Genomic DNA, 48,550 nt, shown 5'->3' with positions numbered 1-48,550 from the left:
TCGCAAAAGGCAAACTTATTGAAAAATAAGGACGCAAAGCCACGGACCTAAAGTCATTCTAAAAATGACTATGGTGGCCGGGTTGCCGAAGTATAGTAGGTCTATGCTTTTCGGCATGGGCTTTTTTGTCGTCCGTAAGAAGGGATAGGTATTGGTGATTAGTAGCTTCATAGATCATGAGGACTTTTTTCATCATTTTCAACCCATTTATGATTTGAAAGAGGGTTATATTGTAGGGTATGAGGTACTACTTCGGTCAAAAAAATTTGCTAATCCAGAACTTGCTTTTAATAGCGCTATAAAAGAAAAAAAGCTCTATGAATTGGATTCGCGGTCCATTCATAAAGCTCTGAAAACCTACCATTCAGCAGGTTTTACAAGGAAAGAAGGGATATTGTTCGTAAATGTTTTTCCGTCAACATTATTGAATCCAAAATTCCCCTCCTTTATATCTGTAATTATGAAGGAAAAGCTATTGTCAAATCAAGAAATAGTTTTTGAGATTAGTGAAAAAGAAACAAATTATGATTTGAATCGTTTGAAAAAAGTATTAAAGCAACTAAAAAAAGTAGGGATTTCTTATGCCATTGATGATTATGGAATTAGCAATGGTGATATGGAGAGACTAATTGAATTAGATCCATATTATTTAAAGTTAGATCAGTTTTTTTCTAGGGATCTCCATAAGTCTCCAAAAAAACAAGAGATGATTAAAAATGTGTTGGAATACTGTAATAAATTTGATACTATTTTAGTTTTAGAAGGTCTCGAAAATGCTCTTGATGTTTCTTTTTCCAAATCACTTGGAGTCCCATTAGGACAAGGTTATAAGTTGGGTGTACCAAACTTACTAAAAGGTTTGGGGTGAGGTAGTTGCTTTCTATCCTGCTATTTGAAACATTGCTATTACTCATTTTCTCATTAGGTTATTTTAGAAGTAAGCAAAAAATCAAGGAAAAAGAGAATGAGGTCAGAGCTTTGAAAAGTAAATGTGATACTATTAAACCGCAAAAAGCAACTACGAACTTTAATTATAACCGCAGAAACTATCATCGCGTAAATGTGAATCATATAGAATGTTCTATTTCATTTGTTGATTTTGGAACAAACAAATTACAGGCGCTAGTGAGTAAAACAGTCTTGGGTCATATTGATGACGTTAGTCTGGGTGGTATTAAGTTGACGGCTCAAATTGATTTACCAGTCCAATACCTAATCATTTCAGATTTGTGTTTTACTTTACAGAGTCAGGAATTTAACTTGAGAGGTGAGTTTGTACGTAAGGAGACAAAGAAGGAAAGTAATTATTTCGTATACGGTATAAAATTCCTGGATATGAAAAAGAGTGACGAAAATAGACTAGCTGCTATTATCAATGAGATTGAACTTTCCAAGAGAGGTATCGGGTAACAAGTCGAGTAGTTCTAAAATTTATTTTTCTCAACAAAACGGTTCTTTTTGTAAAGGTGGAGAAATCATGGATGAAAAGTCGAACCAACATTTACAATCCAGAATTGAGAAAAAAAGAAATGAAATGATCAGAACGGCAAAGGTAAAAGGAATTGGACATAAAAGTACTTTAAAATGTAGTCAAGAGTTAGACTATCTTCTAAATAAGCTACAAAAAGTGATAAACACTTAAATCTTGGGCAATCATTGGGTGTTAAAATTCCTATGATAATTTTGGCTGGGTAATGAAATCGTTGATGGTTGTACTTGGGGATTTGCCGAGTATACCATCTTTTTTTTGAAATTTTTATTATTTCGTCGCCTTAACTCCTTGAAAAGTGTAAGAAGCCCGCTATATAATGAAAATGTAAAGATCGTTATTGTGTTATTTTTGTAACCGCATTACCCCCTGTTTTGTGTGATTCAACCAAATCACACCTTCGCAATTGCTTCACTTTCAATCTTTCCTTTCTAGTAGTGAGACTTGCCCTTCTATTATGAACGTTGATTCCACTTTTTTTATGATGTTTTCCGTAACCATTATTTTTCTACAGATAATGGATGAGGAAGATTAAAAGGATTTATTATTAGTCTCCATTCAACTTCGTTAACAACTACTGTGTACCCCCTGTTGATACTGTACATCTTCACCCCCATGATCCTTATTGATTATTTTCTTTAATAAATCCACGATGTAAAGGAGTGTGTTGTTTTTGGAAACAACCGAAAAAATTGAACAGGCACTTTTTACGTTAAACCGGCACAGTAAGACTGCGCTTGACCCAACTTCTCTCTATCAACTCAAAAGACAAACCATTCAGGTGTTGATCGAACAAGGAAAAGCAGAAAAGGTGGGGCTGCACTTCTGTCCTAATCCTGGTTTTGCTAAACAGAGAAGCAATGTCCTGGTTCGAGCTGGCGATTACTACTTCCACCATCCCGCGACAAAAGAAGATTTCAATCAATTACCTCACCTTGGTCATTGGGACAAGAATTTCAGGAATCCGAAAGTAAAAATGGGGCTTTCAGTTGCAAAACAAATCTGTCAAAACTACCTCAAAGAAAACGGAAAGGAAGTATCAAAAGACAAGCCTAGAATAGTCACCACAGTTTACACTTCTAAACAGACCCACGACGAAAAGGTGGAAAAAAGAACAGTTGATAACAGGAAAAGATCGATTTGCTCTTGGATCGAAGAGTAGTAATGCCTGTTGCCCGTGTCCCTAATCAGGATGCGGATTATGACATTCCCCTTTTTGAATAACTACATCCATCCCCCATTGACTCTTTTGCATAACTGCATAACTTCACTTTTTGCAATCCAAATCTTATTCATATCTATGGAAGATATGACATTTCAAAATTAAAGGAGGTTACGCACATGCAAGAATTCTTCACATGTAAAACTTGCAATGAAACAAAACCAGCAGATCAGTTTGTTAAAGGCGCCAAAAATCCAAAAATCTGTTTGGAGTGCAGAAAAAAGGCCATGCAGAAAAGAAAGATGAAGCTACAAGACACTACAGGTAATCAGTATCGAAAGACCATCACCTTTTCCTCGTTTTCTTTAGCTATGCTTGCGGTTTTTCAACAGGGACAAACCTCAAGTAAGGCTGTAGAAAAGGTCTTCCTACATGCCTTCGAACAACTTGACCCCAAGATGAAGGAAATGGTGCTCTTACAGAAACAACTACTTGAAAAATCAGCCTCAATTCCTGAATGATCCTTAAAAATCGTAGATATAAACGATTAGTAGGATGTTTCTTACGTTTTTCTCACTATTTCTTCGTTTTTGGGTGGCAGAGGAGAATATTCAAAGGAAGGGTGGAAGGTTTTTAGTAACGTATTTCCCAAGTAGAAGCCGATTGTTTACTTACTGTAAACTAACGGTTTCTTATAGCCGTAACAATGGCTAAATTAAAAGGAAATAGGAGAGATATACATGCAAAAAGAAACTGAAATGATAATGAAAAAAATTGAAGATCTTGGGCCAATATATGACCAAAAAGGGTACTGTAAGGAACATTTTTGGGACGTAGAGTTCGAAAGAGGAGGAAAACTATACACCGCAACAATCAAACTTTTTTTTGATAATAAGTTTTTTGCTAATGACTATTCTTTGGAGTACGTCTTTGATAAAGCAGAAGAAAAATCCTATGTATATGGTGCAGCTGAAGAATTTTTTGATGATTACGAACAGGCACTTCAACAGTTTAAAGCATACATTCATTACAAATGTGGGGGTATTGCTCATAAAACAATGGAGTATAATGAGAAGCATGACAGAAATTCAGGCATACCTAAAACACATCTATCACTTTTGAAGGAGATTTTTGGTGATCAGCATCATTCCTATACAATAGGTAGTTGGGATGAAGAATCTATTAGGATAAACCATTTCGGGGATAATTTTAACATTAAAATTTGGGCGAAGAACGAAGACTGCATAGCTTGGTCATTGATTAAATCATACTATAATAAAGAACATGAGTTTGTGCGTGAAAGATTACAAAGCGGAGTCCATAAAATAAGTTGAATAAATATTTAATACAAAATTCCGAGTTGTTCTTAAACTACCAATAGTCATTACCTTTTTAGATGTCCTTTTATGAGAAAGGACATCACTTATAGGTGTTCCCAACACCTTTGATAGAAAATATTTTCTTTAGGTTAGCGCCTTTCTTATAGCAACATATTGTTGCTCATTTTAAGAAAGGAGATTCACCAAATGAATCCATCATCATTACAAGGCGCTAACGAAGTACTACAATTTTTACAAACTCTGTACGGAGAGGAGGATTTGGAAAGAGGCCACCTTGTCTGCTTCACTTTACCTAATCATCAAGCAAAGTGGTTTTGGAATGGAGAGAGACAAGAATTTGCAGAATATGCTCTATCCGTATCCAAGGAATCAAATGTATATCTGGGTCTAGGATTGCAGGACAAAGAGGCGACTTTAAAGGAAGCAGAAAAACTAGGAAAAAAGGCAGATGAATCACGTATTCGAGGCTACAAAAAAACAGTATGTGTCATCCCTGGTGTTTGGCTTGATATTGATGTGAAAGGTCCGGCACACAAAGTAGATAATTTACCAGATACATTCGAGGATGCAGAGAAAATCATTGAAAAATTCCCACTTCGCCCAACAATGATGGTTAATTCAGGTCATGGGTATCAAGTATATTGGCTATTCAAGGAGCCGTGGGTGATTGAAAGTGAGGAAGAACTACAGGAAGCGCAAGAGTTTGTTAATAACTTTTTAAGGACGGTACAATACCATGCTTCTTCTTTTGGTTGGAGAGTAGACTCTACATCAGATCTATCAAGAGTCTTTCGAGTTCCAGGAACATGGAATCGAAAAAAAGATTTGGAGCCGGCTCCTGTAAAGATAGTGACTATTGAAGAAGATAATCGCTATACTCAAGATGATTTAGAACAATACTTCCTAGACGAATCACAAGTAAAGGCAACAAAAACCCCTAGTAAGATGTTTCATGCAAAATCACAAAACGTTGCACTAACACCTAATAATCAATTTGCAAAAATAGAACATATCGTCAACGGGTGTTCATGGATGAAACATTGTAAAGAAGATGCAGAAACTCTTTCAGAACCAGAATGGTATGCAAGCCTATCCATATTAGGAAGATGTATTGATGGAGAAGAGCTTACCCATGAATGGAGCTCCCCTTACCCCAACTATTCGTATGATGAGACACAATATAAGTTGTTCCAATCCCTTAAAAACACGGGTCCTGTTACTTGTGAAAAGATCTTTGAGATGACCAATGGAAAATGGTGCAATCAATGCTCATTCTATCAGAACATTAAATCCCCTATTGCTGTAAGTAACATGGAAGAAAAGGAAGCTCAATTGGAAGGAGCAAAACAACTAATCATGGAGAAGTTAAGTAGATCTTCAACAGAAAAGAATGTTTCGCTAACCAAAACAGAAAAGGATGCACTAAAATTCATTAAAAGAGAAGCCCCTAGCACATACGAGGAACTTTCCACAGAATTGAATTTGGCATTAAATAAAAGCGGTGAAGAAGTAAAGAATGAAAATTCAAGCGAAAGTCATCTGCGAATAGTGGGTGAAGAAGAGAGTCCTCAATTACAAACAGTTGGATCTTGTTTAGAAAACTCCCCAGGGAAATCACTCCTAATCCCCGAAAACTATCATTTGACTGAACACGCCACTTACAAAATAATTCCTAAAGGAAACAAAACGAGCCTTCTTGACATTGCATTTTCCCCTATTTTGGTGACGGGATTGATGAAGGATATTCAAACGAATCACGAAATGGTACAACTTTCTTGGAAAAGAGGAGAGCGCTGGTATCACAAAATTGTAAATAGAGACGAGGTCGCAAATGCAAGAAAGATTGTCGATTTAGCTAGTGTAGGGTTTCCTGTAACAACAAGCACAGCCAAAGAAGTGGTGAATTACGTTTCTACAACTGAAGCGATAAATTACAAGGAACTTCCCAAACAGTTTGTTTCATCGCAACTAGGGTGGCAAGGGAAAAAGTTCGATAAAGGATTTCTTTGGGGAAATCACACCATTTTAAATGGTGAAACAAAGGAACAGTTAAAGGGAGACGAAGTTACAAATAGTGAGTATGTTGTTTTTCGTGGAATGGAATCTGGAGATGAACAATTGGTGTCTGGATTCCATAAAAGAGGATCCATCGAAAAGTGGATACAGGCAGTACAACCAGCGAGTGACTATCCGAAGGTCATGCTGGGATTCTATTCGGCTTTTGTCCCCCCTCTATTAGAAATTCTAAATTGTTCCAATTTCATCATTGATTTCGCTAATCGAACAAGTACAGGTAAAACAACAGTCCAACGAATTGCCGCAAGTGTTGTAGGAAACCCCGACGAAAAGAATTCTGACTCTATTCTGGGAACTTGGGATGTAACCCAAGTATGGCTTGAAAGAGCCAGCGGTGTCATGAATAGTTTGCCTGTAATATTAGATGATACAAAAAGAGCAAAGAACACAAAAATAGTTGCAAACATTCTATACACTGTAGCAAGTGGCCGTGGTCGTGGGAGAGGAAACAAAAAAGGGATCAGTATGACAACTACTTGGAGAACGGTACTAATATCCAGTGGTGAAACCCCCGCAATTTCCTTTACAAATGATGGTGGCACAAGGGCACGTGTACTTGAGGTGCGAGGGTTACCATTTGTTAACGATGACATCAAAACGAGAGAATTAGTACAAAACATAAATATTGAGGTATGTCAAAATTACGGTCATGCATTCCCTCTGTTTGTTCAATGGATTCAAAAAAACCGAGATAGTTGGATTAAGTGGCAAGAGGAGTATCAAGAATTGGTTAAATTTTTTGCAACAGGTATCAAAAATAATGTTGCTGGAAGACTAGCATCATACGCTGCAATCATTGAGCTAACCGCAGAAATGGTTCATCGAGCTTTTGATGATATGGGCTATCCACTACCATGGAAATACAAAAAATATATGCAGATTGAATGGCCAAATATTGCTGAAGAAGCAAAGGATCCAACTGGTGAAGAAGAAGCTCTTCGTGAAATCATTTCTTGGGCTGCCTCACGTGAAACCCACTTTTTCGGTCGTCATACAACTGATTTTAATGGAAAACCAATATTACCAAATGGAGGTTGGTTGGGAAGATGGGATAAATCTCAAAACTGGGATTCTATTGCTTTTTACCAAAGCTCATTAAAAAATGAGTTGGAAAAAGGTGGGTACAATGCATTGGAAATATTAGGCCTATGGAAAGAAAAAGGATGGCTGGACCTTCCAAATGGAAGTAATAGATTTGGGAAACAAACAAGAATAGATGGAATTAGACATTGGCTTGTAACAATCAAGAGGGAAGCTATTGACTCCCTTCAATAATAGGGTGACAGGGTGACAATATGGTGACGATAGTGGTGACGCTTAAACCATTGATATATCAATAACCATAACAACTTGTCACCATGTCATCATGCCATTTCTATTTTGTTAATGGTTCTTTGGTAATTTCATTGATTTTAAATTTAAAGAATCAAACGAATAAGCATTTAAACCAAAAGCAGTGAGGACAGGGGTGACATGGTGACAGTGCATACAATGTGCCTTTAAATAAACATTTTGAAGGCGTCTTCTGTCACCATTGATGTCACTGACATTAAAAAAAGAGAGGGTGACAAAAAAGATATGGTAAATGGAGTAAACAGATATGCAAAAGTAGTTGTTGGTGGGGTAGTTAATCCAAATAAAATTAACTTGATATACTCTTTAAAGGACCTTCAAGAGGAATTTCATTGGATTGTTTTAAATGTTGATACAGAGAATCTTTTTGACAATTTTTTTGAGACAGATGTCGTTGATCTATTTGATATGTTTAGGGAAGATCACACTCATTTTCAAGTGAGATTACAAGAAGGCATTCAGGAGTTGATTGAATCATTAACAGATGGAAACTATATTTGGATTGATACAAGAGATGTTCATTCCGAGGACGGCCTCATCTTCTTTCATGAAGAGCATGAAAGAAGAATAACAGTTGTTAAATAAGAAATATGAAAGGACCTGATTTGGTCCTTTTTATTTTTGTATCAACTTATTTTATTTTACACTTCGTTTCACTTATTATGAATTTCTTTTTTTGATTTATCATCATACACTTTTTCAACAAGCGTTAAGAAGTTATCTTTGGTTTCAAAATGCCTTATATCTATCTTCCCATCAGATATATAAACATCAATTAACCACTTTATATGATCCTCTATACACTGCTGTGAATTACAAATAGATAAAAGGTGAACATCATGGCTTCCGGCCCATGTACCGCCATCTACCACTGGTGAATCACATATAAAACACCTTCTAGCATTCTCAATATATTTTTTGGGGATACCTTCAGAATTAAATATCTCATTTCTTGTATTAGACATTTTCCACCACCTCCAATAGCCGTTTTCTATCAACTTATTTTTCCAGTTCCTTTACATTCAGAACAATCCCAAAAGTCAGACCTAAAACGAGGATTTTTCTTTGTTCTTTGGATAGCATCATAAAAACTTAAACCTTGTGTATCACAAATACGGTCAACGGAAGCTTCAAAGTTATCATTCCATTTCACACCATATCCATTACATTTCGGACATCTTTCATTTGGTTTATGACTCATTATATTCCACCTCCTTAATGTTATTTTATCATTAATTATTCCGAAACTAGTTTGTGTTTTCACATTTTTGACTGTTTACATATCGGTATAAGGAAGTCCTACTTACCTGTGTGGCCTCTTCAATCTCTTTTATGGTGTATTGTTTTGAGTGGTACATCTTAAGAGCTATCGATATATTCTTCTGGTCAACTTGTGGTCTGCCTCCTTTTCTTCCACGACTTCTAGCTGCCTCCAGACCAGCCATGGTCCTTTCACGAATGATGTCACGCTCTAGCTCTGCAATACTAGCCATCGTTCTAAAAAAGAATCTTCCCATAGCGGTGGATGTGTCAATAGAATCACGTAACGATACAAACTGTACACCCTTCTCATCAAATAGTTCACTTAATTGGATAAGGTGTTTTGTGCTACGACTAATCCTATCAAGTTTGTAAACTACAACAACATCCCCTTTGCGCAAGTAATCAATCATTTCTTGTAGCTGTGGACGGTCTGACCGTGAACCAGTTACTTTTTCTTGGTAAATCTGTTCACAACCATAATGATTCAGAGCATCTAATTGTAAATCAAGGCTTTGTTCCAAAGTAGAGACCCTTGCGTATCCAACTTTCATTGCTTTTCCTCCTATTCTATTTTTTCATAAATATAGCGCAAAAACGGTCAGAAAGAAGCCATTTGAAACTTTGTTTTTGAAAATGAGTTTTGAGATGGTTTTAATCCATAAAACAGATGGTTTGGCTTTGCTGATGGATTCGTTCCAAATACGGTCATTTATGGGATGTTAAAGAGGAAAATAATGGTTTATGTCGAATAAACTCATAAGAACAAAATCGGTCGTTTTGGAAGGGGGATTAAAATGTATAACCGCGCTTTTGTTGCGGTCACGTCTCGAGAATGGTATGAATTCCTAAAGCAAAGTTATATATCTGGAGAGGTAAACTTCTGGAGAAAAAACACAAATTACTTCAGGGCTCTGTCGCACTATGAGCCACTTTTCTTTCTTGTAAAAAACCCACCTAATGTAAGAGGGGAGAGAGCGGTTCTAGGAGTAGGGTATTTCAGTAGATTTGAAGAGTTATCACCAGAAGAGGCTTGGACCAAATACAAACAAGGTAATGGGGATCCTGATTTTGCCTCTTTTTCTTCACGTATGAAAGAGATGTTCAATGTAAGTAAAGGAACGATAGGATGTATCATACTTTCAGGGTTAAAGTTTTTTGATAAACCAGTTAAATTAAGTGAGATAGGTATATCTTTTAAAAACAGTATAGTTTCCGGTAAATCAATTTCAAGCATTGAGGCGAAAAAAGTATTTGATTCAAGTAATACGGAGCTGTTTAAGTCAGATTTGATGGAAGAAAGTTTATCATTTCCTGAAGGTAAGGAAATGTATATGAAACACATTGTTAGGGAAAGAAATTCAACAGTTGTAGATTTGGCAAAAGAAAGATTTAAACAAAAAAATGGTAGATTATATTGTGAAGTTTGTGGGTTTGACTTTGAACTATTTTACGGTGAAATTGGGCAGGGATTTATTGAGGGTCATCATATAGTGCCAGTGTCAGAATTAAAAGAAGGAGACCAGACAAAAGTTTCTGACATAGTTATGGTTTGTTCGAATTGCCACAGAATGCTACATAGAAAAAGACCTTGGATTAAGCCTGATGAACTTATCCGATTGCTGCATTAACTTTTCTGGGAATAAACTATGAAGGTAATAATCAAAAGAGGGGGTAAAATATGCATTCATGTCCATTGTGTGATTATGAAGCAAGAATTGAAGGTCTTGGACCTTTAAACAGTTACTATGATATAAGTTGTGCTACATGCGGAAGCTATAAAATTTCAGATCAAGCTAAAGAGGAACTAACAGATTCGACCCGTACAAAGGACAAGCCTAAAATTTCAGCATTTGTAACCAAGCGTAATTTGAATGGTAGTAACATAACGATTCTTGCTGAACAGGTTACTGATATGGAAAAGATTCCATATGCTCCTTTCCTAACAATTGATCAAATTATTGATCAATACCCAATCCTTATGACTGAAAGAATTAATCAAGCCTTGATAAATTTAACTTTAAAGTCCGAATATCCTGGTTTCTCAATTGTATTATCAAATAGAACTTATCCATTGTTATTGTCCTCAACAACAGAAACCAAAGAAATACTTTTTATATTGAGAGGTTTAGCTGAAAAGGGATATATTTCCAGTAACGTTTCAACTTTACCAACCAGTATTGTAGTATCTGCTAAAGGATGGGATAGGGTTAATGAATTAAGTTATGGGAGATTTGGTGAATCAAGACAAGGGTTTATTGCAATGTCCTTTGATCAGAGCATGAATTCTGCAAGTGAGACAATAAAAGAAGTAATAAAAAAGACTGGCTACGAGCCAATGAGAATTGATAACAAACAGCATAATAATAGAATAGATTCAGAGATAATAGCTGAAATAAGAAGGAGCAGATTTGTTGTCGCTGACGTAACTCAACACAGAAATGGAGTATATTACGAAGCAGGATTTGCTCAAGGTTTAGGTATTCCAGTTATTTGGACGTGTAGTAAGGAAGACTTTGATAAGCTACATTTCGATACTCGACAAATTAACCATATTATTTGGGATAATGAGGAAATGCTCTATAATGAACTGTTTAATCGTATCAGGGCTACGATTACTTAATAACCCATATTATTTGGCCGCATCAAATGTCGATAGTATCTACGCTACCTTATGAGAGGAGACGTTTAAACTGAAGGACAAACTAAACTTAAACGCGAGTGATTTCGGTTCCTATGTCTACTGTGGCTTTAAATTTATTTACCAGAGGAATCCTAGACTCAAGGGGAAATCAGTATCCCTAGAACCAAAGTATCGTGATGAAACGCTAAATGAAAGGTTTTATGTAGATAAAGTACTTGCTGATTTAAATTTAACCTACGAAGATGTTGTGTATGAAGGTATCCAAGAAAATGAAAATAGTCAATTTCTAATAGCTGATATACTTGGAACAAAAATTCATTGTAAGCCAGACCTCATTGTTAAGAAGAAAAATGAAACGTTACTTTATGAATTTAAATCTGTTAGCAGGAATACTTATTTATTTACACCACCCCTCGATAGTTTTTATGCACAGGTCTGGTGCTATACAAAACTCGAAAGTATAGAAATTGATGATTACTTCCTCCTTGAATACTCAATAGAAAATTCTAATAAACACCCTTTAAACAGGATATTCTGTTTAACCGATGATGAACAGTTCATAAACAATAAATTCGATGACCTTTTCACCAACTATATCAATTTAATAGAAATCTACAATGAACGGGATAAATATATGTCCAAGGGTAATACATTTTCATGGATGAAAAAACTTGAAGAATATTACAATATGCCAATTGATGATGAAAGAAAAATAAAGTGTACTAGGTGCAAACTTAAAAAGAGTGGGCTTTGTCCACTATGGGAATTATAGACATATAAGGGAGAGATGTTTTTGGAATATGACAATGTAATAACTGAACTGTCTTTATTATTTAAAGAGATATACCCAATTAGTTGTTACACAGAAGAAACCGCAGTTCATAAGTTTCTCAATCCGAAAGATAAATATGATCAACTTTTTGACAAAGATCACTATAGAAACGATATAAGACTATTTTTAAAACAACATCAATATAAACAAATAAGAATTGGAGCAGATCTTCCATGGTGGGGAAAGAAATACTTCACTTCCCAAAAAGGTGTAAGAGTAATGATAATAAGTCAAGACTCAAATACCCCAGATGCAGGAAGCATTACTTGCTATGCACATCTGATGAGATACTTTAAGAAAGCGGAATATAGTTCCTATATAAAAAAGAATAGATTAGCTGCTTTTACCGGTTGGAATGATGTGAAAACACTTATTTGTGAAGCAGGAATAGATTTAGATTTTCTCTATATTACTGATGGAAGAAAGGTATATCCAACTGAATCTTTACAATATAAAAATGCCTCTTCTGATAGTGACGAGGAAAGGAAGTTTAAAGAGAAAAAAAGAAAAAGTATAATCCAATCAATGTCCAAAAGACATAAAGAAGTAAATGCCAACCTTCTTAAGTCGGAAATAAAATTCTGTGATCCAGATGTGATTATTGCTTTGGGGGGAGTCGGTTTGTTTCTTTTGGATGTCTCTAAAAATATCACTAATCTTTTGCACAATGAATTATATTGGGCTTATATTGAGGATTCATCCCAAAAATATTGGGAAGAGAAAAAGAGAATAGAAATTGCACCGTTCCCGTCAGGAAGTAACAATGCATTGTTGGGATATCGTTCAAAAGCCATTAACTCAATTCGTTCAGTTATTGAATTGTACAAAAATAAAGAGTGAAAAGTCAAAGGTTTGAAACTTAAATCATATTTTTTCTAGGAGGAGAGAAATATTGGTGTTACCTGAAGAGTTCTTTCAAACTTTAGAATTAGTAGAAAATGCAAGATGGAGCCCTGCAATAAAAAATGCTTTTGATGGTTATTCACGAGGTTCTTATGTGGAAGTAGGAAATGATGATGGTGGCCCATGTATTGGAAAGTATGGTAAATATCATGTTTTTACAAGAATCGGAGTGTCAAAACAAATGTGGGTAGTAAATAAAGAAACAAAAGAAGTACGTAAAGTTCCTTTAAAATATAAAAGAAAGGATCTAAAAGAAATATTTTCATAGTTTAATTTTACGGTAGTCTAACTTGGGAGGGGTGGAGATGCAAGAGAAATCCCAAAGTGGTATCTTATTGAACAAAACCTTTAGGGACTCATTAATAATTGATAAATACGATATCGAACTCCATAGGTGGAGAGAAAAGAAATTAGAGCAAGTAAGAAGTGAAAATAGTGAAGATGCAATGACTTGGAATGTTTTTAAGAGTCTAAAGCAAATTAATCCAAGTTATTGGTTACCCCATTTATTCAAGCAATCCTTCCACCAAGATTTTACTTACCCATTGGAATTTATTGATGTAACCTTATGGAAAAAAATAAATCCGCCATTAAACCTACCTACAAAAGAAGGACAATCCGAAATTGATGTTATTATTGAAACGAATAATTTTGTTTGGATTATAGAGGTTAAATATAAAAGTGACATTAGCCTAGGTACTACTCATGACAAATCCAGGAATCAGATAATAAGAAATATTGACGTTGGATTGGACTATTCAAACGGCAAGGACTTTTACTTCTCTTTGCTGATTTTAGATGAAGCACATTCACCACAAGGGTTTCACAATATGAATGTATATACCTATTCCCGAGATCTTGTTAAGGGTGATCTTACTCATCGGAATGGAAATTTGTTGAGTTTAAGGGGTATTGGTCTTTTAATGTGGTCGGATATTCTTTACCTGTTTGATTATATAAAAGGCACTACAGATAGTGAGTTTGAAAGAGTGGTAGCAGAACAAGCAGAACTATGGTTGAGAAATAAGATTGATAAGTTCATAAAACCAAAAAATGGTGCGATTTTTGATGAAACAGGAAAATACAGGTACTCTCTGACAAGAGTATGGGCACCAATGAGAGAAAAAGTTGTTTTCGTTGGTTTAAATCCAAGTACAGCGGATGAAAAGAATAACGACCCAACCTTAAAACGTTGCATTGACTTTGCTAAAAGATGGCATAATGGAATATATGGATCATTAGAAATGGTGAATTTGTTTTCTTATAGATCAACAGATTTTGAAGAGTTAAAAAATGATTTAAATAATGATCAAGTTGGTAGAAAAAACGATGATTTCATATTTATTGCTATAAGAGATGCGAGCCTAGTAATAGTTGCTTGGGGAGAAAAGGGAACCTATAAAAATAGGGATAAAGAGGTACTAAAATTACTTAACGAAGCAGAAGTTCCGATTTATTGTTTGGAAATTTTAAAAGGAGGGCAACCGAAGCACCCATTATATGCAAAGGGTGATTTGAACCCAGTACTATATGTCGAATAATAACAAACAAGCACATCTAAACCAATGATGTGCTTTTGTTTTTGAAAGAGAGTCAAAGGTTAAAAAAATGAAATTCACAAACGCAAACATACGTTTCCTTTGTTTTCCTTTGCTTTTCTACTATTTTTAAAGAATATCTTACTTGACAAACGAACGAACATTTGTTCAAAACACAATATATAGTATTTTTAAAATGTTATACACACTATATATTGTTTAGTAGAGTCTTGTCTGTTATGATAGATATGCTGGGAAAGGAGGGGTAACGAACCAATATTTGCTAGGATTTTAGTACTTAATGAAAGGAGGTGGAACAATTGTCTCTAGGGTTTAGCCGTGCAAAGTTTAATAGCCAAATCCGTTCAGTAGAACGAAAAATTAAACAGGAATTGAATAAGGCAGAACGTGATGTGAAAAGGCAAGTAAGAGATTTGGAACGATCAATAAAAAAAGGATTCTAATGTGCTGCAACACAAAAGAATCCCAAAACAAAATAAAGTTGACTTTATATTACACGATTTGGCTAGTGATTTAAAGATAAATCTCTATAAGAAAGAAGGAAAAACATTTGAAGCAAGTGACGGTAATTATAAATGCCCGTGAAAAGGTTGTTGATAAGGACAAGTATTCTTTTCAAGAAATAGTTGAACTTGCTCTAGGAAAGTTCGATTCGAATCCAAATATTGTTTACACCTTGACCTATACTAAAGGAAAAAAACAACCAAGTAAATCGTTGGTTTTTGGAGAAGAAGTTAATGTAAAGGACGGCATGATTATCAATGTCTCACGAACTGATAAATCATAGTCCGGATCTACGTCGTTTGAGAGATGAAGGATATCAAATTGAGGTAAAAGGCGCATACGTTTTCCTTCATAACGTTCCTTATGTCAATTGTCAAAGAGAGATACAAGCGGGAACGCTTGTATCTACTCTTCATTTATCAGGAGGTCAGACTCTTAAACCAGATACTCATGCTATCCACTTTATTGGTGAACAACCATGTGATAAAAATGGACAAACGATCCAAGGTATCATGCATCCTTCATCAAGAACAGAGAAATTAGGTGAAGGAATAGTAGTAGACCGTTCATTTTCGAATAAGCCACCAAATGGTTATAGAGACTACTATCATAAATTTATTCGCTATATTGAGATACTGGCAGCTCCTGCGAAATCTATTAATCCTGAAGCCAAAGCCAACTTGTTTCTTCCAGTAATAGACACTTTGGATGATTCGCCTTTCCATTATGTAGACACACATTCAAGCAGAGCGAATATTGGAGCTGTTTCAGATAAACTACGTTCCCAACGAATAGCAATTATTGGTCTAGGTGGAACGGTATCTTATGTTCTTGACCTTGTTGCAAAAACACCTGTTTCTGAAATTCATCTGTTTGATGGAGATGAATTTTTACAGCATAACGCTTTTCGAGCACCGAGTGCACCAACATTTAAACAATTAGAGATAAAAGAAAATAAGGCAGTTTACTTTGCTAGTATTTATAGTAATATGAAGAAAAATATTCATCCACATTCTGAATATGTGACATCTGACAATGTTCAACTTCTGTTGGACTATGATTTTGTATTTATCTGTATTGATGAAGGGGAATTCAAGAAAGACATTATTCCTCATTTGTTAGAGCATAAGATTCCTTTCGTTGATGTTGGTATGGATGTGAAAAATGTGGACAACTCACTATTAGCTGATGTGCGTACTACAACGGTGACACCTAGTCAAAGTGATCATATACCCCAGAGAATTTCTTTGACTAGCTCTATTAATGATATGTACGAAAGCAATATTCAAATTGCCGAGTTGAACGCCTTAAATGCTGCGATGGCTGTTATCAAATGGAAAAAACAATTAGGCTTTTATCATGACCACCGTCGCGAAGTTAATAGTATATATACCACTAATACTGGGGAAATATCGAATGACTAGGCAAGTGGTTGAACACAAATTTGTGGACTTTATACCTGATAAGTTAAAGCCCAATACCATTTATATAAGTATCGCCTATAATACTGTAGTTCACTCCTGTGCATGTGGATGTGGGGAAGAGGTAGTCACTCCTTTATCCCGTTCCGATTGGAAACTCACATATAATGGAGAAACTGTTTCTCTACATCCCTCGATTGGAAATTGGTCATTTTCATGTAGGTCTCATTACTGGATTAGAGATAGTAGGGTTGTATGGGCAGAATCATGGTCATGCGATAAGGTGAAAGTAGTACGAGAAGCTGAAAAACGTAATATAGATAAGGACAGGAAGAATAAAGATACAGGTCTTCTAGCTTTCTTTAAGAATTTGTTTCAAAGATAGACTCTCCTTTTTGGAGAGTCTTTTTATTGCAGTGACTTCAACCGTTTACAGCTAGGAGAATTGTTAACAATAATAAGAAACATCCGGTTACTGAAGTAATAAAAAAACAATAACTTTTTGAATAGCGTTACATTTTATGTATATCGTAACTTCAATTTGGAAATAATATTAAGTTCTGTGTTATGAAGTATATTTTCCTTATCTTTCACCCATACTCTTGGTATGTTACTTGGAAATACCGAGTTTTAATCAATTTCTAGGAGGAAAGATAGAAGATGGAAACACTATTTATGAATAGGGAAGAAATGAGTAATGAGCTTAAAATGAGTTATAGTGGGTTAAGTAAGAGAGTTCCTATGGAGTTTTTTTCTATGAAAATACCTGGTGGAGCAAATAGTAAGTTGTATTCAAAGCTAGCACTAATTCATTATCAATTGGAAAAAACATTAGCAACTTCTTCGAGAATGACATCCGTATCAGCAAAAGCTGTATTGGGCAAAAGAAAAGATGAATATAAAAGAACTTACAATCAAGTATCGGCTGAAATAGATGGTTGTTTGAGGAATTTCCCCAAAGTTGACCCGATAATTGAGGCGTATTCCATAGTAGAACTAAAACTCCTCTTTATAAGCCTGAATATTTCATTTATTCTGTTTCCCAGAAAAAATGAAATACGCTTTTTAGAGGAAATCGATATCGATTTATATTTGAAGGAAATGAAACGATATGTTAATGACCTAATGAATGATATAGAAACCATAAAAGACTATTTTGGGGAATTAGAAGCAGGTGATATCTTTTGCCAAATGAATACTGACCCAATGCTAGACAACTTAAAGTCAAAGATATTTTTAACTTCATCAAGGGATCCAAATGAAACTTCTTACAATGAGTTGGAGCTTATAAAGAGAATTGATTCCATTCATCATAATGGATTGCCAATTCTTATAGCTGACATTTTAAAACGAGATGAACGCTTTTCTGATGTAAAAGTTACCGATGGTAGTGGGGATAAAGGAATTGATGTTGATGCATTTATGGGATCTCAAAGATTTATCGTACAGTGTAAAAAGTACTTAAGTAAGATTAACAGCAAAGAAATTAGGGACTTTTCATTATTAAGTAAGGAGTTAGATGCAGTAGGTTGGTATGTTGCTACTGGTGGTTTCTCGAAAAATGCGGATCAAGGTATTTTCCCCTTTGAGAGCATTGAAGGTCAAGATATTAAAAGAATAGCAGATGTTCAATTGATAGATAAGTTAAGGCTAGCTAGTCTTGTGTTTGAACATAAACTGGGTATGAAATTAGATGGAACGCTTGATGAACAATATTGGTTTAATCTTCGAAATCCACATAATAGGATGAAATAAAAAACTTGAAATCCATTAGAATCGCGCGCTAACGTGGAAATAGAAAGACACTATAACGAGATATAATAGGAGGTTTTCCACGATGCGACTATCCGAATATTTTCAAGAAGTGTATCCTTTGCAAAAGGAAAAAATGAGGAGTTGGAACAGGTACGTAGAACAGTTTGAGGACACGGAATGTGAAGAATGCGGTGAAGCTAGAATCATTGGTGAAACTGTAAGAGAAAAGATCAATTTTCCACAAGAAGGAGAAATTTTACGAGAGTTTTCTGAAGATGGACAAGCATTACTGTACTGTCCAAACTGTAAATCAATAATGAACTTTGACAAGCACAAGTTAATCTTTGTGAAGCACTACGATCGCCCAATATGGTATCCATTCCTGTTAAAGTGATTTTTTGTTGGCACACGAGCTGTCGTGTGTCTTATTTTTTGTTATACCAGTAATAAAACTATTGTAGTTGTTGTGAAGTCATGATCATCTTTATATGGTAAAAAAAATAAGTTAAGATATTTGTAAAATTATAGATTAAAGGGGCATTACAATGCAAAAAATTGGAAGAAATGACAAGTGTCTTTGTGGTAGTGGATTGAAATATAAAAAATGTCACGGTAGTGTCAATGGCATTTCAGATAAGTTGGTTAGTCCTCAACTAAAATGTGTGTGTGGTAGCGGTTTTCATCCAAGTGATTGTTGTAGTGCATTTCTTTCATCCCCAAGAAGGTTGAGAACAATCGAGGTAAAAAGTGAATTTACCGTGGAAAATTTAATACAAGAGGAATACGTTGGATATATTTATTTTGCATATTTGTCAAAACCAAGAAGAGAATGGGATTTTTTTCGGAATTTTTATCTTTATGGAATTGAAATCAACGGCAGATTTTTTAGACCCAAAACCCTGGACTTTATTTTAGAAATTCAAACGGATGAAGAGAGCCATTGGAATATTAGATTAAATCTCGATTTCCATACAGGGGCTAGACTGAAATTAAAGACCCCAAAAAATTTAGCAAAAGACAAATTGTGTATGGCCAAGGGTAATATCACTGTTTCTAAACCACTAAACAAAATAGAGACGCCTTACATAAAGATTATTGATCATCGTTATTTACGGATTTTTCACCATACCTCAAAAGACGGGTATGAAGGAATTACAAGTAGTAAATCTATCTGGGCTTCGCCATATGATCTTCAGGGTAGTACAAGAGAGCTGAAGAAAACTAATTTTACGTATTTTACAGATCTCCCTGAATTGAGATTTGAGGGTGATTTATTTTTAGTTGCAATGAGGGAAAAAGGACAAGCGGCGTTCCGAACAGATGATGAATCACAGTTATCGTTTGTAGAAATTTATAAGCAACCTGCATTCAAACGGGAAAAAAGGTTGGTCTTTTATATAGATATAAATATAATCGCACCTGTGCCTGCAATATATCATTATCAAGAGGGTAGTCAATATGTAGAGTTTTTTCATCCTCATATTTTTAGAATAGGTTTAGATCCTGGTAATATTATTTCTATTGAGCAATTTAAGGATGGGTGGAGAATTTGTGATAACTCTATTGTGCCAAAAACAAATGACATTTTTCCTATTGCAAATGGAAATGATATCTCTGATCTTTTAAAAATATACCAAGATAGATATATTGAACCTTAAGTCCAAAACGCTGTAAATAAAGAAAATGCATTGAACCTTTACATCACTAATCAAAGATCTTTATCATGAATCGTACGGTGGTATTTCACAAATCATAACATGATGGCGGGAAGAGGACATATTACCTAATCCTCCTTAAGAGTCGATATTTGTGTAAATCTTCAGTGGATAAACTTTATACTTGTGAGATTGTTTTAACATCACATTTCCAACTCAAATCTCTTTTATTTTAAAAAAATTTCCTCTTAAGATGAATAGCGAAATATTTAATGAATAGCCTGTCATGACTGGGTTTACAAAGGAGAAGACCTATGATTCAATGAAGGAAACATTTTAGGAGTGATAATTTTTGATTACATCAATGGCTGCTTTAAGGTTGTCAGAAATCCAACCTTTTATTCAAAACTATAATGAGGATATACAAGTATGCAAGGATATGGAATTGTTCCCCCTACAATATGTGGAAAAGAAAAGAGAAATATATTTTCGGTTTATTGAGACTTTCTTGGATGAGAAAATTTATGCTAACCATGTATCAAATGATTTAAAGACAGAGATAATGCAAAATGCATATTCGCAATATAGAGAGGTAACAGATATCATACCTCCAATAGTCATTGAATTTTGTAAGATTCATGAAACACCAGAATTTTTTAGAGTTAAGTACTTTTTGCCAATTTTTAAGAATGAGAGAAGAGAATTGTTAGATAAACATAGAAGAGAGCAAAGTGAAAGAATGGAACTTTTAATCTCCATGATGGATTGATAAAACTTTGTTCTGCAAAAGAATTTGGCTTTTAGGATTAGACACAAAACCCAAAACGTCATAGAAAAGATAAACCTCCTACTAACCAGTAAGAGGGGAAATTTAAATCAGCCAGTTGGCCAGGGATCTGATTTGCAAAAGTATCCCTTAATAGAGGTCATGTATTTCACTCCTTTTTGTTTTTTTTAACATCCTTTTGAAAGTCTAAAATGAGGTTTTGTTGTTGAGGAAGGCTTTGAACCACCTGAAATATGGGGTATCTTTGTGTATTTCCTTTATTTTAGCGCACGTAACAATTCTTGTCACTTGATGAAATGATATATTTCCTTTTTCGCCACTTTTTAATCAAAGTAGAGAAAAAAGGTAGAGGGAAGAGATAAAAAAAGTTAAGACCATAAAAAAAGAATGTAGTCACCTGTTCCCTTCCTCCATATTCCTTGTATCCTATAAGGATAGAGAAAAAGGATTCTATTGCATGTAAATACAAGGAATCCTACAATTCTAAAAATCAAATTTATTTGCTATCGAATGCACCAATAAAGTCATTACCATTATCACTTTATTCAGACTTGCTGATCACATAGAGCAGAAAATCTTTTACTGGCTGGTCATGAAAGTTAATATTCTTGAATGAATCAAGCCCGACACGAATAGTTTTGAAGTTTTTATCAGCAATTTTTATATACAGCTCGCCTTCTTTCCTGTGCGTAATGGTATCCATCCAGAAATCTCCATTATCAATATACCCAATATAATCTTCGTTTATTTTTAACACTTTTTCTCTGATAAACCTACCTTTATCTTCTGTAAAAAAATTCACCCAAACCTCTTCCAATGAAAATTCCTTCTTTCTATTTTAGAGTAGAATAAATATTATTCCCATCTCCGCGCATTTTTTACATTCCTTGAAATCTCTGCATAGCTTCTTTCGGTAATCAGTTTAAGAACTTTAGTTTTATCGTAATTCACCCTTTATTCCATCTTCCAAGTGAGAGTTTTTTTGGGTTGTTGGTTGTTTACGTACCACTTTTTTACCGTCTCATAGGACTTGTCTCTTATATCCGCAACGTAAAGAACCAGGGAATTTCCCTCCCATTTGAATGAAGAAATAGGGTAGTCAAAGGAATTGAACTTGGCTACATCATTAGGTGCTAGTATTTCTTTGAGAGAATGTAGGTCAATAACTTCCACCTTGTTTCGTAAAACCTCTGATCCTTCGTTTCTACCAAACAATAACGCAAGAAAATCGCTGTTTTGTTTATAATCTAGCAACATACTTCCTTCAGATACAAGAATAGATTCTACATTTCCACCTTTATGTGCAATGAAAAGTTGGTCACAGATTTTTGATCCACAGCTGTATTTGATTATGGCGTAATCCTTGTTATTGTGGGAAAACAAATACTCTGTTTGCATCCGACCAATTTCCAGTTGGGGATCGATTTCTTGATCAAGGTAGTCTTGTAGGATAGGGAGATCCTCGAAGGAAATTGATATTGGATCTTGCTGTGGCCGTTCTATTTCTAATCCTGGGCTATCACCGTCTATTGATTCTTCAGGTGTATTGGAAGATTTTCCTTCTGTCGATTGTTGTGCATCCTGTGCTTCATTTGAACATCCGCCTAATACGATAAACGTTATCGCAACCAAAAATGAAAGAACAAAAAATTTCAACGTGGCCATGGCCAACCTCCTTTTTACTCCTTTTTTATATTTTACTCTATTCTTCTGCTCAAATAAATGAGTCTTAAATTGCCTAATAGTGATAGTATATTAGTATGATAGTGAAAATGTGTGAAGGGTTGGATCGATATGAGATTGAGTGAAATTCATCCGATTTTTTATCACACCAGGATTGCACTGAAACGACTTTTTCGTTCGATTGTAGACCTTAAAGATGCAAAGAGATTTGCTACTACTTCTGTTGATGATTCTTTACCACATTCTTTAAAGAAACATCAATCGCTTTTACGAAGAAAACTGGGGGATAGCGACCCACAACTTCAAGAAAACAAAATCACAAACCTTAAAATTGCTTCTCAAACGATTGATGGCGTTTTGATTTTCCCTGGACAAATCTTTTCCTTTTGGCAGTTAGTAGGGAGGACCACGAGAGACAAGGGGTACATCGAGGGTATGCAATTATCCAGAGGAGAAGTGAAAACAGGGATTGGTGGGGGGATTTGTCAATTGGCGAACCTCCTGTTTTGGATGGCCTTACATACCCCATTGGAAATCATAGAAAGACATCATTATAGCTTTGACCCATTTCCGGATTCAGGTAGAGTGCTCCCTTTTGGAAGTGGGGCAAGTGTTTTTTATAATTACATAGATTTGCGGTTTTACAATCCTACAGAGCAGACTTTTCAAATCAAGGTTTGGCTCACGGACAAGCACCTTAAAGGGGCAATCCTTACCGATAGGGAATGGTAATATTCCTACCATATGGAAGAAAGAAGTCATAGATTTTTGAAAGAAAACGGAAAAAACTATCGACAAAATGAGATTTGGAGAAAGACGGTCAATAAAAGAACCGGAAACTACATAAAAGAAGAGTTGTTGATTAAAAATCATTCGGAAGTAAAGTATGAAATACTAGGAAATGTTAACTAGCACCCTTAAGGGTGTGTTTGTTTTGGTTTTAAATAAAAGATGAGGGAGAGAGTGTGTGCAAAAATTAAAAGCAGAAGTAGTGATTATTCCAGAAGATATGGTGCTTGTTACAAAAGTAGAATAAGAAGAAATGAAACAAAATGAATTGTCAGGTGTTTATTGGTCGATGAAGGATCTTGAAGAACAAGTGAACAAGAAGTCAGAGTGGATAAAAGAGAATATTCTCTACCCGTCAAGATTTCGTAAAACTCTTAATTCAGTGAACGGCGGGGCGGTTTTGTGTTTTATCCAAAGTCAAAGGGACAAACTTGGTCTTTTCAGGCACCAAAGATGGCTGGATGTCTGGATGGGAATTTTCATCATATTTTCGAAACGAGGAATGAATAGGTATTTTCCTTTTGTATGCAATTTGCATACAAATGATTAATTGCATACATTTTGTATGCATACTGTACACACCCTAAATAAATAGTGAGGAATAAATTTGGAATCTTGCTTTCACTTATTTGATTTACGAGCCTATTCAGGCATTGTATAGTCTATTACTGCATAGTATATAACTATAAAGGAGGGGGTATTGTGGTAAAGGCATTCGTTGATTTTAAGAGAGGTAATAGTAGGGGTTTGACATTGGAAATCCCATTCACTCCAATGATTGGAATGCAAATACAATATGGTAATATGAAAATGGAAATTTTAGAAGTCATTTGGAGTATAGATGAGGAAGCATTTCAACTCCGCTGCCAAACAGTTTGAAACTAAATTTCCAAATGATAAGCATTACTGGTCCAACACCATTAATACATATTAGTAAAGATCTTGCATATAATAGAATAGAAAAAGAACGCCTTCAAAAGAAGGCGTCAAGAAAAGAATAAGACAAAGTATACCATTCTGTGCCTAGAATGGTTATTTTTTTTGTTCAATCCACCCATCAATATCATCCTGTGTAATCCGTCTTTGTTTTTTTAACTGGTCAATTACGTTACGGGCATCTTTGGGATGGATTTTAAAGTTCGTATCACCCGGTCTTGGACGTATGTCTAAATCTACATCTTTAAAACTTACTCCTGGAAAACATGGTCCAACTATCCAATCAACGTCGAATTGATAAGGCCATCTATCCCCATGGACGGTCTTCATAGCAGAAGAAACTTCACCATAACCAATGATACGTTTGACAGGATGTGTTAAATAAATAAATACTTTTGTACCAGGTTTTACCTTGTTTGCAAGTGGCTGTTTATTCTTTGGAAATCCAATGCCGGGATTATCAATAGATTTGAGTATGACATCTGGATAACCTAGTTTCACGTTCCATAATCCAACTTGATTCCGACTGACATTTTTAATTTTGGCTGACTTGGTTTGTTTAATTGTATTTTGAATCTGCTGCATTTGTTGCTTAATTTGATTTTGTTCTTCGGTTAACAAATCCAGCTTTTGATCCAGTTTTGTCAGAATATCCAATACATCGCTTCCCATCATTTTTCCCTCCTTTCATTTCAAAATGTGTTGCCTACTTTCATCTATATGATCAGAAAAATAAGTTATTCATGTAAGTTTAAAAAATGTTAATTTTATGCACCTTTGAGTATTTTACTTAAGTATTTGTTAGTAAAGACATTCCTTTTGTTCAACGTAAAAAAACAGATAAAAGTGTGTTCTCTCAAGATAAGCAAAGGTGTGGCAATTTCCTTGTGATTATAAATGTGATCTAATAAGCCAGTCATGATGCGTCTTTAGACATGATATGAGACATGAGAGGAACACCACTTCACAAAAAGCTACCACTACTTTATAATGAATTTGTATAAATCATTTTGAGAAGTAGTCTAATTGAGACGAAACGTTGATAGGACTACGATAAAGTCAAGGAGCACTACTTCCGTTCCTAACTACTGAAGCAGTAGTTGCTGATCTACCAGAAGAAGATAATGGTGGCGGCATGCCTGACATGGGTGGCATGGGCGGAATGGGCGGCATGATGTAAAAAACCACCCATAAATGTTGATTTATCAATGTTTATGCGCTCTTAATTGATGAAAAAAACGTAAAAATGTCACAAAAAAGTTATTGAAAAGTTATGTTCTGAAAGGGCGTTTTCGTACAAAGTTCTTACTTTGGCGGAAACGTCCTTTTTCATCTTTTTTGTAACATGTGTATAGATCTTCATCGTTGTTTTTATATCATTATGGCCTACCTTCTCCATTATCGTAGCCAGGTCTACGCCAGCTTCTGTTAACATGCTAATATGCGTATGTCTAAAAATATGAGGAGTAGCTTTTTTAGTGATATCTGTATATTCTAACTAATAATCGAGTCATTCTTGTACCAATGTTTTTTTGAATAAACGGCCATCCCGTGGATCTGCAAAACACAAAATCTTCATCATGTTCTACCTGGTCACGATACTTCATTTTCACCTTTATTTCTTTTTCCATCGTGATTGTCCTTATAGATCCTTCTGTCTTAGGTGGAGTGAGCTCGTATTTTCACATGTTATTATCTTCATTGTAGAGTGTTTTTGTTATTCTAATCTCGTTTGTCTCAAAATTTATGTCAGACCATTTTAAAGCGCATAACTCCCCTGAACGCATTCCGGAAAAAGCTAATAAATAGAAATCTTTCTAAGTCTAAGTCAAGACCATGTTCACGTACTGCCTTTAAAAAATTGTTCTACTTCTTCACGTTCTAGGTACTCTTCTTCAATCTGATCCGTTTCGATCTCTTCAACAGTACGACGTTTTTTAGGTATTACGACTCCTTCAGCTGGATTTTCTTTAATGATTCTATCTTTTATGGCCTGCCTAAAAATCATACCAGCTGTCGTGTTGACTCCCTGAACTGAAGTTCTAGCATAATCAGGTGCAATTTCATTTAATATTCGTTGATACTGAAGGTGAGAGACATTGGCAATAGGAGTCTTTGCGATATATCGATTTAAAATTTTTACTTCTTTTTCTCGTATTCTAACCGTACTTCGCTTTACTCCTGTTAATGTGTACACTTCTAACCAATGTTGAGCTGCCATTTCAAAGGTTACTTTCTTTCCTATACTTTCGTCTATCTTATCTTCCTCTAATAACCGAAGGGCTTGTTCAACCCTCTTTTTTGCTTCTCTTTGAGTATTACCCCTTCTTTTAATTTGTTTTCTTTTACCAGTAGCAGGATTTGGAGGTCCGTCTGCAATACACTCCCATCGAACTTGACCACTTTTGGTTTTTACTTTTTTACAGTGCATATCAAAGCCTCCTAAACAGTTAATTGATATTTTCGGATATACATTTCTAATTTTTTGTAAGCAAATTCATATTCCACACGAAAAGCTTCTGAAATTATCAGAGTAGATCTGTGCATTGTAGATTCTAGTTTAATCTTTTCTAGCAATGTTGGTAAACATAGGTGATACATAAAACTATTATCCTGCCATTCCTTTAGTTGATAAAAGGAATAGGGCAAATCTTCTTGTCTACCAACGTGCCTTAAAACATGACACAGTTCATGAGCAAAATCTTGCCATTCCTGTTGCTTGGTTAAATTTTCATTTAGAAAGATAATGTGCCGATTCATTCTCTTGGCAGACTCGCTTTGAAACTCCCAGTAGTCCGCTTTTATACCAATTCGACTAGAAACATTCTTCAAATTAAGTTCGCTTGGATTATTAATGGATAAATAAGGATTCTTTTTATATAGTCCTCTAAAGCAGAATACAAAGCTTACCTCCCTTAATTACAGAACAAATGTTCGATATAAATGTTAAAAAGAAGGTGTACCCTAATGTACACCTGATCTTTTTTATAGAATAAAACTATTTTTGTATGCTTAAATCTTGTAAGGTTAAATATTGCCCTTCTGAAACAGTAATGTAAGTGTCTGCTTGGACGTTCTCGTTTGTCACAATGCTTCCTAGCTGATGACTGCTATCTGAACTTACTTCCAAATAACCCATACCTAATGATGAATTTGGGTCCAAAAGAACTTTGTATTCCCCTGCTGGAATATCTTGTCCTACTTTATACATGCCATCTTCATATAATCCGTCTTCAGGAATAACAGATGGTGCAGATCCTACTGGATACATGTGTCCACCTTGAAGTTTGAAGTATTGGCCATCCTTAACAGTTACATAAGCATGAGCTTCACCCATTAAATTCAAATTAAAAATAATACTGTCCAGACTTCCTGTACTATCTGATGCACTTTCTACATATGCCATTCCATCAGAAAATACCAAATACTCTCCTGCTGGTAAATCAGTGCCAACTTTGTATGTACCAGATTCTATTTTTTCACTGTCTTCTGCAGGTTCTTCTGCATCTGCAACACCATTTGTTTCATTGTTAGATTCTTCATTAGTTGATGCATTTTCATTCTCATTATTAGTAGCATTGTCTGTTTCTTCTCCACCACCTGATGCAGCTCCAATAATAATTAAAACCACGATCACCCAAACCCACCATTTTTTATAAAACGGTTTCTTTACTTTTTCGGACATCTCTTATCTCCCCTTAAATTAGTTTATATGTTGTATGCTAGTTGTCATCTTCATTAAATGCTTCCCAAATTTTACGTAATCTTCGAAGATCTTCTTCATTATTTTTAGGAAGCTCTTGTACCATCTTTCAAGGTCTGGATCATTTTTAAAAGCCTCAAATTCTTCTTCAGTCATTTCTGGGTTTGCAGATCTACCAAGCAAGTAATCTGTTGTAACATCTAAAACAGTTGCGATTTTACCTAACTCATAATCCTTAATAGGTCTTTCTCCAGATTCTAATCTATTCATGACACTAGGATTTAAATCAACTCTTTTTGGTAATTCTCGTTGATTCCAGCTCTTATTTTTCCATGTTTCTAAAACGGAAATATAAAAATTTTTGGAATATTGGTGCCTGACCCCCGACATGGTAAAGCTTCACCGTATCGGGGGTCTTTTTTAATAGGAACACGAATGGTGGGCACGAATTAATTTTGATGGGAAAGGTAATAACCCTGTATTAGAAACAGGTGGCCTTGGATCAAAGGAATTAAAAGAGTTCGAAGCGTGGCTAAAAGAACGCGGATGGTGGTACAAAGTAAAAGAAAGATAAGTGATTTAAATAAAATAAAAATCTATTAATTTGCGGTGGTATGGCAGACCACTTCTGTAGGTGCGGAAAAACCTGCTGGGAATAATCAGGCCAAACAACAGCCCCCACCTTTATTGGCAGGGGCTGTTTTAAAAGGTCACATTATTTTTTTTCCTGTCTACTTTTTCGGAATAACCAAACAACCAAAACTACTATCAAAATGAAAATAATTAAGGTGATATTTCCTGTTCCTAAGATAATAAGTCATCCCTCCATTTTTAATATTCTGCCGAGGTAGTTAAAGTATCACCAGCGACCGTCGACGTTAATCTAATACCTAAGCTTGCAGCAGAGTTAAATAAGTTAGCAGTCCCTGTATATTCTGCCCAGGTGCTACCCCAATCGAAATTTCTGTTGCTTTCGGTATAGCCGAATAAGTTAACGTCTACGCCGTAAGCGTTTGTTATGGTTGAATATATCCTATTCCGATAAATATCTATATAATATTCCATGTTTACTGACCCAGAAGTAACATAAATTCTCCAAGTCGAGTTATCAAGCGAAATATTATAGTTGTTAACAATGTCAGAATCTGATGGATGGTTGGCTGACAAGTTTGGTCCTGAAATATCAGAGGTGAGTAATTTTGGACTAGAGAGGATTTTAGATCTTTCTTGATCATCTTCAATAAAAACAGGTTCAGCACCGAAAGTTACCTTTTCGCCATTGTCTGCTATAAATGTTGATTCCCGTCCTTTAAAAGTAGAAAGGTCTATGGAGTCGAAAATCTTGGAGTCAAAATCACTATTTGTAGAAGCAAAGACTCCTGATGTGGAGAAAATAAGTACAGCGAGTCCAACTAACTACAAGGTTAATACTTTTTTAATACTCAATAGAAAAACTCCTTCTAAAAATTATAGTAACACACTGTGAAATTAATACTACCCTCCTTAAAATCTATTAAAATATCACCTCAATAAGTTAAATAATATAATTATAGGTAAATACTGTCAACAGCTAATTTAAGAATATTTAATAAATTTTGGAAAAATGGTTCTTTAGGACTAATTAGATTTCTCTATTTAAATATCTTCCCAAATAAACAAGAAACTGGTGAACCGAAGGAAATTAACGCCGGAAGTTATATAGTTGGAAATGACTAGCAGTATATTAAATATATGGTAAGTCCAATAGGGGAAGGAAAAAAATTAGTGGTAAGAGATCCATGTGGAACCGATGTGGTAAACATTAATTTAGCAAATGTTGAGAGCTATGATGTAGAGTTAGAAGTTGGTTATACTATAGAAACTGACCAATAAAGTTAACTCCAGTTAAATAGTAGCATTTTATGAAAATACCTCCTTCTTGCTGAGGGGTATTTGAAATATGTATGAGAGAAGCGAATTTAATTTACCATCCACCTTGACCTTGACACTTAAGTAAATTAATCTTCGGCAGCCAGGTATATCATATTTAGGTTTTACTGGTAAAAGAAGAGTGAGGTGATTGGGGTGGAGTATATAAAGAAGTGCAAAGAATTTAGAAAATACAGCACGATTACATTGCCATTAAAGTGGAGAAGATAACTAGACTTTCATACCTGCACCCAACTTGCCCTTAAATTCTGGTAACAGTGACGCCCCGATGAAGCTATCGGACATAAACTTTCAAATGAAAATGTTTTTGCACCGATTCTTGGCGTGCCTTTAAAACATATGCTGCTGAAAAAGGGATGGATATTTATCAATTCAAGTCTGATGGTAAGGTTCGTACAAAGGGACTATACCATATCCAGAATGTTAACAATTATCACCGTAGACTTAAAGGCTGGATACAACGTTTTAATGGAGTTGCAACTAAATATCTGAACAATTACCTTGCTTGGTTTCAAGTGTTAGAATCCATTCAACATCAAAGGAATACTGTTACTATGAATGACTTGATGATTAAAGGGAATCTAATACAAAATATGGAAACACATGATACACTTAGGTTATCAAAATTCACGATATAGGCAGTAATGTTTAACAAGGATTTCACTAAATTATGGTTAAATTAGGTCACAAAGGATGTGAGAAATTACGAATGAGGACGATATTAGAACTTCTACGAATAATTATTATCTTTAACCTACTTGGTGGATTGGGATGGGCAATTATAGGAAACATTTACACAATCAATGAGAAGGTTGAATCTTATTCGTGGCTTGGTGCAATAGCAATTTTATTACTATTATTCGTTTTGTATAGGAATAAGTTACAATTCTCAGGTTGGTATAAAGGGAAAGGCAGATTAAAACTTCCAAAGTTTGTTTCGTTAACACTAATTTTGAGTTCAATAATACTCTTATTGTTACCTTTTGTATTAGGTACCTTGTTAAGTTAACAGTGGCGTTAGTTAACAAGTAAATACTACAAAAACAAAACTTCCATAAATTAGGAAGTTTTGTTTTTGTAAGTAATATCAACATTAAACTTTAACAGAGCCAAATAATAAAATAATTTAATCGCTGGCAGGCGAAATTAAATTCATTGTGTGTGTAACGCTTGTCTTGCGCTACATGAATGACTAACCTATGAAAGTATTAATTAGTAATGAGGAAGATATTTTCACCAAATAATCCGATTACCCAAAAAATAACAAATGCGGTTCAAAAAAGTAAATTAATAACCGATCAAATAGTGTATTAAAAAAATCACATCCCGTTTTTGGGATGTGATTTTTATGTATTGATTTTCTCTATGATTAAGTTAAAAAAAGAACTTAAACACACCGAATATCAATAAAGTGAATAACACCTGAATCATAACTAATAGCGCATACCCTTTATTAGGATTTTTTTGTTGGTTTTTTTGATAATATTTGATTACCAGGTACTCGTTTGAAAAGCAAGTAATATTAACGAGTAATAAAAATAAAATTGTTATGATTAAGGCATTGTCATAAGATAAAAAAGAGGTTGAAAAAAGAATAAGCGAAATAACAAGAAAAATGTAAGAGTATCGAAAATTCTTAGGTGTTATGGTCATATCTCACAAACTCCTTTACATGAATAGTAATAAACCATTGATGTTATTCACAAGCTATCGAAGCTATTCCGTATACGGTTGAAACAAGAAGTGGAACGATTACTGCTGCTGGTCCAGTGATACCCAAAAGATAAGTAGCGGCAGAATAAGAACCGCTATGGATTAACCCTATAGCTGTAAGGGCATCACCACAACTAAAGCCCATTGTAGAGACTCCATCTTGTTGCCCATTCATATTGTCTTTCATTTCTTGTGCGATGTTATCAGCCGTTTCCGTTACTACATTGTCACCGTCTGCCATATAACGATTAAATTTATTGATGCTTGATTGTAATTGTCCAAGGTTAAGTGAAGTGTCTACGTTTTTAAGTTTATGCGCTAATTCATTTTTATTGACGATTTTAATTTGTTTGTTTCCTTCTGAATCTGTGTAATTCTCTAGGTGATTAGAGACAGTTTGCAACAATACTATTTGCTCTTGTGTTAAGTTGCTTTTATTTGTTTTTTTAGAAGGTGACACTTGGGCTGATACTGAACTTCCAACTATTCCGACGAATAATACAGTGGCCATAAATACAAAGGTAAACTTTTTCCATATCTTCATCTTACAATATCCTCGTAATAGTTTTCTAGTTTAGAATAAATAAACATCGTGATCGAAAAACGCAACTTCCCCCATAGACCACCACCAATAAAAGTTAATTTGCTGATAATTGTCTTTTATGTAGGTCTATTTTTATAATAACAAATAATCCTTTAGACTAAGTTGGGAAAAATCGACTTATTCCGACAGTAAATGATAAAAATAACTAGGGGAATTTCAATAAACTTTCCTGATTTGAGGAAAGTTTTTAGTTATACTCGAATGTATATCCATAAAAAGAGCGGAGAGTGGACCTTTTGATGATAGATTTTATAACGACGGATGAAAGTCATTTCCATTTCGATGAATTCCGGCGGGAAATCATTGATTACTATGGAGCAGAAAAGAATGTGGTGATTCCGTTTCGCATTGACGGAATGGAGGTCGTATCGATTGGGCCGGATGCGTTTTGGAATAAGGGACTAACGTCGCTCGTTCTTCCGCCGACGTTATCGGTTATCGGATTTTACGCGTTCGCTTTTAATCAGTTAAAAGACGTCCGCATTCCGGAGAATGTTGCCCTTATCGAAGACGGTGCGTTTATGCACAACAAGCTGGAGAGCTTGAAGATAGGGAAAAATCTTTTTACGATTCCGCATGCGGCATTTTGTCACAATAACCTGTCCAAGCTGGTTCTGCCGGAGAATGCGCAAGACATTCAATCGGATGCATTTGGCAGTAATCCCCTGACAGAGATTGTGTTCGAAGGGGCGCCCACGTTTATCCATCGTCATGCGTTCAACCTCGGGACAGAAGAAATGACCCATGTTCAAGTCGGGGGACCACAAGCGAGCAACCTGCGTTCACTTCTTGACCACCATGCCAAACACATTGACAACTTCCGATTGTTATCAGAGCGTGACCAATAGTTAAATAAGCCATTAGGTTTCTTAATATCAAAAAATGATATAATCAATATAAAATTAAGAATGAACCGGAGGCGCATATGTATGAAATGGTCTGAAGTACGCGAACATTTTCCAGAACGTTGTGTCTTAGTAGAAGCATTAAAATCAGAAACAAGAGGAAAAGAAAGAATCATCGAGGAAATGTCAGTAATTGATGACTTTGAAAACGGCAATGCAGCATGGAAAGTCTATAAAAAGCTACATGCGGAAAATCAAAGTCGTGAATTATATATTTTTCACACGAATAACGAAGATATAAAGGTAATTGAGCAGCCATATATAGGAGTGCGGAGAAGAGTATGAGATTTCATATGGATGACCACTTACCTCTAGTATCTGTTGAGATTGAATACAATGGCAATAAAAAGACGTTCAATAACGTGTTACTTGATACAGGCTGCTCTTCAACCATTTTAGATACAAACCTATGTGAAGAGATCGGGCTGATGCTTGATTTAGAAAATGCCGTTACACGAAAAATGTACGGAATTGGCGGCACAGAAATTTGTATAGAACAAAAAGTGATCGGCATGACGATAGATAAGTTCCAACTCGATAATTTCACTATGCAGCTCGGTGATGTCAGAGAAATGCATGGATTTGACGGGATCATCGGCAGTGATTTTTTTCTGGCAAATAAATTAATCATTGACTTTGAAAATATGGAAGTCAGAAAAAACTAGTTTAAGGTAAACACTACTACAACTCTATATCCAAGTATAAGTGGAGTATCCCCGGTATGAGAATAAGAGCATTAAACTTTCCGCTGAACTTGCTAACATTTTGCTAACGCAATCTCAAAAAAAGGTGAATCCCCGTTAAAGATGTTACAACACTCTAAACTCACGGGCGGCGTGATGTGAGTTTAGGAAGCGGCCTGCCCAGGCGAGAGCGACTAGCCCTTGTAGATAGACTGCCCCCAACCCTTGATATATAAGAGGATTGAATTAATTTGCTAACAAAAAGTGCTAACATTAGGTAAATAAAAAGACTACTCATTAGTTGTTAAAACTAATGAGTAGTCTTTTTCCATTTCCTGATGTCAAAGGTGAGATATACTTCATTCTTAACTTTTATTGCATTACAAGAAAGTTTAAAGTATTTTTTATTAGACTAATTCAAATAATTTTTTTGAATAATTTGACTTTATTTATAATAAAAATTAAAAAATACATAAATTTATTGCAAAATATATATATGTAGTTATATAATTTTAAAAAATGACGATAATTTAAAACAAGAGAGGTGAAAATTATGGAATATGAAAAATTAACAAAAATTTTCTATAGAGAAGGTAATGAATATTATAAGAATGAAATAGATAAAAGAAAAAATAGTTACGGTAGCTATTTAACCCCTTTAAAAATTAGAGGGTTTAGAAAAGGGGAAAGAATTAATGAATCCTGCGAATTGTTTTATGTAAATACTCATAAACTAATGTCTTTGAATAACAAAGTATTGATAAATAGTTCAAAGATTTCTTCATTAATTAGTAAGCTTCCTAATTTTGTTGTAGAACCCTATTTCCATAAACTAATTGTTAATGAAGCACAAAGTAATAATGAAATAGAAGGTATTCGTAGTACCAAGAAGGAATTAAAAGAAGTATTAGATGATTTAGTAAGATCAGACAAAAAATGCAAAAGGTTTAAAGGGCTAATGAAAACCTACTTGTATATTGATAAAATTAAACCATTTACAGAAATATCTGATTTTAGAATGTTGTATGATGATTTAGTTTCAGATGAAATTGATAAAGATGATGAACCTGATGGGGAATTATTTAGAAAAGGGTATGTAGAGATAAATGATGGAACAAAAACAACCCATATAGGTATTAGTACTGAAGTCGAAATTATTGGGTCACTAAATGCTTTAATCAATTATCTTGATGATGAACAACATGCAGAACTATACCGGTACATGGTTGCACATTATTATTATGAGTATATACATCCCTTTTATGATGGAAATGGAAGGACAGGACGTTTATTAGTGTGTAGTTACTTATCTAGATATTTGGAGAGATATTCAGCTATTACTTTTTCATATGCGGTCAATAAGAATAAATCTAAGTATTATAAAGCTCTTGAAGAAATCCCATCTCCTTTAAATAAAGGTGAAATGACCTTTTATATAATAGATATGCTAGAGTTACTTTCCTCGGGTCAAGAAGGAATTATTGAAGACTTGGAAATAAACTTGTCAAAAATAGAAAGAATTAAAGAATCATTTAAAAGTGATACTTGGAATGAGAGAAAAGAGGAAGCGGAATTATTGCGAATAATGACGCACCTATGTGTATTTGTTAATGATGAAGCACATTTTCCTGTAATTAAGCTGATGGAAATTTCTAATAAATCAAGGTATAAAGTAAATCAAATAATGAGTAACCTAGAAGATAAAGGATATGTTAAAGTTGTTAAACAAAGGCCCAAAGAATATAAAGTGACTGACGAATTTTTGGAAAGTATATTGGTTATCTAAGTAATATTATGTATTCCTGTGATAAAAATATAATGTGCTGGAAATCGATCTCTTCATAGATTTCTAGAAAAAAGAGAAGCACAAATTCTTCGAAAAACGTTGAGATTAGTAAGTCTGGTGCCTGACCCTCGGTGCAGTAAAGTTTTAACGTGTTGGGGTCAGGCCCTTTTAATCTAATAAAGGGTCTCTATGATCATCAAATTCAGGATATAAATTTGGATGTAGAAGACTGGCAATTTTACTAAGACCTAGTAAAAGTCGAGGGGAGGGCCTACAAAACAATGGTTCGTCTAAAATATATAACTGATTGTTTTTAATAGCATTCATAGATTCCCAGTTTGGACGTTTAAGAATTACCTTAGGATTTACTTTTTCTTTTTGTACACCAACCCAAACTACACAAATGATATCAGGATTCCTATTTCTTACATCATCCCAATCTGTTTTTACACTTGCTTTTTCGTTATCTTGAAAAATATTAATCCCACCAGCTAGTTCGCTTATTTCTGTTAGCCAATTATTTGCACCTGGTGTAAAAACAGGCTTTGCCCACCACTCCCAATAAAGGGTTTTAAGCTTTGTTACTTGTTTACTTAACGTCCGATATTGTTCAAGTTTATTAGTATATATTTCATGTACTATTTTTGCCTGTTCAAGTGTGTTCGTTGCCTTACCTAGAAATAATAAACATTCCCCAACTTCCGTTAATGTCTTAGGATTAGGGACGATAATAAATGGTATTTTCCGTTTTTCCAACTCTTCAATATTTCTTTCCATCCCAGGAACAGACAGAGATGCTATCACTAGATCCGGTTGTAAATCTTCAACTTTGTCCATGTTTATGTTTAAATCAGGACCAAGCTTAGGTAGTTTATTTACTTCATCGGGCCAATCAGAAAAATCATCCACTCCTACTAATGAAGAAGTTAAACCTAGGTATGCTAATAATTCTGTGTTACTAGGACAAATAGATACTAGTTTCAACGTTAGCACTCCTTAAACTTTTAGATTATCTTACTAAATCTCTTGGTTATTATTTTAACTTATATTCGAAAAGAATCATATTATTCAAGAATGGGTCGGGTAAATGAGATACAAAGTCTTGCTGGAAGTGCCTTATCCCCAGTGCAGTAAAGTTTTAATTTGGTGGGGCTCTTTTGATTGGATGGGGTAAAGACGTGGGACTAAATGGTTCTACTGTCACCATTGATACCTTAGGGGCCTCAGCTCGTTTGGTTGCCTATTGAACAAGATAAAGAGATATAAATTTTTTTATATACTATATATGAGTAAAGACTGCTGCACGGGATTTTTAAAATGATTGATAAGAATGTGGTGAATAAAGTTTCAACGGAGAAGTGGAGCCTATTATAGAGTATTGTAACTTCGTTAGGCTTTTATATTTTGATAATTCTTGTGAAGTGTTGAACAATAAGGAGGGGTAGAACAATGTCATCAACGTATAATTGGTTAGATGCAATTAATTCAAATGAAGAAATGCTAAATCAACTCAAAAGTCGTTTACCTGTTATATGGATCAGTGCATTAGATTGTACAGGGTGCAAAGAAGCCTTTATTCGTTCATTTGAGCCATCATCACTGGATACTATTCTTAATTTTATATCTTTAGAATACAGTGAACTTCTTTCCGCTGCCAGTGGTTTTCAGGTAGAGCAACATAAAGAAACCATCTATGAAAAGTATAAGGATCAGTACGTGTTGGCAGTATATGGGGAATTCCCAGTAGCGATGATTTTTTGAGTATTGGCGGAAAATCCGTGAGAGAAGAGATTATTCATGCAGCTAGACATGCAAAGGCAGTTATTGCGTTTGGAAGCTGTTCAGCATGGGGTGGAATTCCTGCTGCTGGTTCAAATCCTACCAATTCCGTCGATGTTAGATCTATTATTCCTGAGGATGTGCCGGTTGCCTTAGTGCCAAGGTGCCCTCCTATACCGGAAGTAATTATCGGTACCTTGTTGCACATTCATTTTCATGGTGAATTACCAGAACTAGATAAAAAATTCCGGCCAAAAATGTTCTATCAAACGACTGTCCATGCGACCTGCCACCGTAAACCTTATTTCGATCAAAAATTATTTGTGGAATCTTATAATTCGGAAGAAGCCCAAAAAGGCTATTGTCTATTTAAATTAGGTTGTAAAGGACCAACAGCTTTTAGTGCTTGTGAATCACTAGGTCAGGAACGCTGTATAGTTGCTGAATTCTGCTGTATCGGCTGTTCAGAGAAAGGATTTTGGGATAAGGGATTTCAGCCTAAGAAGAAAAAGATGGTTCAGCGATAGAATATGAAATAGTAGGAAATATAAAAAGCACCCACTAGGGTGTTTTTTTTTATGATGATAAAAGAAAACCAAAGTTTCTCATGTTTAGAAGCCTTCCCTTTAACGCACATTATCCATAGAGCATTTTTAATTTGACTTTTAAGAGGAACAGGTACATAATAAACATAAGTTTAAAATATAAACATTAGTCCTTAAACTTAAAGGGGGTGCCCTATACAATGGATAATCTTAATAGCAAAGAACAACTTGTCCTAAAGTTGATCACAGAAAATCCCTTTATATCACAGCAAGAGTTAGCCGAGATCGTTCAATTATCAAGATCTGCTGTTGCCAATATTATTTCTGGATTAGTTAAGAAAAAATATGTACTAGGTAAGGCTTATGTTTTAAATGACATTCATCCCGTCATTTGTATTGGGGGAGCTAATATCGATCGAAAATTTTATGCGAAGGATGACTTGATTCCTGGAACCTCCAATCCAGTAACCTCCTCCATCACAGTTGGTGGGGTAGCAAGAAATATCGCTGAGAATTTGGGACGGTTGGGTGAAGAGGTTATTTTATTTTCTGCTAGTGGAAATGACTCGGGGTGGAAGGAAATCTATGATTTGTCCTCTCCTTTTATGAACTTAGATTTTGTTACCCAATTTGATGGTTTATCAACAGGTTCTTATACAGCTGTTTTGAATAAGAACGGGGACTTATATACAGCATTTGCTGATATGGACATTTACGAGAAGATTACCCCCTCCTTATTAATGAAAAACAGTACAACCTTACAAAAGGCTAAGTGTATTGTCGTAGATTTAAACGTTCCTAAGGAAACCGTTGAATTTTTGTCTTCTTTTACTAACAAACATGGTATTCCGTTAGTGATTGTACCGGTTTCCTCTCCTAAAATGGATCGGCTACCGAAAGCATTACATGAGGTGACCTGGCTAATCCTAAATAAAGATGAAACAGAGACGTATTTCAATACAACATTGAATAATCAAGAGGAAATAATCGAAGCGGCTCAAGAATGGCTAGAGCTTGGTGTTAAAAATGTAATTATAACAAACGGGGCCAAAGGAGTGGTCGCTGGTGATGACAGTGGAAAAATTCGATATTTTAAAGCTGTGGAGACACCAACGGTAGTTGATGTGACCGGTGCAGGTGATGCCTTTTGTTCAGCTGTGATCCATTCCTGGTTAAACAAAAAAGAATTAGATTATGTGGTGACTTCCGGTTTGGTAAATGGGCACAAAACGATTTTATCGAATTACACGGTGAGACAAGACTTATCAGAAGCTAAATTAAAACATGATGTGGAGGAATTTTTACATGAATAAATATTTGGAGTTATCAAAAGAAGTTCAACAGGCAAAAGAACAAGGAAAACCAATTGTTGCGTTAGAATCTACGATTATCTCTCATGGGATGCCCTATCCTCAAAACGTAAAAACAGCAAGAGAAGTAGAACAAATTGTTCGTGACAACGGAGCAGTGCCTGCGACAATTGCGATCATAGATGGAAAAATTAAAATTGGTTTATCAGACGAAGAATTGGAATTGTTTGGAAAAAGTACAGACGTTGCCAAAGTATCGAGACGTGATTTAGCAGAAATCGTGGCAACTAAGAGATTAGGAGCCACCACAGTAGCTACTACCATGATCTGTGCCGAAATGGCTGGAATTCATGTGTTTGTTACTGGTGGTATCGGTGGTGTACATCGTGGTGTGGAAGAAACGATGGATATTTCAGCAGACCTAGAAGAACTTGCTAAGACGAATGTAGCGGTTATCTGTGCTGGCGCCAAGTCTATTTTAGATTTGCCAAGAACTTTAGAGTACCTGGAGACAAAAGGCGTACCTGTTATTGGTTATGGTACTGAATATTTGCCTGCGTTTTTCACAAGATCCAGCGAGCATAAATTAAACTCCTCTACCGATTCTGTGGAGAACATTGCCAACACATTAATTGCAAAGTGGGAATTGAGTTTAAATGGTGGAGTAGTCATCGCCAATCCAATCCCAGAGGAAAGCGCCATGAATGAGGATTATATCAATGGTATTATCAATCAAGCCATCAAAGAAGCGGAAGAGAATCATATTTTCGGAAAAGATAGCACTCCATTCCTTTTGAAGAGAGTGAATGAACTGACGGAAGGGAAAAGTCTAGTAGCCAATATTGCATTAGTAAAAAATAATGCAAAGGTTGGAACGCAAATTGCAGTAAGCTATAACCAAAAATCAAAAAATCAATAGAGAAAAGCTCCTTGATGCCTACTGTATGGTTATCTAAAACTATATAGGGGTATCTTTTTTTATAACTTAACCGAAAATTCTTTCAACGGTAAGTGAAGTTTTCTGATAATATATTGGTATGAACCAAGCAACTTCAATATATAAGTGTGAAAGGTTGGATCGATATGAGATTGAGTGAAATTCATCCGATTTTCTATCACACCAGGATAAGGCAAAAACGGCTTTTTCGTTCGATTATTGATTTAAAAAATGAAAATAAATTTGCAGATGCTTTTGTTAGCGACACTTTGCCTTTTGCGGTAAAAAAACATCAATCGCTGCTTCGCAGAAAATTAGGGAATAGCGACCCTCAGCTCCAAGAAAATAAAATCACAAACCTCAAAATTGCTTCTGATACGATTGATGGAGTTATGATTTACCCTGGACAAACCTTTTCATTTTGGCATTTAGTTGGAAAGACAACGAAAGAAAAGGGATACATAGAGGGGATGCAGTTATCAAGAGGAGAAGTCAAAACAGGGATTGGTGGTGGTATTTGTCAATTGGCAAACCTGCTATTTTGGATGGCATTACACACCCCGCTAGAAATCATAGAAAGACATCATCATAGCTTTGACCCATTCCCGGATTCAGGTAGAGTACTTCCCTTTGGTAGCGGGGCAAGTGTTTTTTATAATTATATAGACTTAAGGTTTTATAATCCCACCAACCAAGCTTTTCAGATAAAGGTTTGGCTTACAGACAAGCATCTCAAGGGTGCTATTTATACGGATGAAGACTGGCCTTATTCCTACCATATCGAAGAAAAAAACCATAAGTTTCTTAAAGAAAATGGTAAAAACTATCGACAGAATGAAATCTGGAGAAAGATAGTTAATAAAAAAACAGGAAATTACATTAAAGAAGAGCTCCTGCTTAAAAATCATTCGGAGGTAAAGTATGAAATATCTGAAACTATAACATATTACTAATGATGTTTTAAATTTGGAAATGGCAGAAGATCTAAAAATTATAAAAAGAGACTTTCTCTAAGACTGAATTCAAGGATAAGTCTCTTTTTTTGTCTTTTTTCTACTTAAACCTTTAAAATGGAATGGATACACAGTTTTAAACCATTGATTAGGATACCTTCGTAAGCAGGGATAGTCTCATATATGTTATGACTTTCCAATAATTCACTAGTAGAAATGATAGGTAAATCATAGAAGAGAGGAGATACATTTGGACAATAACATTTGGTTTCAAATTACGGATTATTTTCATAATAACCAAGACTCTTTTTTATTAGCAGTAAGAGAACATTTAGAAGTTAGTATAATCTCTTTGATCATAGCTGTTATCATTGGAGTTTTCAGTGGATACATAAGCATAAAATTCAAAAAGCTAGAGAATCGAATTGTATCTATTTTTCAAGTGCTAAGAGTTATACCGAGTTTAGCTCTGTTACTTTTGCTCATTCCAATCATGGGAACGGGTGTAAGGCCCGCCATAATTGCTTTAGTTGTTTTGGCTATTCCACCTATTCTAATGAATACAGTTGTGGGAATAAAAGAAGTTCCCGATTTTATGATTGAGTCTGCCTATGGAATGGGAATGACAGAAAAGCAAGTGTTATGGAAGGTTAAGTTCCCCTTAGCCATGCCATTAATTTTTACTGGAATTAAAACGGCGATGATAGAGATCATTGCTAGTGCCACCTTGGCTGCGAAAATTGGGGCTGGAGGACTTGGAGAAATTATATTCACTGGGCTAGGTTTAAACAGGACTGATTTACTTTTAATTGGAGGTATTTCGGTAGGGATTTTAACGATTTTAACTACTCTTATTCTTGATGTCATTAACAGAAGTGTATTGAGATACAAATACGTAAAATAACAGGAGGAATTAATAATGAGAAAAATAGTGATGATAGGAATGGTTGGACTAACGTTAATTTTAAGTTTGGTTGCATGTAGTGGTTCTGGTAACGATGAAGATACCATTCGTGTAGGCTCCAAAGATTTTACAGAGAATTTAATTGTAGCAGAATTATATTCGCTAGCTCTTGAAGATGCCGGGTATGATGTAGAAAGGATTTTTAATATAGCTGGTTCTGTCATTCATACATCCATTACAAGTGATGAAATTGACCTTTACCCAGAGTATACAGGAACAGGCTTATTATCTATTTTACAAATGGGCTTACTTACAGATCCGGAAGAAGTATATAGCACAGTAAAAGAAGAGTATGATAATCAATTCGATATTACGTGGTTAGATTATGCTGAGGCAAATGATGGTCAAGGGCTAGTTATCCGAACAGAAGCATCAGAAGAACTAGGTATTACAACCATTTCAGATCTTCAAAAACATGCGGAGGGACTTCGATTTGCTTCTCAGGGCGAATTTGATCAAAGAGAAGATGGAATTCCGGCTCTCGAAAAGACGTATGGTGAATTCAACTGGAAATCCTCAAAGGTTTACGATAATGGATTAAAATATGAAGTATTAAAGAATGATGAAGCGGATGTAACACCAGCGTATACGACGGAAGGGCAGTTGGTAAATACAGATCTCTTTACTTTATTAGAGGATGACAAGCAAGTATGGCCACCGTATAATCTGGCTCCTGTTGTTCGAAATGAAGTGCTAGAAGCAAATCCTGAGATCGCTGATGTAATTAACGAGGTAAGTGCAGCATTGGATACGGCAACCATTACAGAATTGAACGCTAAAGTAGATGTAGACAAAGAGGAATATGAAGAAGTAGCAAAAGAGTACTACGAATCAATCCAATAAGTTGGTTCAGGAGGTTACGATGACTCAAACGGCGATTGAAATTAGTCATGTCAGTAAAAAATTTAAAAATTCTCAATATCATGCAGTGGATGACGTTAGCCTTTCCGTAGAAGAAGGAGCATTTATCACCATACTAGGTTCGTCAGGGTCAGGGAAAACAACTTTGTTAAAGATGATCAACAAGCTATATGAACCTACTCATGGGACTATTAAGTTGTTTGAGGAAGATATTGCAAATGTTGATTCTGTTACATTACGAAGGAAAATTGGATATGTCATTCAACAGATTGGTTTATTTCCCCATATGACGATTGCTGATAATATGGCAACCGTCCCTAAATTATTGAAATGGGATAAAAAGGCCATTGAGGAAAGAGTATCGGAACTGTTAGAGCTGGTGGGTTTAGAGCCCCGTGATTTTATGGGGAGGTATCCATCCCAGTTATCAGGAGGCCAGCAACAAAGAGTGGGGTTGGCGAGAGCACTGGCCGTTGACCCAAAGATTATGTTATTGGATGAACCTTTAGGGGCTGTTGATGCAATCACTCGTGTGAATCTTCAAGAGGAATTATTACGAATCCACGGTGGTTTGAAAAAAACATTTTTACTAGTCACACATGATATTAACGAGGCCTTTAAACTTGGAGATAAAGTAGTGATTATGAATAATGGTAAAGTAAGTCAATTCGACACTCCTAAAAATATCGTGAGAAATCCAGCAGATGAATTTGTCTCTTCCCTTATAGAATCATCCAGAAATCAAGAAAAACTCTGGGAGGGATTAGAGTGATAGATTATGCAACTAGTTACCCGGAGAAGCTGTTGTATCCATTATTAGAGCACATTGAAATGTTAATCATCACCCTAGTGCTCTCTCTTCTTTTGGCATCTGCTTTAACTATAATATCTATCTACTCGAGAGCATTATCTAAAGTATTAGTCTATGCTTCATCCGTTATTTATTCGATTTCAAGCCTAGCTATGTTTGCTTTATTAATACCATTAACAGGACTTGGAAAAACAACCGCAATCATCGTATTGGTCGTGTATAATCAATACTTGCTCTTACGTAACTTTACGGAAGGCCTAAATGAAGTAGATCCGGCAATAGTTGAAGCGGCAACGGGTCTTGGGATGAGTAAGCTGCAATTGCTTTTTAAAATTAAAATCCCTTTATCCAAAAAAGCCATATTTACAGGTGTGCGACTTGCTGTTGTTTCTACCATAGGGATTGCAACGATTGCGGCCTTCATCAATGCTGGCGGTCTAGGTAGTATTTTATTTGACGGACTACGGACAATGAACACAGTAAAAATCGTGTGGGGAAGTATTTTAGCAGCAGGTTTAGCAATCGTGACTAATGCGATTTTAAGTAAAATAGAACAGAGGATGAAAACATTTTAGATAAAACATGTTAGGAAAGAGCTCCTCATTAATTTTGAGGAGTCTTTCCTACCAATCTTACCTGAAAAATATTAAAAGCAATCGCAAATGGAAGGCAATCAAGTTTTTCGTGGGAGATAGATTTTATCAATTTAAAATACACAGTAGTATAGGCATAGCCATTCTAGGAACCATCATCCGATGCCTTAAAGATGTTCGCTCATAAAAGCACAGTGAAAATGAAGCATGGTCTTTGGAGTTTTTTTGGTTAGTATCAGAATTTATAAGTTGTTAGATGATTTTTCTAGCTCCAGCGAAAAAGCTTCATCGAGCGATCTTCGAAGTTGCCTCGAGTAATCGCGCTAAGGAAAGCTACTATAGACCTTCTTCGCAGAAACAAGTGATTTTCTTGTTTCGAAGGGCGCTTGCGCTTTTCTTATGCAGATAAGAAATCATTATGGCTCGCTTTGCGGAGCCACCATCTACCATGAAAATGGATTCCTAATCAAACAAGGAGGATAAATCTTGTTCATCTTTGGGAATACCTTTAATAACAATATGACCAGGTCGAAATATACATTGGTGGATCCTGAAAAAGGATACCCTGCATAAGAAAAGGGTTGTGACGGTATAGAAGTACCATCTATTGTGACTTGATCACGTATACAAAAGTTTTGCAGGGTCTGTTTTCATACAAAAGTATAAAAATTTCCTATCTGCATAAGTGCAACTAAGGCATTCGCAAATGCCAAGTTTTCTAAATACAAAATGTATCCTTTAGCCAATATAGAGGATCTGGATTATATGGAAAGGAAGAAAAAAGAACTTTTTTAAGGAACGCATTAATGGAGTGAACCTGAAATTATCGTATGACACGATTTCATTAAGAGATACTAATTAGGAGAATTCAGGATAGCGATCTGGTGATGAGAATTGATGAAAGAGGAGTAAAAATGAATTTCGACTTTACGATGGAAACATCTAAGAGTCTGAGGAGCGCAATAACAAGCTTAGAGGAAAATTTAAAACAGGAGAAATTCGGTATTTTGTGGAGCTTTGATAATTAAAAGAAAAGGGTTTAGACTTTGATTAAGATTTTAAAGTTCTTGAAGTTCTTGAAGTTCTTGAAGTCCTTAAAGTTCTTGAAGTTCTTGAAGTTTGCAACCCACAGGAGGCTAAAAGGGGTACTAATTGAATATTTGATGGTGGGATACTTTTTACTTTGTAAAATGGTTGTCTATAATGAGCAGTTCAAACAAAAATAGGAATGTCTAAACCAACAGCTTTTATTAGCATGGTTGAAATGATGAATTAAAGATATTGAAGACCGCTTAGCTGGTTGTATTAGGAAAAGCGTATAAAAGGGGTGGGTACTCATGGAGAATTCAGGTGTAAAAGAAATCCAACCGAAAGACGTTCTTAACTATGTTTCAGAAGATCCGAAAATGAGAAATATAATTGATGTTCGTGAATATGAAGAGGTAGAACAAGGGAAAATACCTGCTGCAAACCATATCCCTTTAGGAGAATTAGAAAATCGCCTTCATGAAATTGATAAAGAAAAAGAGCATATTCTAGTGTGTCGATCCGGAAACCGAAGTGGAATGGCTGCACGATTTTTGAAGAGTCGAGGATATAAAGTGAAAAACATGGTAGGCGGAATGCTAGAATGGAAAGATGAAATAGAAAAATAGGAGGTTAGCGAAGTGACAGGCCATCGTTTTAAGCCAGAAAAGGCAGAAAAACTGCTTGATCCAAAGAGAACGAAATTAATTTTACCAGAAAAAGTTATAGAATATCTTGATATACAAGAAAATGATGTTGTGGCAGATTTGGGGGCTGGGAATGGTTTTTTAACCATACCATTGGCCCAAAAAAACAAAGCTGACGTGTTTGCGGTGGACATTGAACCTAAGATGTTAGATCTATTGAAGGAAAGAGCACAAACGGAAAAGCTAAATAATATTCATTATATAGTCAGCGATTTAGAAGATATAAAAATGGATTCAGCCCAAGTTAATAAGACAGTAATTGCTTTTGTCATGCACGAGATCCCAAATTTGGAAAAAGCATTAAGTGAATTTAAGAGAATCACCAAATCTGGTGGTCGAATACTTATTATTGATTGGGAGGCGATTGAATCTGAAGTAGGCCCTCCTCTTCATGAAAGAATCTCATCCGCTAAGATGGAATCCTTTTTGAAAGAAAAAGGGTTTAGTACAAAGGTGTATAAGCCTAATGAATCCGTTTATGCCATAAGCTGTGATCTACTATAGCTGCGGTCAAAAAGTTTCTCTTTTATCGAAAAAACCTCACGGTGAAATCTAGTGCACAAAGGTACGTCATGCACAAGAAAACATAGGGGCATTACAATTCAGATTAACAGATGATGTATGAATGCCATCGATAAAATTTCGAGGAAGTAGCAAGGTTTTAGAATAAATTAGTTTCTTAGAGGAATGTTATAGCTAAAAAGGACTGAGCTGTAATGAAAGGTAAGGAAGAACTTGCCCATTTGTCAAAAGAGGATTTAAAGAAGATTTCTGACCTTGAAAAAGAAATTGGCGTTGTGCTTCTAGCCCTTGAAGACGATGAGGATGTTCCTGAGAAAACAGAATAGGATTGTATGACCTCAACTTGGCTGTGGGCGGGTTGAGGTTTTTGATTCTTTGTGACCTCCTTTTAAACTTGCCACAGAATCGTCACTTCTGTTATTTTATTGAGCATTGGCCAAGTTGTATAATTTGAATATATTACCATCCTCTTTTGCTCCCCGATGTAACACTTCCCTGCCTAGAAAGTCATCCTCAAGTTATTTTTTAAAATGAAAAAAAGAAAGGTTGTGTTCGATGCTATTAAAAGAACGAACGGAATCAGATGAATTAAAAACATTGAGATCTCTGAATACCCGCATGGATTTATCAGACAAAGATAAAGTGCATTATTACAGTCTCGAGAAAGGATATGCGGGAGAACTTTTATTTGACAAGCATCTAGAGAGTCTCCAAGAAGACTGCTATATTATTAGTGACTTGTTGCTGGAGTTACATGGATCATATTTTCAAATCGACTCCCTAGTCATTTCTCAGGGGATCCTCCACTTATTTGATACAAAAAATTTTCAAGGAGACTTTTGCCTCGATTCGGACAAGCTGTATTCACTTACCACAAATCGAGAATATAAAAACCCTGTGGACCAGTTAAAAAGGTGTGAAAGTTTAACACGTCAATTATTGCAAAGTTTGAAACAACATTACTCCATACAAGCTGAAATAGTGTTCGTTAACCCTGAATTTACCCTATATCAAGCCCCTATGAACCTTCCCATCATATTTCCAACCCAAATCAATCGTTTGATTAATGACTTAAATAGCAAACCCTCAGTTCTCGGAGAAAAAGATAAAAAACTCGCAAATCAACTAATCTCTTTACACCAAACCAAGAACCCCTTTGCCAAAATCTCCACATACACCTATGACCAATTGCAGAAAGGCGTAACTTGTGGGGAGTGTAGGAGTTTTTTGGTGAAAATTAAGGATCGAAAATGCATGTGTGAAAAATGTGGTTATGAGGAATTTGTTTCTGAGGCAGTAATTAGGTCGGTAAACGAAATAAAACTTTTGTTTCCTAATAAAAAGATAACAAATAATCTGGTCTATGATTGGTGTAAAATTGTACCTCATAGAAGAGTTGGTCAAATACTGGGAAGACATTACAAAGTTAATGGAGTACGTCAATGGGCGTATTATGAATAAGTGTATTTTTTAGGGCTTTATCCAAGTGATAAAGCCCTTTTTTAATTTAAACTGCTATCTATGGTGTTCATGGTAGAGATGAAGCGCATAACTAGAGCTGGTGGATGGAGTTATGGTGTTCATGGTGAAGATGAAGCACATAACTAGAGCAGGTGAGTGGAGTTATGGTGTTCATGGTAGTGATGAAGCGCATAACTAGAGCGGGTGAGTGGAGTTATGGTGTTCAAGGTGAAGATGAAGCGCATAACTAGAGCAAGCGAATGGAGTTATGGTGTTCATGGTGGAGATGAAGCACATAACTAGAGCAAGCGAATGGAGTTATGGTGTTCATGGTAGTGATGAAGCGCATAACTAGAGCGGGTGAGTGGAGTTATGGTGTTCAAGGTGGAGATGAAGCACATAACTGGAGCGGGTGAGTGGAGTTATGGTGTTCAAGGTGGAGATGAAGCACATAACTGGAGCGGGTGGATGGAGTTATGGTGATCATGGTGGAGATGAAGCACATAACTAGAGCGGGTGGATGGAGTTATGGTGATCATGGTGGAGATGAAGCACAAAACTAGAGCAAGCGAATGGAGTTATGGTGTTCAAGGTGGAGATGAAGCACATA

Annotated in this window: 57 protein-coding genes, 5 pseudogenes and 1 riboswitch; of the genes and pseudogenes, 47 read left to right on the top strand and 15 right to left on the bottom strand. The window is 35.4% G+C overall.

Features of this window, described 5'->3' with window-relative positions:
- A riboswitch (cyclic di-GMP riboswitch) is annotated at positions 1-90 on the top strand. This riboswitch is flagged as partial in the annotation.
- 64 nt (positions 91-154) lie between these two features.
- From RZN25_11560 to RZN25_11525, 8 genes are all read left to right on the top strand, one after another.
- Positions 155-868, top strand: a complete 714-nt coding sequence (locus RZN25_11560; protein MEQ6377454.1) for an EAL domain-containing protein — start codon at positions 155-157, stop codon at positions 866-868.
- A gap of 110 nt (positions 869-978) precedes the next feature.
- Positions 979-1,410, top strand: coding sequence for a PilZ domain-containing protein (locus tag RZN25_11555; GenBank protein ID MEQ6377453.1), 432 nt, complete (start codon positions 979-981; stop codon positions 1,408-1,410).
- Positions 1,411-1,477: 67 nt separating this feature from the next.
- A complete protein-coding gene (locus RZN25_11550) occupies positions 1,478-1,642 on the top strand; it encodes an aspartyl-phosphate phosphatase Spo0E family protein (protein ID MEQ6377452.1) in 165 nt (54 codons plus the stop codon).
- Positions 1,643-2,162: 520 nt separating this feature from the next.
- Positions 2,163-2,651 (top strand): YkyB family protein, encoded by a 489-nt coding sequence (locus RZN25_11545; GenBank protein ID MEQ6377451.1) that lies wholly within the window; start codon positions 2,163-2,165, stop codon positions 2,649-2,651.
- A gap of 179 nt (positions 2,652-2,830) precedes the next feature.
- Positions 2,831-3,172, top strand: a complete 342-nt coding sequence (locus RZN25_11540) for a hypothetical protein (GenBank protein ID MEQ6377450.1) — start codon at positions 2,831-2,833, stop codon at positions 3,170-3,172.
- A gap of 219 nt (positions 3,173-3,391) precedes the next feature.
- Positions 3,392-3,985, top strand: coding sequence for a hypothetical protein (locus RZN25_11535; GenBank protein MEQ6377449.1), 594 nt, complete (start codon positions 3,392-3,394; stop codon positions 3,983-3,985).
- Positions 3,986-4,177: 192 nt separating this feature from the next.
- Positions 4,178-7,342: a DUF927 domain-containing protein gene (locus RZN25_11530; protein MEQ6377448.1), complete on the top strand. Its 3,165-nt coding sequence runs from the start codon at positions 4,178-4,180 to the stop codon at positions 7,340-7,342.
- Between the two features lie 303 nt (positions 7,343-7,645).
- Entirely contained in the window at positions 7,646-8,005 is a 360-nt protein-coding gene (locus RZN25_11525; GenBank protein MEQ6377447.1) for a hypothetical protein, read from the top strand.
- Between the two features lie 68 nt (positions 8,006-8,073).
- Here RZN25_11525 and RZN25_11520 read toward each other — a convergent pair whose 3' ends face one another.
- Genes RZN25_11520 through RZN25_11510 form a run of 3 tightly spaced genes read right to left on the bottom strand, consistent with a single transcriptional unit; the run spans position 8,074 to position 9,234 of the window.
- Complete coding sequence (locus RZN25_11520) at positions 8,074-8,385, bottom strand: hypothetical protein (GenBank protein MEQ6377446.1); 312 nt, start codon at positions 8,383-8,385, stop codon at positions 8,074-8,076.
- 29 nt (positions 8,386-8,414) lie between these two features.
- Positions 8,415-8,621 carry a hypothetical protein gene (locus tag RZN25_11515; protein MEQ6377445.1) on the bottom strand — a complete coding sequence of 69 codons (207 nt, stop codon included), beginning with the start codon at positions 8,619-8,621 and terminating at the stop codon, positions 8,415-8,417.
- A gap of 46 nt (positions 8,622-8,667) precedes the next feature.
- The gene (locus RZN25_11510; protein MEQ6377444.1) at positions 8,668-9,234 is read right to left on the bottom strand and encodes a recombinase family protein; all 567 of its coding nucleotides are present in this window, start codon (positions 9,232-9,234) and stop codon (positions 8,668-8,670) included.
- A 243-nt stretch (positions 9,235-9,477) separates the two neighbouring features.
- Between RZN25_11510 and RZN25_11505 the strand changes: the two genes are divergently transcribed.
- The 14 genes from RZN25_11505 to RZN25_11440 all read left to right on the top strand — a co-directional run bounded on the left by RZN25_11505 (position 9,478) and on the right by RZN25_11440 (position 20,722).
- Positions 9,478-10,311 carry an HNH endonuclease gene (locus RZN25_11505; GenBank protein ID MEQ6377443.1) on the top strand — a complete coding sequence of 278 codons (834 nt, stop codon included), beginning with the start codon at positions 9,478-9,480 and terminating at the stop codon, positions 10,309-10,311.
- Between the two features lie 50 nt (positions 10,312-10,361).
- Positions 10,362-11,303, top strand: coding sequence for a hypothetical protein (locus RZN25_11500; protein MEQ6377442.1), 942 nt, complete (start codon positions 10,362-10,364; stop codon positions 11,301-11,303).
- Between the two features lie 268 nt (positions 11,304-11,571).
- A complete protein-coding gene (locus RZN25_11495) occupies positions 11,572-12,096 on the top strand; it encodes a hypothetical protein (GenBank protein ID MEQ6377441.1) in 525 nt (174 codons plus the stop codon).
- Positions 12,097-12,117: 21 nt separating this feature from the next.
- A complete protein-coding gene (locus RZN25_11490; GenBank protein MEQ6377440.1) occupies positions 12,118-12,996 on the top strand; it encodes a hypothetical protein in 879 nt (292 codons plus the stop codon).
- Between the two features lie 52 nt (positions 12,997-13,048).
- A complete protein-coding gene (locus RZN25_11485) occupies positions 13,049-13,327 on the top strand; it encodes a hypothetical protein (GenBank protein ID MEQ6377439.1) in 279 nt (92 codons plus the stop codon).
- 37 nt (positions 13,328-13,364) lie between these two features.
- Positions 13,365-14,600 (top strand): DUF1643 domain-containing protein, encoded by a 1,236-nt coding sequence (locus tag RZN25_11480; protein ID MEQ6377438.1) that lies wholly within the window; start codon positions 13,365-13,367, stop codon positions 14,598-14,600.
- Positions 14,601-14,917: 317 nt separating this feature from the next.
- The gene (locus RZN25_11475) at positions 14,918-15,061 is read left to right on the top strand and encodes a hypothetical protein (GenBank protein ID MEQ6377437.1); all 144 of its coding nucleotides are present in this window, start codon (positions 14,918-14,920) and stop codon (positions 15,059-15,061) included.
- Between the two features lie 116 nt (positions 15,062-15,177).
- The gene (locus RZN25_11470; GenBank protein MEQ6377436.1) at positions 15,178-15,405 is read left to right on the top strand and encodes a multiubiquitin domain-containing protein; all 228 of its coding nucleotides are present in this window, start codon (positions 15,178-15,180) and stop codon (positions 15,403-15,405) included.
- The gene (locus RZN25_11465; GenBank protein ID MEQ6377435.1) at positions 15,380-16,546 is read left to right on the top strand and encodes a ThiF family adenylyltransferase; all 1,167 of its coding nucleotides are present in this window, start codon (positions 15,380-15,382) and stop codon (positions 16,544-16,546) included. Before RZN25_11470 ends, RZN25_11465 begins: the two co-directional genes overlap by 26 nt.
- Positions 16,539-16,928 (top strand): DUF6527 family protein, encoded by a 390-nt coding sequence (locus tag RZN25_11460; protein MEQ6377434.1) that lies wholly within the window; start codon positions 16,539-16,541, stop codon positions 16,926-16,928. The genes RZN25_11465 and RZN25_11460 overlap by 8 nt, the downstream gene beginning before the upstream one ends.
- Positions 16,929-17,203: 275 nt before the next feature.
- A complete protein-coding gene (locus RZN25_11455; GenBank protein MEQ6377433.1) occupies positions 17,204-18,298 on the top strand; it encodes a restriction endonuclease in 1,095 nt (364 codons plus the stop codon).
- An 82-nt stretch (positions 18,299-18,380) separates the two neighbouring features.
- Positions 18,381-18,692, top strand: a complete 312-nt coding sequence (locus RZN25_11450; GenBank protein MEQ6377432.1) for a hypothetical protein — start codon at positions 18,381-18,383, stop codon at positions 18,690-18,692.
- Positions 18,693-18,843: 151 nt separating this feature from the next.
- Positions 18,844-19,956 carry an SEC-C domain-containing protein gene (locus RZN25_11445; GenBank protein MEQ6377431.1) on the top strand — a complete coding sequence of 371 codons (1,113 nt, stop codon included), beginning with the start codon at positions 18,844-18,846 and terminating at the stop codon, positions 19,954-19,956.
- Between the two features lie 349 nt (positions 19,957-20,305).
- Complete coding sequence (locus RZN25_11440) at positions 20,306-20,722, top strand: hypothetical protein (protein ID MEQ6377430.1); 417 nt, start codon at positions 20,306-20,308, stop codon at positions 20,720-20,722.
- A 559-nt stretch (positions 20,723-21,281) separates the two neighbouring features.
- Here RZN25_11440 and RZN25_11435 read toward each other — a convergent pair.
- Positions 21,282-21,557: a hypothetical protein gene (locus RZN25_11435; GenBank protein MEQ6377429.1), complete on the bottom strand. Its 276-nt coding sequence runs from the start codon at positions 21,555-21,557 to the stop codon at positions 21,282-21,284.
- Positions 21,558-21,694: 137 nt separating this feature from the next.
- Positions 21,695-22,405 (bottom strand): hypothetical protein, encoded by a 711-nt coding sequence (locus RZN25_11430; protein MEQ6377428.1) that lies wholly within the window; start codon positions 22,403-22,405, stop codon positions 21,695-21,697.
- Between the two features lie 129 nt (positions 22,406-22,534).
- On the opposite strand from RZN25_11430, the gene RZN25_11425 reads away from it, so the two are divergent.
- From RZN25_11425 to RZN25_11415, 3 genes and pseudogenes are all read left to right on the top strand, one after another.
- A complete protein-coding gene (locus RZN25_11425) occupies positions 22,535-23,155 on the top strand; it encodes a VanW family protein (GenBank protein MEQ6377427.1) in 621 nt (206 codons plus the stop codon).
- Between the two features lie 235 nt (positions 23,156-23,390).
- Positions 23,391-23,722 (top strand): annotated as a pseudogene (locus RZN25_11420) (DUF771 domain-containing protein).
- Positions 23,723-23,914: 192 nt separating this feature from the next.
- Complete coding sequence (locus RZN25_11415) at positions 23,915-24,091, top strand: hypothetical protein (GenBank protein MEQ6377426.1); 177 nt, start codon at positions 23,915-23,917, stop codon at positions 24,089-24,091.
- Positions 24,092-24,244: 153 nt separating this feature from the next.
- Here RZN25_11415 and RZN25_11410 read toward each other — a convergent pair whose 3' ends face one another.
- Positions 24,245-24,820 carry a hypothetical protein gene (locus tag RZN25_11410; protein ID MEQ6377425.1) on the bottom strand — a complete coding sequence of 192 codons (576 nt, stop codon included), beginning with the start codon at positions 24,818-24,820 and terminating at the stop codon, positions 24,245-24,247.
- 406 nt (positions 24,821-25,226) lie between these two features.
- Between RZN25_11410 and RZN25_11405 the strand changes: the two are divergent.
- Positions 25,227-25,328 (top strand): annotated as a pseudogene (locus RZN25_11405) (hypothetical protein).
- Positions 25,329-25,397: 69 nt separating this feature from the next.
- Here RZN25_11405 and RZN25_11400 read toward each other — a convergent pair.
- The 6 genes from RZN25_11400 to RZN25_11375 all read right to left on the bottom strand — a co-directional run bounded on the left by RZN25_11400 (position 25,398) and on the right by RZN25_11375 (position 28,241).
- Positions 25,398-25,583: a tyrosine-type recombinase/integrase gene (locus tag RZN25_11400; protein MEQ6377424.1), complete on the bottom strand. Its 186-nt coding sequence runs from the start codon at positions 25,581-25,583 to the stop codon at positions 25,398-25,400.
- Positions 25,584-25,623: 40 nt separating this feature from the next.
- Positions 25,624-25,779, bottom strand: a complete 156-nt coding sequence (locus RZN25_11395; protein MEQ6377423.1) for a hypothetical protein — start codon at positions 25,777-25,779, stop codon at positions 25,624-25,626.
- A gap of 209 nt (positions 25,780-25,988) precedes the next feature.
- Positions 25,989-26,579 carry a hypothetical protein gene (locus tag RZN25_11390; GenBank protein MEQ6377422.1) on the bottom strand — a complete coding sequence of 197 codons (591 nt, stop codon included), beginning with the start codon at positions 26,577-26,579 and terminating at the stop codon, positions 25,989-25,991.
- 11 nt (positions 26,580-26,590) lie between these two features.
- Entirely contained in the window at positions 26,591-26,908 is a 318-nt protein-coding gene (locus RZN25_11385) for an ImmA/IrrE family metallo-endopeptidase (protein ID MEQ6377421.1), read from the bottom strand.
- A 238-nt stretch (positions 26,909-27,146) separates the two neighbouring features.
- Complete coding sequence (locus RZN25_11380) at positions 27,147-27,833, bottom strand: hypothetical protein (protein ID MEQ6377420.1); 687 nt, start codon at positions 27,831-27,833, stop codon at positions 27,147-27,149.
- A gap of 18 nt (positions 27,834-27,851) precedes the next feature.
- A complete protein-coding gene (locus RZN25_11375; GenBank protein ID MEQ6377419.1) occupies positions 27,852-28,241 on the bottom strand; it encodes a helix-turn-helix transcriptional regulator in 390 nt (129 codons plus the stop codon).
- Between the two features lie 1,341 nt (positions 28,242-29,582).
- Between RZN25_11375 and RZN25_11370 the strand changes: the two genes are divergently transcribed.
- The 3 genes and pseudogenes from RZN25_11370 (at position 29,583) to RZN25_11360 (ending at position 30,789) form a co-directional block, all read left to right on the top strand.
- Positions 29,583-29,723 (top strand): hypothetical protein, encoded by a 141-nt coding sequence (locus RZN25_11370; GenBank protein MEQ6377418.1) that lies wholly within the window; start codon positions 29,583-29,585, stop codon positions 29,721-29,723.
- A 324-nt stretch (positions 29,724-30,047) separates the two neighbouring features.
- Positions 30,048-30,418 (top strand): annotated as a pseudogene (locus tag RZN25_11365) (IS1595 family transposase).
- A 71-nt stretch (positions 30,419-30,489) separates the two neighbouring features.
- Positions 30,490-30,789, top strand: a complete 300-nt coding sequence (locus tag RZN25_11360; protein ID MEQ6377417.1) for a hypothetical protein — start codon at positions 30,490-30,492, stop codon at positions 30,787-30,789.
- A gap of 687 nt (positions 30,790-31,476) precedes the next feature.
- On the opposite strand, the gene RZN25_11355 is transcribed toward RZN25_11360, so the two are convergent.
- On the bottom strand, positions 31,477-32,037 hold the full coding sequence (locus RZN25_11355) for a hypothetical protein (protein ID MEQ6377416.1): 561 nt from the start codon (positions 32,035-32,037) through the stop codon (positions 31,477-31,479).
- Between the two features lie 299 nt (positions 32,038-32,336).
- Here RZN25_11355 and RZN25_11350 point away from each other — a divergent pair, with 299 nt between their 5' ends.
- From RZN25_11350 to RZN25_11335, 4 genes are all read left to right on the top strand, one after another.
- Positions 32,337-32,945 carry a leucine-rich repeat domain-containing protein gene (locus RZN25_11350; protein ID MEQ6377415.1) on the top strand — a complete coding sequence of 203 codons (609 nt, stop codon included), beginning with the start codon at positions 32,337-32,339 and terminating at the stop codon, positions 32,943-32,945.
- Between the two features lie 81 nt (positions 32,946-33,026).
- The gene (locus tag RZN25_11345; GenBank protein MEQ6377414.1) at positions 33,027-33,287 is read left to right on the top strand and encodes a hypothetical protein; all 261 of its coding nucleotides are present in this window, start codon (positions 33,027-33,029) and stop codon (positions 33,285-33,287) included.
- Positions 33,288-33,295: 8 nt separating this feature from the next.
- Positions 33,296-33,667 (top strand): retropepsin-like aspartic protease, encoded by a 372-nt coding sequence (locus RZN25_11340; protein MEQ6377413.1) that lies wholly within the window; start codon positions 33,296-33,298, stop codon positions 33,665-33,667.
- A 571-nt stretch (positions 33,668-34,238) separates the two neighbouring features.
- A complete protein-coding gene (locus tag RZN25_11335) occupies positions 34,239-35,471 on the top strand; it encodes a Fic family protein (GenBank protein MEQ6377412.1) in 1,233 nt (410 codons plus the stop codon).
- 13 nt (positions 35,472-35,484) lie between these two features.
- On the opposite strand, the pseudogene RZN25_11330 reads toward RZN25_11335, so the two are convergent.
- Both RZN25_11330 and RZN25_11325 read right to left on the bottom strand, forming a co-directional pair.
- Positions 35,485-35,577, bottom strand: a pseudogene (locus RZN25_11330) (transposase).
- A gap of 62 nt (positions 35,578-35,639) precedes the next feature.
- Positions 35,640-36,455: a cobalamin-binding protein gene (locus RZN25_11325; GenBank protein MEQ6377411.1), complete on the bottom strand. Its 816-nt coding sequence runs from the start codon at positions 36,453-36,455 to the stop codon at positions 35,640-35,642.
- Between the two features lie 465 nt (positions 36,456-36,920).
- Between RZN25_11325 and RZN25_11320 the strand changes: the two genes are divergently transcribed.
- From RZN25_11320 to RZN25_11255, 14 genes and pseudogenes are all read left to right on the top strand, one after another.
- Entirely contained in the window at positions 36,921-37,232 is a 312-nt protein-coding gene (locus tag RZN25_11320; GenBank protein ID MEQ6377410.1) for a hypothetical protein, read from the top strand.
- A complete protein-coding gene (locus tag RZN25_11315) occupies positions 37,229-37,777 on the top strand; it encodes a hydrogenase small subunit (GenBank protein ID MEQ6377409.1) in 549 nt (182 codons plus the stop codon). The genes RZN25_11320 and RZN25_11315 overlap by 4 nt, the downstream gene beginning before the upstream one ends.
- Positions 37,778-37,995: 218 nt before the next feature.
- Positions 37,996-39,108 carry a carbohydrate kinase gene (locus tag RZN25_11310; GenBank protein ID MEQ6377408.1) on the top strand — a complete coding sequence of 371 codons (1,113 nt, stop codon included), beginning with the start codon at positions 37,996-37,998 and terminating at the stop codon, positions 39,106-39,108.
- On the top strand, positions 39,101-40,024 hold the full coding sequence (locus RZN25_11305) for a pseudouridine-5'-phosphate glycosidase (GenBank protein ID MEQ6377407.1): 924 nt from the start codon (positions 39,101-39,103) through the stop codon (positions 40,022-40,024). The genes RZN25_11310 and RZN25_11305 overlap by 8 nt, the downstream gene beginning before the upstream one ends.
- Before the next feature lie 164 nt (positions 40,025-40,188).
- Positions 40,189-40,995, top strand: coding sequence for a VanW family protein (locus tag RZN25_11300; protein ID MEQ6377406.1), 807 nt, complete (start codon positions 40,189-40,191; stop codon positions 40,993-40,995).
- A 250-nt stretch (positions 40,996-41,245) separates the two neighbouring features.
- Complete coding sequence (locus RZN25_11295; GenBank protein ID MEQ6377405.1) at positions 41,246-41,899, top strand: ABC transporter permease; 654 nt, start codon at positions 41,246-41,248, stop codon at positions 41,897-41,899.
- 15 nt (positions 41,900-41,914) lie between these two features.
- The gene (locus tag RZN25_11290) at positions 41,915-42,802 is read left to right on the top strand and encodes a glycine betaine ABC transporter substrate-binding protein (protein MEQ6377404.1); all 888 of its coding nucleotides are present in this window, start codon (positions 41,915-41,917) and stop codon (positions 42,800-42,802) included.
- A 19-nt stretch (positions 42,803-42,821) separates the two neighbouring features.
- Complete coding sequence (locus tag RZN25_11285) at positions 42,822-43,592, top strand: ABC transporter ATP-binding protein (protein ID MEQ6377403.1); 771 nt, start codon at positions 42,822-42,824, stop codon at positions 43,590-43,592.
- Positions 43,589-44,206: an ABC transporter permease gene (locus tag RZN25_11280; protein ID MEQ6377402.1), complete on the top strand. Its 618-nt coding sequence runs from the start codon at positions 43,589-43,591 to the stop codon at positions 44,204-44,206. The genes RZN25_11285 and RZN25_11280 overlap by 4 nt, the downstream gene beginning before the upstream one ends.
- A 932-nt stretch (positions 44,207-45,138) precedes the next feature.
- A pseudogene (locus RZN25_11275) lies at positions 45,139-45,546 on the top strand (DUF302 domain-containing protein).
- A 15-nt stretch (positions 45,547-45,561) separates the two neighbouring features.
- Positions 45,562-45,879, top strand: a complete 318-nt coding sequence (locus RZN25_11270) for a rhodanese-like domain-containing protein (GenBank protein MEQ6377401.1) — start codon at positions 45,562-45,564, stop codon at positions 45,877-45,879.
- 12 nt (positions 45,880-45,891) lie between these two features.
- Positions 45,892-46,461 (top strand): class I SAM-dependent methyltransferase, encoded by a 570-nt coding sequence (locus RZN25_11265; GenBank protein ID MEQ6377400.1) that lies wholly within the window; start codon positions 45,892-45,894, stop codon positions 46,459-46,461.
- Positions 46,462-46,673: 212 nt separating this feature from the next.
- Positions 46,674-46,805, top strand: coding sequence for a hypothetical protein (locus tag RZN25_11260; GenBank protein ID MEQ6377399.1), 132 nt, complete (start codon positions 46,674-46,676; stop codon positions 46,803-46,805).
- A gap of 229 nt (positions 46,806-47,034) precedes the next feature.
- Positions 47,035-47,940 carry a nuclease-related domain-containing protein gene (locus RZN25_11255; GenBank protein ID MEQ6377398.1) on the top strand — a complete coding sequence of 302 codons (906 nt, stop codon included), beginning with the start codon at positions 47,035-47,037 and terminating at the stop codon, positions 47,938-47,940.
- Positions 47,941-48,550: the final 610 nt, after the last annotated feature.

The organism is Bacillaceae bacterium S4-13-56, assembly GCA_040191315.1.
Classification (GTDB): domain Bacteria; phylum Bacillota; class Bacilli; order Bacillales; family JAWJLM01; genus JAWJLM01.
The sequence above is the reverse complement of the archived record's forward strand: the minus strand, read 5'-3'. Positions and strand labels throughout refer to the sequence as shown.

What these genes read in the sequence shown, in the direction of transcription:
- RZN25_11550 (MEQ6377452.1), top strand. Translation starts at nt 1,478, where the DNA reads ATGGATGAAAAGTCGAACCAACATTTACAATCCAGAATTGAGAAAAAA.
- RZN25_11540 (MEQ6377450.1), top strand. Translation starts at nt 2,831, where the DNA reads ATGCAAGAATTCTTCACATGTAAAACTTGCAATGAAACAAAACCAGCA.
- RZN25_11535 (MEQ6377449.1), top strand. Translation starts at nt 3,392, where the DNA reads ATGCAAAAAGAAACTGAAATGATAATGAAAAAAATTGAAGATCTTGGG.
- RZN25_11530 (MEQ6377448.1), top strand. Translation starts at nt 4,178, where the DNA reads ATGAATCCATCATCATTACAAGGCGCTAACGAAGTACTACAATTTTTA.
- RZN25_11525 (MEQ6377447.1), top strand. Translation starts at nt 7,646, where the DNA reads ATGGTAAATGGAGTAAACAGATATGCAAAAGTAGTTGTTGGTGGGGTA.
- RZN25_11520 (MEQ6377446.1), bottom strand. Translation starts at nt 8,385, where the DNA reads ATGTCTAATACAAGAAATGAGATATTTAATTCTGAAGGTATCCCCAAA.
- RZN25_11515 (MEQ6377445.1), bottom strand. Translation starts at nt 8,621, where the DNA reads ATGAGTCATAAACCAAATGAAAGATGTCCGAAATGTAATGGATATGGT.
- RZN25_11510 (MEQ6377444.1), bottom strand. Translation starts at nt 9,234, where the DNA reads ATGAAAGTTGGATACGCAAGGGTCTCTACTTTGGAACAAAGCCTTGAT.
- RZN25_11505 (MEQ6377443.1), top strand. Translation starts at nt 9,478, where the DNA reads ATGTATAACCGCGCTTTTGTTGCGGTCACGTCTCGAGAATGGTATGAA.
- RZN25_11500 (MEQ6377442.1), top strand. Translation starts at nt 10,362, where the DNA reads ATGCATTCATGTCCATTGTGTGATTATGAAGCAAGAATTGAAGGTCTT.
- RZN25_11480 (MEQ6377438.1), top strand. Translation starts at nt 13,365, where the DNA reads ATGCAAGAGAAATCCCAAAGTGGTATCTTATTGAACAAAACCTTTAGG.
- RZN25_11465 (MEQ6377435.1), top strand. Translation starts at nt 15,380, where the DNA reads ATGTCTCACGAACTGATAAATCATAGTCCGGATCTACGTCGTTTGAGA.
- RZN25_11460 (MEQ6377434.1), top strand. Translation starts at nt 16,539, where the DNA reads ATGACTAGGCAAGTGGTTGAACACAAATTTGTGGACTTTATACCTGAT.
- RZN25_11455 (MEQ6377433.1), top strand. Translation starts at nt 17,204, where the DNA reads ATGGAAACACTATTTATGAATAGGGAAGAAATGAGTAATGAGCTTAAA.
- RZN25_11450 (MEQ6377432.1), top strand. Translation starts at nt 18,381, where the DNA reads ATGCGACTATCCGAATATTTTCAAGAAGTGTATCCTTTGCAAAAGGAA.
- RZN25_11445 (MEQ6377431.1), top strand. Translation starts at nt 18,844, where the DNA reads ATGCAAAAAATTGGAAGAAATGACAAGTGTCTTTGTGGTAGTGGATTG.
- RZN25_11430 (MEQ6377428.1), bottom strand. Translation starts at nt 22,405, where the DNA reads ATGGCCACGTTGAAATTTTTTGTTCTTTCATTTTTGGTTGCGATAACG.
- RZN25_11425 (MEQ6377427.1), top strand. Translation starts at nt 22,535, where the DNA reads ATGAGATTGAGTGAAATTCATCCGATTTTTTATCACACCAGGATTGCA.
- RZN25_11410 (MEQ6377425.1), bottom strand. Translation starts at nt 24,820, where the DNA reads ATGGGAAGCGATGTATTGGATATTCTGACAAAACTGGATCAAAAGCTG.
- RZN25_11400 (MEQ6377424.1), bottom strand. Translation starts at nt 25,583, where the DNA reads ATGTTAACAGAAGCTGGCGTAGACCTGGCTACGATAATGGAGAAGGTA.
- RZN25_11395 (MEQ6377423.1), bottom strand. Translation starts at nt 25,779, where the DNA reads ATGGAAAAAGAAATAAAGGTGAAAATGAAGTATCGTGACCAGGTAGAA.
- RZN25_11390 (MEQ6377422.1), bottom strand. Translation starts at nt 26,579, where the DNA reads ATGCACTGTAAAAAAGTAAAAACCAAAAGTGGTCAAGTTCGATGGGAG.
- RZN25_11385 (MEQ6377421.1), bottom strand. Translation starts at nt 26,908, where the DNA reads ATGAATCGGCACATTATCTTTCTAAATGAAAATTTAACCAAGCAACAG.
- RZN25_11380 (MEQ6377420.1), bottom strand. Translation starts at nt 27,833, where the DNA reads ATGTCCGAAAAAGTAAAGAAACCGTTTTATAAAAAATGGTGGGTTTGG.
- RZN25_11375 (MEQ6377419.1), bottom strand. Translation starts at nt 28,241, where the DNA reads ATGTCGGGGGTCAGGCACCAATATTCCAAAAATTTTTATATTTCCGTT.
- RZN25_11370 (MEQ6377418.1), top strand. Translation starts at nt 29,583, where the DNA reads ATGGTAAGTCCAATAGGGGAAGGAAAAAAATTAGTGGTAAGAGATCCA.
- RZN25_11360 (MEQ6377417.1), top strand. Translation starts at nt 30,490, where the DNA reads ATGAGGACGATATTAGAACTTCTACGAATAATTATTATCTTTAACCTA.
- RZN25_11355 (MEQ6377416.1), bottom strand. Translation starts at nt 32,037, where the DNA reads ATGAAGATATGGAAAAAGTTTACCTTTGTATTTATGGCCACTGTATTA.
- RZN25_11350 (MEQ6377415.1), top strand. Translation starts at nt 32,337, where the DNA reads ATGATAGATTTTATAACGACGGATGAAAGTCATTTCCATTTCGATGAA.
- RZN25_11345 (MEQ6377414.1), top strand. Translation starts at nt 33,027, where the DNA reads ATGAAATGGTCTGAAGTACGCGAACATTTTCCAGAACGTTGTGTCTTA.
- RZN25_11340 (MEQ6377413.1), top strand. Translation starts at nt 33,296, where the DNA reads ATGGATGACCACTTACCTCTAGTATCTGTTGAGATTGAATACAATGGC.
- RZN25_11335 (MEQ6377412.1), top strand. Translation starts at nt 34,239, where the DNA reads ATGGAATATGAAAAATTAACAAAAATTTTCTATAGAGAAGGTAATGAA.
- RZN25_11320 (MEQ6377410.1), top strand. Translation starts at nt 36,921, where the DNA reads ATGTCATCAACGTATAATTGGTTAGATGCAATTAATTCAAATGAAGAA.
- RZN25_11310 (MEQ6377408.1), top strand. Translation starts at nt 37,996, where the DNA reads ATGGATAATCTTAATAGCAAAGAACAACTTGTCCTAAAGTTGATCACA.
- RZN25_11305 (MEQ6377407.1), top strand. Translation starts at nt 39,101, where the DNA reads ATGAATAAATATTTGGAGTTATCAAAAGAAGTTCAACAGGCAAAAGAA.
- RZN25_11300 (MEQ6377406.1), top strand. Translation starts at nt 40,189, where the DNA reads ATGAGATTGAGTGAAATTCATCCGATTTTCTATCACACCAGGATAAGG.
- RZN25_11290 (MEQ6377404.1), top strand. Translation starts at nt 41,915, where the DNA reads ATGAGAAAAATAGTGATGATAGGAATGGTTGGACTAACGTTAATTTTA.
- RZN25_11285 (MEQ6377403.1), top strand. Translation starts at nt 42,822, where the DNA reads ATGACTCAAACGGCGATTGAAATTAGTCATGTCAGTAAAAAATTTAAA.
- RZN25_11270 (MEQ6377401.1), top strand. Translation starts at nt 45,562, where the DNA reads ATGGAGAATTCAGGTGTAAAAGAAATCCAACCGAAAGACGTTCTTAAC.
- RZN25_11260 (MEQ6377399.1), top strand. Translation starts at nt 46,674, where the DNA reads ATGAAAGGTAAGGAAGAACTTGCCCATTTGTCAAAAGAGGATTTAAAG.
- RZN25_11255 (MEQ6377398.1), top strand. Translation starts at nt 47,035, where the DNA reads ATGCTATTAAAAGAACGAACGGAATCAGATGAATTAAAAACATTGAGA.